Raw genomic sequence first — 57,169 nt, 5'->3', positions numbered from 1 at the left:
CGTGGTGGGGCGTCTCCTCCTGCACCTCCGAGCGCAGCGTGGCCAGGTCCTTCCTGGGCAGCCGCGGCAAGCGGACGCTGTTCGAGGTGACGCCCGCCCAGGCGGTCGGGATCCGGAACTTCTCCGCCTTCACCGGAGAGGAGGAGTACGTCCTCGCGCCGGGCACGCAGCTCAAGGTGACGGACGTGCGGAGCGAGCGCGGCGGACTGAGCACGGTCAGCCTGACCGAGGTGGACGCCACTCCCCTGGTCTCCTGAAACCGGTCTCCTGAAGCCACCGCTTCGCACCCATCCCGTGCCCGGCCGCCGGCGCCCGGCCGGTGGCCCCTGTCGCGGGTTTCGCCGGTCGGGAATCGGGAAGCGGCCACGGTGAAGACCCCGCTACGACGAGGAGGGCACGATGGACGAGCAGGGCGGCGCGGGCGGCGTACCCCCGCACGACGGGCACGGGGCCCGACACGGGCACGACCCCGGCCACGATCACGAGCAGCACGCTCGGCGCGGTGGACGAGAGGTTCCGCGCGCCGACGACGAGCGGACGGCCGCCGCCGACACGGACGAGGCGAGCCGCCTCGACCGGCCGGGTCCGGTCAAGGACCCGATGACGGGTGACCAGCGCTGGACGAGCCCGAAGGATGAGGGTCGACACGGTTGAGGTTCCGGGCGCCCCCGGGTGCCCGGAACCTCGGCCGCCCGCACCCGAGCGAGGCTCGTGATGACGCAGCGCGCCACCGTACGCGAACTGCTCGCCGAGCACGGGCGCACCCACGCCGAGGAGGCGGGCATCCACCTCCGGAACACGCCCATGCCGTTGTACCAACTGCTCACGCTCTGCGTGCTGTTCTCGGTACGCATCAAGGCCGACCTCGCGGTCGCGGCCGCCCACGAGGTGTTCGCCGCGGGATGGCGTACGCCGCGGGCGATGGCCGCGTCCTCCTGGCAGGACCGGGTGGACGCCTTGGGCCGCGCCCACTACCGCCGCTACGACGAAAGTACGGCGACGGCGCTCGCCGAGGGCGCGCGGTTCGTGCTCGACCGCTACCACGGAGACCTTCGCCGCCTGCGCGACGCCGGCCGCGAGGACGCCGGCCGCCTCCGCGAGCTGCTGCGGGAGGTTCCGCGGATCGGTCCCGTGGGCGCCGACATCTTCTGCCGTGAGGCACAGGGAGTGTGGCCCGAGTTGCGCCCCGCCTTCGACCGGCGGGCCCGCCGGGCCGCCGCCGACCTGGGTCTGCCGCGGACGCCCGAGGGTTTGGCCGGGCTGGTGAGCGGCGAGGACCTGCCCAGGCTGGCGGCTGCCCTGGTCCGCGCCGACCTGTCCGCGCCGCCGTCCTGACCGGCGGACGCGCCGGCGCACAGCCCGACCGAGCGCATCCACCCACCGCCCCCGGCACCACCGACGACGGCACCGGATGTCCACGGGTGCGGACGTGGGAGGGCCCCCGCACCATGGGGTGGGGGGGGTGCCCCACGACGAAGGAGAGGACCATGCCCGTCGAACCTTCGGCCCGCGTCGACGGACGGGGGCGACGCCTGGTGCTGGTGCGACACGCCAAGGCCGTGCCCAAGGGACGGATCGAGGACTTCGAGCGCCCCCTGAGCGAGCGGGGGCGCGAGAACGCGCCCCGGGCCGGACGGTGGCTGGCCGGGTCCGGGTACACGGCCGACCTCGCCCTGTGTTCGCCGTCGCGCAGGACGCGGCAGACCTGGGAGCTGATGGTGCCCGCGCTGGGGGATCCGCCCCCGACCGTGTACGACGAGCAGCTCTACGACGCGCCGCCGCACCGTCTGGTGGACGTCCTCTCGATACGGGCCGGAGCGCTCGGCAGCGCCCTCCTCGTCGGCCACAACTCGGGCATCCACGAACTGGCCACTTCCCTCTGCGGGAGTGGCCCCCCGGAGCTGTTGCAACGGCTCCGGGAGGGCTTTCCCACATCAGGCGTCGTGGTGGTGGACCTGGCGGACGGATGGGACGCTCTGGCCCCGGGCCGGGGGACCCTCTCGGCCTTCTGGGCTCCGCCCCGCTGAGCCGACCGAGCCGGGCGCCGATCCGGGCGCGCCGATCCGGATCGGGCTCAGACTTCGCCGCGCCAGGAGCCGGTTTCGACGGTGCGGGCCTCAATGAACTTCTTGAAGCGCTTCAGGTCGCCGGCAACCTGGCGCTTGACGAAGCCGAGCTTGTCACCGACGTTCTCCGTGAAGCCCTCGGGGTCGTAGTCCAGCTGGAGCATGACCTTGGACCGGTTGTCGGCCAAGTGGTGGAAGGTCACGACTCCGGCCTGACTGGCCTCGCCGCCCACGGTGGTCCAGGCGACGCGCTCGTCGGGGATCTGTTCCGTGATCTCGGCGTCGAACTCCCTCTCCACGCCGGCGACCTTGGTCTCCCAATGCGTCAGGGTGTCGTTGATCTGGGTGATCTTCTCGACACCGTCCATGAAGCGGGGGAACGTCTCGAACTGGGTCCACTGGTTGTAGGCGGTGCGGACGGCGACGTCCACCTCGATCGATTCTTCGACCTGCGACATGAATGCAGCCTCCTTCTTCAGCGGCCGCGCCGACGGCCGTCGGCACGGAGGACACGGGCAAGGACACGGGCAAGGTCGTCGATGCCCGTCCCCCACGCTGCTGCCCACAGGTCACCGCGGCATGACCCCGCATTCGACTCCCGCACCCGGACGGGTGAAACCGGCCGGTGCTCACCGGGGGTCGGCCTCGTTCAGCTCCGCAGGCAGGCCCGGGTTTCGCGGGCGATCTGCCGGACCTCACCGGTGGGGACGACGAGGACGGGCACCGCCGCTCCCGGAGCGCTGACCGGGGCGGGCTCGGTGGGGTTCGTCGGCAGGAGGCCGCCTTCAACGCCGAGTACGGTCAGGCCCGCGGCCACGTCCTCGCGTACTTCGGGCTGGTCCTCGCCGATCTCGCCGGTGAAGACGAGGGCGTCGACCCGGTCCAGGGAGGCCGCCACGCCCGCAAGCCCCCGACGGACCCCGAGCGTGAACACGTCGAGCGCCAGAGCCGCGTCGGCGTCGCCGGCCGTGCGGGCCCGGACGAGTTCGCGGGTGTCACCGGAGGTCCCCGAGAGCCCCAGCAGGCCCGATTCGCGCATGAGGACCTCCTCCAGGCGCCGTGGACCGACGCCCGTCTCCTGCTGCAACCACAGGAGCATCCCGGGGTCGACGGTGCCGCTGCGGCTGCTCATCGCCATCCCTTCCAGCGGAGTGAATCCCATGGTCGTGTCCACGCTGACGCCCCCGCGCACCGCGCAGGCCGAGCAGCCTCCGCCCAGGTGCGTGACGAGCAGGTGGAGATCGGACAGCGGGCGCCCGAGGAGTTCGGCGGCGCGACGCGACGCGTACGCGTAGGACAGGCCGTGGAAGCCGTAGCGGCGCAGGCCGTGACGGCGGTTCCATTCCCTCGGGAGCGCGTAGGTGCGGGCGGGTTCGGGGAGATCGCGGTGGAAGGCGGTGTCGGGGCAGGCGACGTGGGGGACGTCGGGGAGGAGGCGGCGGGCTTCGTCGAGCACCGCCAGCGCGGGCGGCACGTGCAGCGGGGCGAGGTCCGCCACCGCATCCAGCAGTGTGCGCAGGGTTTCGTCCACGACGGCCGGTCGGCGCAGGTGGGGGCCGCCGTGGACGAGGCGGTGCCCGCAGGCAGAGACCGGCGGGCACGTTCCGAGGAATTCCTCCAGCGCGGGGCCCGCCCCGCCGTCCGGGAGCGCGTCGAGGTCCCGGCGGGCCAGTGCCCGGTCCTTCTCGTCCAGTACGACCAGGTGGAGGCTGGAGGAGCCCGCGTCGAGGACGAGGACGGGGCCGAGGACGGGGCCGGTCATGACGTCCACTTCCATGCGGTGATCTCCGCCGGGTCCGTGCCGGTGCGGCGCAGTTCCGCCCGGAGCAGGTCGCGCCGGCGCGCGATGTCCTCGGCGAGCTTGGGGGCCTCGGCGTGCCGGTCCCGCAGGTACGTCAGGGCCGTGACGGCCAGGTCGTGCCGGGAGGTCCCGTTGAGGGCGAGCAGGTCGTACGGGGTCGTCGTGGTGCCCTCCTCGACGTACCCGCGGACGTGGAACCGGTCGGGGTGCGGGCGGCCGTGGAGGAGCTGGTGCACCGCCGAGGGGTAGCCGTGGAAGTCGAAGACGACGTGCGTGTCGTCGCCGAACAGGGCGCGGAACCGGTCGTCCGCCATCCCGCGCGGGTGGCGGTCCGGCGGGGCGAGGGCGCAGAGGTCGACCACGTTGACGAAGCGCACCCTGGCTCCGGGCAGGTCGCGGCGCAGCATGTCCGCGGCGGCCAGCGACTCGACGGTGGGGATGCCCCCGGCGCAGGCGAGGACGATCTCGGGGTCCTCGCCCCCGTGCGTACTGGCCCACGGCCAGACGGAGGCACCGGCCCGGCAGTGGGCGCGGGCGGCGTCGAGGTCGAGCCACTGGGCGGCGTCGTGTTTGCCCGCGACGACGACGTTGACCTTTCCGGTCTCGTCGAGCAGTTCCTCCATGGTGACCAGGAGGGTGTTGGCGTCGGGCGGCAGGTAGACGCCGGTGACGGTGTTCTTCCTGTTCAGCAGGTTGTTGATGAAACCGGGGCCCTGGTGGCTGTAGCCGTTGTGCTCCTGGCGCCACCCCTCGCTGCTGAGGAGGTAGGTGAGGCTGCTCACGGGGGCGCGCCAGGGGACTTCGCCGGCCATCTTCAGCCACTTCGCGTACTGGTTGACCATGCTGTCCACGATCGTGGCGAACGCCTCGTAGGTGGGGAAGAGGCCGTGCCGACCGGTCAGCAGGTAGCCCTGCAGCCAGCCCTGGCAGTTGTGCTCGGACAGCATCTCCATCACCCGGCCGTCACGGGACAGGTCCTCCGCGTACTCCTCCACGGGCCAGACGTACGCGCGCCCGCCGGCCTTCAGGACGGCGTCGAGCTTGTTCGAGGCGAGTTCGTCCGGCGAGACGATGCGGAAGTCGCGGTTCTGGGCGCTGCTCCGCATCAGCTCGGTCAGCCAGTCGGCGAGGACGCGGGTGGGGCTCGCGGTGGCCGTGCCCGGTCCGGCGGAGACGTCGACGGCGTGGGGCGCCGGCGGTGGGAGGTCGAGCGGACGGCGCAGGCGCCCGCCGTTCGCGGCGGGCTGGGCGCCGATCCGCGCGGCGCCCCGCGGCACGCCCGCGAGGACGTCCGATACGGGCCGCCCGTCGCCGTCGAAGAGGTCCTGGGGGCGGTAGGAGCGGAGCCAGCCTTCGAGGGCCCGCAACTGTTCCGGGTCGTCGTGGACCTCGGGCAGCGGCACCTGGTGGGCGTGGAAGGTGCCTTCGATGGCCTTGCCCTCGACCTCGGCGGGCGCGCCCAGGCCCTTGAGGCTGCGCAGCACGATCACGGGCCAGGCCGGGCGGACCGGCTCGTCCCCGGATCGGGCGCGGTCCTGGAGGTCGCGGATCGCGGTGTGCGCGTCGAGGACGGCGGCTCCGAGGGGGTCCCCGGGCGGGTCCTCGGTGAGGTCCACGATGCGGGGGTCCCAGCCGTAGCCGCGGAAGAGCGCGGTCAGCTCGTCGTCCGACATCGTCGCGAAGACGGTCGGGGAGGAGATCTTGAACCCGTTCAGGTGCAGGAAGGGCAGGACCGCGCCGCCGGTCACCGGGTCGAGGTACTTCGGCGAGTGCCAGGCACCGGCGGTGGGGCCGGTCTCGGCCTCCCCGTCACCGATCACACAGGCGACGATCCGGTCGGGGGCGTCCAGGGCGGCGCCGAAGGCGGTCGCCAGGGCGTAGCCGAGTTCGCCACCCTCGTGCAGGGTGCCCGGGACGGCCGGCGAGAGGTGGCTGGGGAACCCGTCCGGCGCGCAGTAGCGCCGCGCGAGTTCACGCAGCCCGGCGCCGGTTCGGGCCAGGGCCGGGTCGTACTCCTCGTGGGTGCCTTCGAGCCAGAGGTTGGCGTGCAGGGCCGGCGCCCCGTGTCCCGGGCCGGTGACCATGAGGACATCGGCGTCGCGCTCCCGGACCAGGGTGTTCAGGGCGGCGTAGACCATGGTGAGGCCGGGGCAGGTGCCCCAGTGGCCCAGCAGTCGTGGTTTGAGGTGTTCGGGTCGCAGGGGCTCGGTGAGCAGGACGTTGTCCTGGAGGAAGATGAGGGCCGCGGCCACGTAGTCCGCGGCCCGCCGGTAGGTGTGCTGGTCCGGCTGCCGCCCGGGGGTGGACTCGGTCACGGGGGTCCTCCGCGTCGTCTGGGTTACTGGGGCGCCGGGTAACCGGGGCGCCGGGTACGGTTGCGCGCCTGCCCCTCGATGCCTGCCCGAACCCGATGTCCGTCGCGCCGGTACCGGCTTCCCGACAGCGGCCGGCTGCCACCGCCGGCGGGGGAATCCCCTCCACCACAAGTGTCGTATTGTCTGTTCATGGGCTGTTTGCGGGGCATCAGCGGGAGCGAGTGACGGCCGTGGACGCCGCCGGCCGTGGGAGCGAACCCGGCCCGGGCGCGGGCCTGCCCGATGCCCTCCTCTCCGACGTGGTGCGGGACACCGGCGCATCGGTGGGCCTGGTCTACCTGCGCTCTCCGGAGGAACAGGTGCTGCGGCTGACCATGGTGTCGGGCGTGTCCCGGCGGATCGCCGCTCCGTGGGCCCGGATCCCGATGGACGCCGAGATTCCGGTGGCGGACGCCATGCGCCGACGGCGCCTCGTATGGCTCGGCAGTCAGGAAGAGGTCGCCCGACGCTATCCTCGGCTCGGGATCGTCCTGCCGTACGACTTCATGCTCGCCGCCGCCCCGATCGCCGACGCCGCCACCGCGTGGGGCGGCATCGTCCTGCTATGGCCCGTCTGGCACCCGCCGCAGCTCAGCGCGGCCGAACGGGACACCGTCACCGCCTGTTGCCGACGCGCGGCCGACCTCCTGCGACGGACCACCGCCGGCGGTCACGCGCTCCGGCTCCCCGCGGAGCCCACCCTGCTCCCCGCGGCGCACCCCCGTGAGGCCGACCCGACTCAGGCCACGGCCGCCCTGCGCTTCACCGAACGCCTGCCCGTGGGCTGCTGCGCGCTCGACCTGGACGGCCGGCTCACCTTCATCAACCCCGCCGGAGTCGAACTGGTGGGCGCGAGTGCCGCCGCGCTGTTGGGCCACCGGCCGTGGGAGGTGCTCCTGTGGCTGCACGACCCCCTCTTCGAAGACCGCTACCGGGCGGCGGTGGTGAGCCGGCAGCCCACCTCGTTCACCGCCCGGCGTCCTCCCGACCGGTTGTTGTCGTTCCGGCTCTACCCGGACAACACCGGGATCAGCGTGCACATCACCCCCAGCGCGCAGGCGCACGGCGCCCGGGCGCGCACCCCGGATCCGCCCGGGGCCGAGCCCGTGGGGGCGGCGGCGCTCTACCAGCTGACGCACCTCGCCACCGTCCTCGCCGAAGCGGTCGGGGTGCGGGACGTGATCGAACTGGCCGCCGACCAGATCGTCCCCGGCTTCGGACCGCAGGGGCTGGTGGTCATGACCGCCAGGGAGGGTCGGCTGCGGATCCTCGGCCACCGGGGCTACCGCCAGGAGTTCATCGACCGGTTCGACGGCGAGCCGGTGGGCTCCGGCCGAACGCCCGCCCAGGTCATGGCCACGGGCCGGCCCGTCTTCTTCGCGAACCACGAGGAGTTCCGGCGGGCGCACCCCTCCGCTCCGCGGTACGAGAACCGCGACGCCTGGGCCTTCCTGCCCCTGACCGCCTCCGGCCGCCACGTGGGTTCCCTGACCCTCTCCTACGACCGGCCCCGCCCCTTTTCCCCCGCCGAGCGCGCCCTGCTCACCTCGATGGCCGGCCTGATCGCCCAAGCCCTCGACCGCGCCCGCCTCTACGACGCCACGCACGCCCTCGCCCACACCCTGCAGAACAGCCTGCTGCCCCGCACCCTGCCGCGCGTTGCCGGCCTCCAGGTCTGCGCCCGCTACCGTCCCGCCGGCCACGGCATGGACATCGGCGGCGACTTCTACGACCTGATCGCCCGGACCCCCACGACGGCCACCGCGGCGATCGGCGACGTACAGGGCCACAACACCACCGCCGCCGCCCTGATGGGACAGCTCCGCACGGCGGTGCACGCCCACGCCACGGCGGGCGCCTCCCCCGGCGACATCCTGTCCCGCACGAACCGCCTCCTGATCGACCTCGACCCCGGCCTGTTCGCCAGCTGCCTCATCGCGCACCTGGACCTCTCGAACCACCGTGCGCTCCTGGCCACCGCCGGGCATCCCCCGGCCCTGCTGCGCCACCCCGACGGCCGCACCGGCCCCCTGAGCCTGCCCCCGGGGCTGCTGCTGGGCGTCGATCCGGCAGCCGAGTACCTCACGGTCGAGGTCCCCCTGCCGTTCGGCGCCGTCCTCGCCCTCTACACCGACGGGCTCGTGGAGACTCCCGGTATCGACATCGACGACTCCACGGCGGCACTCGCCCGGCACCTGGCCGCGAGGGGGGCCGGAGACCTCGACGCCGTCGCCGATGCCCTCATCGACCGGGCCGAACGGTCCGCGCCGCGCTACGACGACATCGCCCTGCTCCTGCTCCGCCCCCACGACGGCCCCTGACCGGTTCCTGACCACACGGCGGCGCGCCGGCACGGGGCCACCCCACGGTCCCGCCCTCTTCAGCCCGCCGTGCCGTCGACGCGCAGACGCACCTGGTCCTCCAGGCGTTCCAGGCTGCGGTCGAGGAGGGCGTTGACCGCCTGCTCTCCCGGGTCGTGGTCCTCGGCGAAGAAGGACAGGTGCACGGTCACCGCGCTGGGCCCGCCGTCCAGACCCGCCACCTGGAGCCATCCGGCGTAGGCGCCGTCCTGCCTGGTTCCCCACTCCAGACGCATCTGCTCCGGCCGCGCCCGCAGCAGCGCCGCCGTTTCGGCCTCGTCGCCGCCTTCGCGCACGGTCACGGCGGGCAGCCCGTCGTCGTGGACGCGGATCTCTTCGGGGAGCCACTGGTCCATCTGCTCCACCTGGGCGGCCTGGTCGAAGACGTGCTCGGGAAGGGCGGGCATCGTGCGGGAGCGTTCGTACTCGGTCATCGGACCTCGCCTCTCTCGTCAAGGGAAACGTTCGCCCCGGCGCCTGCCCGGTCCGACCCGTGTCACACGGCCGAAGGTCGAACCGCGCGACACGGGGGTCGGTCGAACCCGATGTCGGACCGGCGGCCGGCGCGCCCAGCACGTGGCCCCGTCACGACGGCGCGCGGTACTTCCGCGTGGCCAGTGCGGTGGCGGCGGCGAGCCAGGTCGCGGCGAAGAGCCAGCCGCCCAGGACGTCGGTGGGCCAGTGGACCCCGAGGTAGATCCGGCTCAGCCCGACGGCGAGGGCCCAACAGGCCAGGAGGACCCAGCAGAGTCGGGCGGTGGCCGGGCCGGCCGTTCGCCACGCGGCCCCGGCCAGGAGCCCCGCCGCGAGGGCCGATGTGGTGGTGTGGCCGGAGGGGAAGGCGTACCCGGAGGCGTGCGCGGTCCAGTCCGCGAGCGGCGGTCGGGGCCGGGCCACGGCGTACATGACAGCGGTGCGCACACCCTGCGCCACGAGCAGGAAGCCCAGCGCTCCCGCGGCCGACAGCCACCGGCCTCGGGTGCCCCGACCGGCGAGGAGACCGGCGCCGAGGGCGCAGAGGTAGGGGACGGGGCCGCTGCCCGTCACCGTGACGGCGCGGGCGAAGGCCACCGCGACCGGGGGACGGTGCGCCACCGACCACAGGTGCGGGGCCCGGTCCAGGGGGAACGGCGCCCCTCCGGCGGAGACGAGGGCGGCCAGTACCGCGAAGAGCGCCGCGCACCCGGCCGCGGCCAGAGCCCAGCGCCTCGGCGTCGCTGCCCTACCCGCCTTCACCGGGAGGCGACCAGGGGCCGCAGCGCGGTCCCGTCCAATCGCCGGACCACGGGGGCGGCGTGACGGGCCGTACGGGTGAGCGGCCAGGCGACGGCCGTCCCGACGATCAGGCCGAGCAGGACGTCGTGGGGGTAGTGGGCGCCCACCCAGACCCGGGAGAAGGCCATGAGCAGCGCGGCCGGTAGGGCGATCGTTCCGAGCCGGCGGTCGACGATCCACAGGGCCGTCGCCGCGGCGGCGGCGATGGCGGCGTGGTTGCTGGGGAAGGACCAGTCGCCCAGGGGCGGGCAGACTTCCAACGTCACCGTGTGCAGGGCCTGGCAGGGGCGCTGCTCCCGGAACAGGGACTTGATGCCGGTGTCGAGGAGGAAGGCGGCGCTCACCACGAGGGGCGCGGCGAGCGCCATCGCGGTCCTGGCGGGGTCCGCGGCCGGGCGGGCACGCCACCACGCGGCCAACATCAGCACTCCGAAGAGGGCGAGGCCGTAGGTGGACCAGCCGGAGAGGAGGCCGTCCAGCCAACCGGGCGCCCGGTCGGCGATCCCGGTGAGCCAGGTGTAGAGGTTTCCGTCGACGGAGGGGCCGTCCAGGGCGAGGGGGCTCAATGCGAGCCTCCGTTCGAGGTGCGGGCGGAGCGCCGGCGGATCAACTCCAGCGCCAGGGGGGTGAGCGAGACGAGGACGACGAGGGCGACGATCGGCAGGAGGTAGCGGTCGACGTTGGGCACGGAGGAGCCGAGGGCGTAGCCCGCGAGAACGAGGCCGACGGTCCACGCGAGGCCGCCGACGACCTGCCAGAGGGTGAAGACCCGGGCGGGAACGCCCAGGGCCCCGGCCATCGGGTTGAGGACGGTGCGGACGATCGGCACGAAGCGCGCGAGGACGATCGCCTTGCCGTGCCCGTAGCGGTCGAGGAGTTCCTCGGCGCGTTCGGCGCCCTCGTGGAGCTTGCGGCTGCGGCTGCGGGCGAGTAGGGCGCTCCCGCCGCGACGGCCGATGACGTAACCGACCTGGGCCCCGAGCAGGGCGCCGGCCACGGCCGCGCACAGGACCTGCGGGAGGGAGAGGTGGACCGGTCCGTGGTTGCCCGATACGCAGAGCAGTCCGGCGGTGAAGAGCAGGGAGTCGCCGGGGAGGAAGAAGCCGACGAGGAGGCCGGTCTCGGCGAAGAGGACGGCCGCGACGCCGAGCGCCCCGAAGGACGACAGGAGGGAGCCGGCGTCCAGCAGGTTGACGGCCTGCGGACTGAGCGCCTGCGACGCGGCGGCGAGAAGGGGCAGGGCCATGTCGAACAGCTCCCGAGGGGGTGAGAGGGTCAGGGCATGGGCGCGAGGGCATGGGACGGCGTCCCGCCGACCAACGACTACAAGCCTGTAGACGGTCTACGCTACTGTAGACGATCGAAGCCGGAAGGAGCGCGCCCATGGGGGACACACACGGGGATCGACGCCCCGCAGGAGAGCTGGAGGCGCGCGTGTTGGCCGCTCTCTGGGCGGCCGACGGACCGCTGACGCCCGGGCAGGTGCAGGGGGTCCTCGGCGACGCCCTCGCCCGCACGACGGTGACGACCATCCTGTCGCGCCTGCACGAGAAGGGGTCCGTGGCGCGCACGCGCTCCGGCCGCGGCTTCGCGTACCACCCCACCGAGGACGCGTCCGGGCTCACCGCCCGCCGGATGCACGCCGAAATGGCCAAGGACGAGGACCGGGGCGCGGTGCTGAGCCGTTTCGTGTCCCAGCTCAACGACGAGGACGAGCGCCTGCTGCGCCTCCTCCTCGACGACGACAGGAGCACCCCGTGATCCACACGGTGTGGCTGCCGCTGGTCCTGCCGTTCCTCGCCGGCCCGGCGGGCCGGCGGCTCGCCGTGAGCCTGCCCCCACGGCAGGCGCTCCGGCTGCTGACCCTGACGGCCGCCGGACTGGCCATTGGAAGCGCCTGCGCCCTGGCCCTGCTCATCGTCCCCGGCGCCACCCACCTGCACGCCGTGGCCGCCTCGGGGCACTTGCTGGCCCCGCTGGCCTCGGGCTCCCCCGACGCCGTCATCGCCGTCGCCGTCACCGCGGCAACCCTTCTGAGCTGGTGCGCCACCCTCCTGGTGCGGGCCGCCGACCGCCGCCGGCGGCGGCTGAGGCAGGCCCGGGGCCTGGCCGCCCGATCGGACGGCGAGCTGGTCGTCCTGGCCGACGACCACCCCGACGCCTACGCGCTGCCCGGCCGCCCCGGCCGCATCGTCGTCACCACCGGCATGCTCCGCGCACTCTCCGCCCCCGAACGCGAGGTCCTGCTCGCCCACGAACGCGCCCACCTCAAGGACCGCCACCACCTGTTCACGGCCGTCGTCGACCTCGCCGGGCTGTGCCACCCGGGCCTGCGTGCGCTGCGCGAACCGCTCGCCTACGCGGTGGAGCGCAGCGCCGACGAATCCGCCGCCACCTCGGTCGGCGACCGCCGACTGACCGCCCGGGCCATCGGCCGGGCCGCACTCGCCGCGCGCACCTCCTCCACCGCGGGCCGCCCACGCCCCGGGGCGGCCCTCGCGGCGACCGCGGGCCCCGTCCCGAAACGCGTCGCCGCCCTGCTCGGCGACCACCACTTGGAGAAGGCCGCACGGCCCCTCGTCCGCCGGGCGGCGGCAGCCACACTCCTGACCTGCCTGGCCCTGTCGGCCGGCGCCTCCCTCCAAGCGGCCGACGATCTCCACGCCGGCATCGAGATCGCCCAGGGCGAATCCCCCTGAGGCGCCGCGCCCGATCGGCGCGGCGCCCTCGCGACACGGAGCCCGGATACCGCCGCCCCCGCCCCCCTACCCGACGACGCCCTCGCCGCACGCTGATGTCGGCGAGCCGTCCGGGGATCGGCCCCTCACGTAAAGTTCGCCGGGCACGGCGGAAATCGGTGCCCGGGCGATCCGCCGGGCAGGAGCGGGGCGGTAGGACATGGTCGAGGACGACCGGGACGCGAGACGTCCGCACGGTGAGCTGGTCGCGGACGTGCTGGCGGTCCTCTGGGCGGCCGAGGAACCGTTGACGCCACAGCAGATCAACACCGCGCTGGGCCGGGAGCTGGCCCGGACGACGGTGACCACGATCCTGACCCGCCTGTACGACAAGGGCACGCTCGTGCGGATCCGCTCGGGGCGCGGCTTCGCCTACGCGGCGGCGGACGACGCCGCCGGGCTGGCCGCCGGGCGCATGCGCCGCGAACTGGAGCGGGAACCACAGCGCGACCTGGTGCTGCAGCGCTTCGTGTCCTCGCTCTCCGGGGACGACGAGGACGCGCTGCGGCGCCTGCTCCGCGAGGCCGAGGAAGGTCGGTGAACCGGTGACACCGGTTCTGGCCTTGGTCATGCTGGCGCTGGTGCTTCCGTGGGCCGCGGCCCCGGCCGCGCGCCGACTGGCCGCGCTCCTGCCCCCGCGTGAAGCCTGTCTGGTGCTGACGGGAGCCGCCGCGCTGCCGGCCGGCGGCACGCTGGCGGCGCTGATCGGCCTGTTCCACGTGCCGTTCCTCGCCTCCCTCGAACAGGTTCCGCTGTCGCGGACGGTCGCCGAGTGGCCGGCCGCGGTACCGGTCTCCGCTGCCGCCGGGGCAGTGCTCGTGTTCCAGGCGGTGCTGGTGGGGCGCCGCTGGTACGAGCGCCGCTCGCTGCTCACGCGTGCGTGGTCGGCCGCGGGAGACGCCGTCTGCGACGGGGACCTGTTGCTCGTGACGGATCCCGACCCGCAGGCGTTCGCGCTGCCGGGGCGGCGGGGGTGCGGCGGGCGGATCGTGGTGACGACGGGCATGCTCCGGACCCTCGGTCCGGCGGAGCGGGAGGTGCTGTTCGGCCACGAGCGCGCCCATCTCGCGGACCGCCACCACCTGCTGTCCGCCACCACCCACCTGGCCGCCGCGGTGCACCCGGCCCTACGCTCACTGCGCCCGGCCCTGGACTTCCACCTGGAACGGTGGGCGGACGAGGCGGCGGCCTCCGCGGTGGGCAACCGGCGGTTGGCCGCGACCGCGATCGCGCGCGCGGCGCTGGCCGCCGCCTCCTCCTCCGGTCCGGCGGGTCGAGGTCGCGGCCCCTTGCTGTCGGTGGGTTCCGGGCCGGTTCCCCAGCGGGTCGAAGCCCTGCTGCGGCCGGCGCCGGTCCGGCCGCGTGCCCGTAGGACACGGGCGGCCGCGGTCGGGCTCCTGTCGACCGTGGCGGTGTCGGCCCTCCTGGCCGTGGCCCTGGCGTACGGCCTCCACGAGTACGTGGAACTCGCGGCCGAAGGCGTACGGGGTCGCTGAGGCGCCCGACTGACGACTTCGATGTAGACCAATCGCCCGCGTGCACGTAGGGTCGGCCCAGGTTCACCTCGTGCGCCCCTGAGGCGCGGAGTTCCGTGCGGGTCCGGGGCGAAGCGCGAGCCCGTTCCGCGCGAACGGCAGGCGGCGTGACGGCGTTGCGCCGTGGGCGGGTCGAGGTGACGCCCCCCTCCCCGGCGATTGGACGCGACGTGTACGACAGGGGGCACCAGTCCCGCGACCCCTCCCAGCTGACCGTGGATCTTCTGTCGGCGGCGGGCCGGGCCGTCGAGGCGAGGGCGGCGCAACGCCTGGGCGCGCGCGGGCTGAGCCCCCTTCACCAGGCGGTCCTCACCACGTTGGCGGAGCTGGGTCCGCACGCCCGGCGCGATCTCGCCACGCACATGGAGAAGCCGGAGGCCGAGGCTTCGCGAGTGATCGATGACCTCCTGGCTCGGGGGCTGGTGCAGACGATGATCGTCAACGTCGGCGGCCGACAGGAGGTCGTGGCGCCGACACCGGCCGGCGCCTCGGTGCTGCGAGCCGTCGAGGAGGACCTGCGGGCCGTGCAGGACGTACTGCTGTCGTCGCTCACCAAGGGTGAGCGAACCCAGCTGCACTACCTCCTGCACCGGGTGTGCGCGACGGCCGCCCGGACCGGCGGTACGCCACACTGACCTCCCCTGCGGCGACAATGAGGGGCCGGATGTCCGAGCGGTCACCGACGCGGCGATGAGTTTCTCCGTCCCGGGGAGTCTCACCACCGCGGAGGCCCATCACCGCTGTCGCCATCACAGGAGGAACACGTGACCCAGCTGCTGAGAGTGCAGAACTTCAACGTCTCAAGTGACGGCATCGGAGCCGGGGACGACCAGACCCTTGAGAGGCCGTTCGGTCACGTCGACCCCAGCCGGCTGTTCGCCTGGGCCGGCGCCACGGCGAGCTGGCCCATGCGCACCGACCCCGGGGGCAGCCGGGGCCTGGACGACTACCTGACGCGGGACTACGCCCGCAACATCGGCGCCGAGATCATGGGCCGCAACAAGTTCGGCCCGCAGCGCGGACCCTGGCGCGACCACGACTGGCAGGGCTGGTGGGGTGACGAGCCCCCGTTCCGCACTCCGGTGTTCGTCATGACCCACCACGAGCGTCCTTCGTTCACGCTCTCCGACACCACGTTCCACTTCGTCGACGGCGACCCGGCCACGGTCCTCGCACGGGCGCGGGAGGCGGCGCGGGGCCAAGACGTCCGGCTCGGCGGCGGAGCGACCACCATCCGGCAGTTCCTCGACGCCGACCTCGTCGACACCCTGCACGTGGCCGTCTCGCCGGTGAAGTTCGGCTCCGGGGTACGCCTGTGGGAATCCCCCGACGAGCTGCTCGACCGGTTCCACCTGGAGGTCGTACCCAGCCCGAGCGGCGTGGCGCACCACCTCTTCTGGCGGAAGTGACCCGGCCCGGGAGCGGACGCTCGCCGTTGGCGCGGTGGGCAGCCCCTCACCCGACGGCGGGACGGCGCGGGGCGGCGGGGCGGATCGGCTGCGAATCGGCGGCGGATGGGCGGCGGATGGGCGGCGGATCGGCCATTCGAGGGAACGTGCCGACGGAGACCAAGCCGCCCCGGGGTGTCCTCACGAAGAGAGGGCGCCGTCCCGGTCTCGGGAAGGTGACGCGCGGGCGTCATGGGAGAAGCGGGGGAAAGGCCCCGGCGCACGTTTTGAGGAGTGCCGGAACTTCCGGGATCAACAAAGGACAAAAGCGCCCCGCCTGGCGGGCCATTACCTGGTGCGCGGATGCCGTGGAAATGAGGATCGCGACACGACAGCCGAATCCCGACTTCGTTCGCGTTTCACCTTTCCGCCGATAGCGGCGCCGCCGTCCTTTTCGAATCGCCGGGCGGGGCATTGCTTTTCTGGTCCGCGAAGAGAATCGTTACTTCAGCATATTCCCGCCGAGCCGGGCGAAGCGGCCTGCCGAAACCAGCCTGCCCGTACCGCTGCTCGCCGGGCGGGAACACGCGACGTTCACGCCCCTGCCCACGCCCGTACGGCGCGGGCAGGGGCGGCCGTCACTTGGCGAGGAAGTCGACCAGGTGCCGGTTGAACTCCTGCGCGTGGGTGAGGTTCAGCCCGTGCGGGGCCCCCTCGATCAGGGCCAGGGTGCTGCCCGGCAGCGCTTCGTGGGACCGCTTGCCGCTGACCTCGAAGGGCACGATGGCGTCATGGGTGCCGTGGATGATCAGGACCGGGACGTCGATCCGGTCGAGGTCGTCGCGGAAGTCGGTACGGGCGAAGGCGTTGATGCAGTCCAGCGTCCCCTTGGGCGAGGCGCCCTCGGCGAGGTGAACGTGGTAGCGGTGCTGCGCCGGGCTGACGAGGTCCGTGTCCTCGCCGGCCTGGAAGAAGCCGGTGACGAAGCCCTCCAGGAACGTGAGCCGGTCGGCGCGTACGCCGCCTTCGAACTGGGCGATCGTGGCGTCGTCGAGGCCGCCGTCGGGGTTGTCGGCGCTCTTGTAGAGGTACGGGGGCACCGCCGCGGCGAGGACCACCTGGCGCACGCGTCCGCTGCCGTGGCGGTGGAGGTAGCGGACCACCTCACCGCCGCCCATCGAGAACCCGACCAGGGTGGCGTCCTGTACGTCGAGATGCGTCAGGAGCGCGTCCAGGTCGGCGGCAAGGGTGTCGTAGTCGTAGCCCTCCCAGGGCTGCGCGGAGGAACCGAATCCACGCCGGTCGTAGGTGATCACCCGGTAGCCCGCCTCGACCAGCGGGGCGACCTGCGGCTCCCAGGAGCGGCCGCTCAGCGGCCAGCCGTGGACCAGAACGACCGGGCGGCCCCGGCCGAAGTCCTCGAAGTGGAGTTCAACGCTACGGTCCTTGTCGGTACTTACATCGATGCGCGGCATGTGGGTGGGACGCCCTTCGTGTGGTGGTGCGACACGTCGTGTACCCGGAGTATGTCCCGACGGGGCGAGATGTCACTCACCACGGAAGAGTCGGCCGAAATTCCCCCTCACCACTCCCCGCCACTGCCCGCGACGTGTCGTCCTGCATCCACAAACAAATACCCCGACCAATTATTGCGCATGGGTTGCAATAACACGAGAATGCCCGAATGGCCCAACCCTCCGACTGCGTGTCGTGGCGAATGTGGAACCCTCCCGACTTTCCGCGGGGAGGCCGTGGCCAGCGGATTTACGAGAACGCGACGGAATCCCCTCCGGGCACGGATGGAAATGTGGTCACAAGGCGTGGGTGGTGCGTGCTTTCCTTCCGTCTGCGTGACACCCGAGTGGTCACCCCCACCTCAAAGCCCCTGTCCGGCCGTGCCGGTGTGCGCGGCGCGACGGGGTTCGCAGTCGAGAGGAACACCCTTGAAGTCCACCCCCGCACGGCCCCGTTCGCGGCGTGTGCTCGACCAGTCCCTCCTCGTCCTGGGCGCCGGCGCGCTCGCGACCGGCCTCGCCGCCATCACCCTGGCGCCGGGCATCAGTGCCGCCTCCAGCCACCGCGAGGCGCCGCTGATCGCGGGTGACCCGCGTGCGGACAACACCGACGTGTACGCGTACACCAGCCTGGACCGGCCCGACTCGGTCACGCTCCTGGCGAACTGGATCCCGTTCGAGGAGCCCAACGGCGGCCCGAACTTCTACGCGTTCGGCGAGGACCTCCGCTACAACATCAAGATCGACAACAACGGTGACGGTGTCTCCGACATCACCTACACCTGGCGCTTCCACAACAGCTACCGTGACGCCGCCAACCAGTTCCTCTACAACACCGGCCCGGTGACCTCGCTGGACGACCCGGACCTCAACTTCCGCCAGGTCTACGACCTGGTGGTCTCCCACGGCGACGAGAGCAGGGTCCTGCTCTCCAACGTGCCGGCCGCCCCCTCCCGCGTGGGCCCGGCGTCCATGCCGAACTACGCCGCCCTGCGCAACCAGGCGATCCGCAACGTGCCCGGCGGCGGCAAGACCTTCGCGGGCCAGGCCGAGGACCCGTTCTTCGCCGACCTGCGCGTCTTCGACCTCCTCTACGGCGGCAACCTCTCCGAGCGCGGCCAGGACACCCTCGCCGGCTACAACGTCAACTCCGTCGCCCTCCAGATCCCCAAGGCCCAGCTCGCGCTGAAGGGGAACGCCGGTCGCAACCCGGTCATCGGCGTGTGGTCGACGACCGACCGCCAGGGCGTGCAGCTCTCCGACTCCCGTGACAAGCACGGCGACAAGTGGAAGCAGGTCTCCCGCCTGGGCAACCCCCTCGTGAACGAGGTGGTCGTCCCGCTGAAGTACAAGGACGCCTTCAACACGCTCAACCCGGACCAGGACCGCACCGTCCAGCCCGTCGTCGACAAGGTCCTCGACCCGATCCTGCCCAAGCTGATCCAGCAGGTCTACAACGTCCCCGCGCCCGCCGCCCCGCGCAGGGACCTGTTCGAGATCTACCTGACCGGCATCTGCAAGGCGTGCGGACCCATCCAGGCCGACCTCAACGCCCACAGCCTCAACAAGGACGCCAAGCGCAGGGACATCGTCCCCGCGGAGGAGCTGCGGCTGAACATGGCCGTGCGGCCCACCGCCAACCCCAACCGCTACGGCGTCCTCGCCGGTGACTTCGCGGGCTTCCCCAACGGCCGCCGTCTGACCGACGACGTCATCGACATCTCCCTCCAGGCCGTCGAGGGCGCCGCCCAGACCGGCCAACTGGTCCCGGCGCTCGCCGACGGCGACAAGGTCAACGCCAACGAGGTGCCCTTCGGGAACGCCTTCCCGTACCTGGCGCTCCCGCACACCAAGTCCGTGAACAGCGGCCCGAACGCGCCCGAGAGGTCCGGCACGAAGAACGCCGCGGCCCTCGGCGGACTCGGCGCTCTGCTCCTCGGCGTCGGTGGCTTCCGTCTGCGCCGCAGCCGCAAGGCCAACTGACCCGTTCTCCGGGCGGGGACCGCGGCCGGTCCTGCGGTTCCCGCCCGGAACACCTGCCACCGACCCCACCGGGGAGGATCCCGTGCACCGGCCCGAAGAGAAGCCCGCCCCCGCGATCCGGCACCGCAGACAGCTGCGCAACACCGGGATCACCATCGCCCTGGGCGTGGTCCTGTTCACCGTCGGCGCCGTCGGCCTCTCCCCGTCGAGCGCCGGCACACCGGACGCCCCCGCGTCCGCTTCCTCCTCCACGGGTACGGCGCGCGGCATCGAGGCGTCGCGCGAGCGCGTCAAGCGCCTGCCGAAGGATCCGGTCAGTTGGGCGGACCTCGGCATGGCCCTGGTCCAGCAGGCCCGCACGACCGCCGACCAGGCCACGTACGCGCAGGCGGAGACGGCCCTGCGCCGCTCGCTCGCGCTCCGCTCGGCGGAGAACCTGCACGCCGAGATCGGCATGGGCGCCCTCGCCGCGGCCCGCCACCGGTTCCGCGACGCCCTCACCTGGGCCCACGAGGCGGTCGCGACCAGCCCCACCACCCCCGCCTCCTACGGGATCCTGGCCGACGCCCACACCCAGCTCGGCCAGTACCGGGAAGCGGAGGAGGCCGTCCAGAAGATGGTCGACCTGCGCCCGGACAGCTCTTCCCTGGCCCGCGCCTCCTACGCCGTCGAACTGCGCGGCGACACCGACCGGGCCGAGGCGCTCATGGAGCGCTCGCTGCGCGCGGCCGGCACTCCGGGCGAACGGGCCTTCGCCCACACCCACCTGTCCTCCCTCGCCCTGGAGGGCGGCGACGCGGCCACCGCCCTGCGTCAGGCGGATACGGGGCTGGCCCTCGCACCGCTCGACGCCGGCCTGCTGGAGGCCCGGGCCAAGGCACGCGCCGCCACGGACGACCGCGAGGCGGCCGTCGCCGACTACACCGCGGCCGTCGCGGCGGCCCCGCTCCCGCAGTACCTGTTGGCGCTCGGTGAACTCCAGCAGTCCCTCGGCCACCAGGACCAGGCCGAAGCCCAGTACGCGGTCCTGCGCGCCCAGGAAACGCTCCGCCGGGCCGGCAACGCGCCCGCCGACGTCGACGCGATCCACTTCGAGGCGGACCACGGCGACCCCCGGCACGCCGTGACCATGGCCGAAGCGGCCGTACGCGAGCGGCCGTTCCTCGCCGTGCACGACGCCTACGCCTGGGCCCTGCACCGCGCCGGACGCGACCGGGAGGCCCTCGCCCAAGCCGACGAAGCCCTCGCGCTCGGTACGCGCAGCGCCCTGTTCCTCTACCACCGCGGCGCCATCCACCAGGCCCTCGGCGACACCACGGCCGCCCGGAGCGACCTCGAACGGGCACTGGCCACTGACCCCTCCTTCCACCCGCTCCACGCCCCCGAGGCGCGCGCGGCACTCCGGCGAATCGACGACACCCCATGAACCCCCACACCCGCCGGCGCCTCGCCGCCGCCCCCCTCGCAGCCGCACTGCTGGCCCTCATCGCCGCCGCGCACCCGGCCTCGGCCCACCCGCTGGGCAACTTCACCGTCAACTACTCCACCCACCTCACCCTGCGCCCCCACACCGTCGAGGCCGAGATCGTGGTCGACCGCGCCGAGATCGCGGCGGCGCAAGAGCGCCCGCTCGTCGACCGGGACCACGACGGGAACGTCACCGCCGACGAGCAGGGGAGGTACACGGACGGCGCGTGCGCCACGCTGGCCGGGCAACTGACCGCCGAGGTCGGCGGGGTGGGAGTCCAATGGAGTCGGGAACCCGGCGGGTTGACCTTCCATCCGGGTGAGGCCGGGCTCACGACCAGCCGGCTCACCTGCCGGCTCCGCGCGGAGGCGCACCTCACCTCCCCGGCCCGGGTCCACGCCGTCACGCACTACGACACCCGGCGCATCGGCTGGCGCGAGATCACCGCCGACGGCGTGGGACTCACCCTGGCCGACTCCACCGTCCCCGCGGCCTCCCCCACCGACCGACTGCGCCAGTACCCCGAGGACCCCCTCACGGCGTCGCTCGACCAGCGCGGTGCCGACATCAGGACGGCTCCGGGGCAGGGACCCGCGGCCCGGATCGTGCCGCCCGGCCTGCCCGGTGCGGGCCCGATCACGACCGTGCTCGACAAGGTCTCCGCACTCTTCGACAGCCTCCTCGGAAGCCGCGAACTCACCGTGCCCGTCGGCCTGCTCGCCCTGCTGCTCGCCGTGGTCCTCGGCGCCTCCCACGCCGCGATGCCCGGACACGGAAAGACGATCATGGCCGCCTACCTGGCCGGCCGGCGCGGCACGCCACGTGACGCGGTCACCGTCGGAGCCACCGTCACCCTCACCCACACCGCGGGCGTCCTCGCCCTCGGCCTCCTCCTCCCGCTCGCCACCCACCTCGCGGGGGAAACCGTCCTCACCTGGCTCGGCCTGGCCGGCGGCCTCCTCGTCACCGCCATCGGCCTCCGGCTGCTGTACTCGGCCCTACGGGGCCGAGCCCCCCATCACGGGCACGGCCACGGACATCACCACCACGGCGACCACGGACACGACCACGGGCACGACCACGCCGACGACCACGGCCACGGGCACGGGCACGACGGCGCTCACGGGCACCACCACGAACCGCCCTCCGGCCTGCCCTCCTCACGCCGCGCCCCCGACGCCGACACCGCGCCCGCCGTCGGGACCACCGTCGTCCTGACCAAGACCGCCGCCCCGTCCGCGCACGACCCCCACCACCACGGCGAAGCCGACCACCACCACGCCCCCGCTCCCGCCCCCCGCCGGCGCTGGAGCCTCATCGGAGTCGGCATCGCCGGCGGCCTCGTCCCCAGCCCGTCCGCACTGGTCGTGCTCCTCGGCGCCGTCGCGCTCGGCCGGACCGTCTTCGGCATCCTCCTCGTGATCGGCTACGGGCTCGGCATGGCCGCCACCCTCACCCTCGCCGGGCTCCTCCTCGTACGCCTGCGCGACCGCATCGCCGCCCGCACCGCCGGGAGGGCCTCGGCGCGCCTGAAGGCGCTCGGACGCGTCGGACCCGCCGCCACCTCGGCCCTCGTCCTGCTGGTCGGAATCGGACTCACCGCCCGCGCCGTCACCGGCATGTGAACGACCTGGCAGGCGGCGGACGGACGGGCAGGGCAGGGCAGGCGGACGGGCGAACCGCTCAGGACGCCGGCGCACCGCCCTCCGCCGCGTGGATGGCACGGGCGGCGTTGATGAGGCCGATGTGGCTGAAGGCCTGGGGGAAGTTGCCGAGGGCTTCGCCGGTTCGGGTTTCGACTTCCTCGGGGAGCAGGCCGACGTCGTTGGCGTGGGTGAGGGCGTTCTCGAAGACCTGGCGGGCGCGCGCACTCCGGCCGGTGAGGGCGAGGGCCTGGGCGAGCCAGAAGGTGCACAGCAGGAACGTGCCCTCGTCGGTGCCGATGTCGTCCGTCATGTAGCGGCGCACCAGGCCCCGGGGGTCGGTCAGCTCGCGGGCGATCGCCTCGACGGTGGAGCGCACGCGCGGGTCGTCGCCGGGCAGGAAGCCGGTGAGGGGCAGCATCAGCGCGGAGGCGTCGAGCCGGCGGCTGCCGAAGGCCTGGGTGAACGCGCCCCGCCGCTCGTTGTAGCCCTGCTCCTCGATGGCGTCGCGGATCTGTTGGCGAACGCGCTCCCAGTCGGCGACCCGGTCCTGGGCGCCGAGGGCGGGAGCGAGGTCGATGGCACGGTCCAGAGCGACCCAGCACATGAGTTTGGAGTGCAGGAAGTGACGGGCGGGGCCGCGGCCCTCCCAGATGCCCTGATCGGGGTCCGCCCAGCGCCGGGCGGCGGCCTCGGCGCACTGTCGCAGGAAGGTCCGGACCGGCGGGTCGAGCGGCACGTCGTGGGGCAGCGTCTGGTGCGCCGCGTCGAGCAACTCCCCGTAGACGTCGAGCTGGCGCTGGCGCCAGGCGTCGTTGCCGACGCGCACCGGGCTGCTGCCCCGCCAGCCCGACAGGTGCGTCAGGGTGCGCTCGCTCAGGTCGCGCTCCCCGCCGATGCCGTACATGACCTGGAGGTCGACGCCGCGGTCCAACTGGGTGGCGGCGGCCTGGGCGAGGAAGCCGAAGAAGTCGGCCTTCTCCTGCTTGCAGGCCGAGGTGGCCAGGGCCTGGAGGGTGAGGCTGGCGTCACGGACCCACGTGTAGCGGTAGTCCCAGTTGCGGCTTCCGCCGACGGTCTCCGGCAGCGAGGTCGTCGCCGCCGCGACGATCGCCCCGGTCGGTGCGTAGGTCAGGGCACGCAGCACCCGTCCGCTGTGGCGGACCTGCTCCTCCCAGGGGCCCGTGTAGGCGGAGTGGAGCGTGGACCAGGAGCGCCAGCCCGCTTCGGTGTCGGCCAGCCGGCGGCGGACGCGGCGGCCGGACCAAGGTGTGGGGTCGGGGCCCCAGGCCGACTCGGCGCTCAGTGCGAAGTCGAGGCGGTCGCCGGCCCGGAGGGCGATCTCGCTCCGGGCCGTGGACCCCGTGACCCACAGGGGGGCGTCCGTCGACAGCATCAGGGCGTGGGCGCCCCCGCGCGCCACGAGACCGCGGCGGACCCGTGTCAGGACGGGCTGGATGAGCCCGAACTCGGGGCGCGGGGCGTACTCGACCTCGATGGCCAGGCGTCCGCTCGTGCAGGTGACCTGCCGGAGCAGGGTGCCGGGCGAGGACTGCCCCATGGCGTGGCCGCGTTCGCGTTTCCCGAGGGCCAGCGCGTCGAGCAGCACCGCCGTCCCGGTGGGCGTGCGGAAGGTCGTTTCCAGGGCGAGGGTCTGCGGCAGGTAGCGGCGCCTCACCTCGGCGGTCCCGACGGGGCGGATCGACCAGTGCCCGGCGTCCTGGTCCAGCAGCCGGGAGAAGACGGCCGGGCCGTCGAACCGCGGGAGGCACAGCCAGTCCACCGACCCGTCGGAACCGACCAGCGCCGCCGACCGGCAGTCCGAGAGCATCGCGTAGTCGCCGATGGGCCGCTCGCTCACCTGGACGCTCCCTCGTGCGAGTCCGGTCGTCCGGCGCTCCGGGCAACTGCCGTCACTTCGTGGCCCCGCGTGCCTGCGCCTGCTGCGCCCGGGCCCTTGCGCGCTCCGGTCGCAGGCGCAGCCAGGTCCGTACGAGCAGGACGATCGCCGAGGCGATGAACAGGGCGGCCGTGATGAGGAGCCAGCGGGCGAGGAAGCCGTCGGCGGACAGGGTGGTGTAGGCGGTGTAGTGGCCGCCCCGCTGCAGGATCAGCGGCCACCAGACGAGGAACAGGACACCGGAGACGAAGGCCGGGACGCGGAGGTGGTTCACGCTCGGCCGGGGCATGCCCTCGCCCTGCGGGGTCCGGCCCCGGACGAGGAGTTGGGCGGCGCGGTCGGTGAGCGAGTAGGCGGGAAGCAGGACCAGGTCGTGGAGGAGGGCGGCGCCGACGAACCAGATCGCCACCCCGACCGTGTCGCCCTTGAGGAGGCGGATGCCCGCGTAGAGGGCGAGGGCGAAGCAGGCCAGGGTGAGCAGGAGGTGGAGCGGGGAGGCGCCGTAGCGCCGACGGAAGGCGGTCGCGGCTCTGGTGCGGGCGCTCATGCCGGTTCTCCGAAGGTGAGGCGGGTGACCCACTTGGTGTTGTGGACGCCCGGGGCCGCCGGGATGATCACGCGGGCCGGGTAGCCGTGGTCCGGGGACAGGTCGGCCCCGTTCACCCGGACCGCGAGGAGCGAGCGGTCGTCACGTGCCTGGTTGGCGGCCAGCACCACCGAGGAGAAGGAGCCGCCGCGCTGGACCGACTCCACCAACACCTGCGGGGTGTCGGTGCCGAGTCCGACGAGGGCGGCGAGGTCGGTCAGGCGGACCCCGGCCCACTGCTGGTCGGGGGTGGACCAGCCCTCCACGCACGCGATCGGCAGCGCCGCCTCCCGCTGCGGCATCGCCAGCAGCATCTGGCGCGTCAGCACCGCCTGACGTCCTGCCCCGCGCACCGTCAGGCGCCAGTCGGGACCGATGTCACTGGCCCGGATCCCGCTGGAGGCGGCGGTCTTGTTGATCTGGAACCCGTTCGGGCCCGTGCCCGGTTCACGGCCGTGGGGGGCCAGCAGGGCGGTCTTGCGCCACCAGCCGCCGATGCTCTGGCCGGCCGTCACCGCCAGCAGGGCCAGCGAACCGGCGCCCACCATGGCGACCGCGCCCCGGCGCGAGATCGTCGCGGGCGCCGGCCGGGGCGATACCAGTCCGGCGGCCTCCTCCGACTCGGGTGCGGGCCGGAAGTTCCGGCCCGCCCGGACCGCCCGCACCGCCCGGGGCAGGCGGAAGGCGACGTGCACGACGAAGGCGGCGATGAACACCCAGGCCCCGTAGAAGTGCAGGACGTAGAAGGATCCGGGGAAGATGTAGTTCAGCTGGATGTTCAGGAGGCCGGTCACGAAGGTGAAGCCGGCGCCCCCGACCAGCAGGAGCAGCGAGAGCCGTTCGAGGGCGTGGCCGACGGAGCGGATCGGCGGCCACTCGAACAGCTTCGGGATCACCGACCACAGCTTGGCCAGGAGCACGGGCACGAGGACCACGCCGAGGACGGTGTGCACGCCCTGGGTCAGCCGGTACAGCCAGTACGGCGAGGTGGGCCAGGTGAACAGGTAGAAGCCCAGCCACCCCTTGTCGGGCGTCTGGTCGTTGCGCGCGGCGAGGTCCGGGTTGTAGGCCGCGTAGGACAGCAGTCCCGTCACGAACAGCACGATGACCCCGACCAGCAGGACCAGACCGAACACCCCGGTGAGCCACGGTCCCCGCAACGGGCTGCGCCAGAACCCGGGACGCGCCGGGCCGGGTGGTGGACCCGCCGCCCGCGCCCGGTCCACCGCACCCCGTACGCGCTCGGCGACCGGCACCCGTGGGGTCGGGGCGGGCTCCGGCGCGGCCGACGACCCCTCCGTGGCGCTGTCCGGCCGTTCGGGCTCGCCACCGCTTGCATCCATTCAGGACACCTCCGAGCATTTCCGGCTTGTCGGGTACGCGTGCTGCGTTGAACATCGCGCATCCACGGCTCGGACCCTTCTCGTGACACGCAGCACGATCCTTACGTCTCCCCGGCGGCGCGGCTCCCGCGCGGGGCGCCCCCGCCGGACCCCGCCCGGCCCGACAAACGGACTATGCCGCCGTCGGGGTGGTCTTGGCGGGCTCGGCCCGTCCGGGTGCCCGTGCGCTGCGAACCCCGTACGGATCCCGCTCCCATCCCGAGCGGGACGACACACCAGTTGGGGAGCACCATGCGTACGCGCAAGACCACCATCGCCCTCTCGGTCGCCGTGGCCGCCGCCCTGTCCGCGCCCGTCCTCGCCTCGGCCGACGGCAGGGACCCGCAGGGCATGGGCGGCACGGGCGGTATGGAGCGCACGTCGCTCACCGCCATCGGGCTCACCTCCGACCAGCGACTGGTGGAGTTCACCGTCGACCGGTCCGGGAAGACGACGTCGATCGGCAAGCTGTCCGGCCTGCGCGGAGACACCAAGATCGTGGGCATCGACTTCCGCGTGCAGAACGAGAAGCTCTACGGCGTCGGCGACAAGGGCGGCGTCTACACCCTCAACACGAACAACGCCAAGGCCGTCAAGGTCTCCCAGCTCACCGTCGCCCTGTCCGGAGCCCGGTACGGCGTGGACTTCAACCCCGCCGCCAACCGGCTGCGCGTGATCAGCAACACGGGGCAGAACCTGCGCCACAACATCGACGACAAGGCGGCCCCGCTCGGCACCACCGTCGACGGCATGCTCACCAACCCCACCACGCCCCCGTCAACGGCCATGGGCGTCACCGGCGCCGCGTACACGAACAACGACCTCGACGCGGCCACCGCGACCTCGCTGTTCGACATCGACACGACGGCCGACCGGGTCTCCCTGCAGTCCCCGGCCAACGCCGGCATGCTCGCGCCCACCGGGAACCTCGGCGTCAACGCGGGCCCCGAGGCGGGCTTCGACATCTACTTCTCGCCCAAGCAGGGCACCAACCAGGGCTTCGCCGCGCTGAACACCGGCGGCGCCTTCCGCCTGTACGGGATCAACCTCCTCACCGGAGCCGCCCGCGACATGGGCGCCTTCCCCAAGGACCGCCAGGTCACCGACCTCGCCCTGCCCCTGAACCAGAGCTGACACCACCCGGTACCCGGTGGGCCGTCCGGCGGACCGGCCCACCGCTGCCCGTTCCCGCACCCCCAGGCCGCCACGGCCGCACGCCCGGAGGGCACATGCTCGGTCTGTTCCGGCGGTCCGCTCTGCTCGGGCCGCTGCTCGTGGTGGCCGCCTGGCTCCTCGCCGGCTGCGTGTCCGCTCCTCTCGTCTCCGGCCTCGGCACGGTGGCCGGGCTGGAACAGTCCGCCCTCCTGCCGCGCGGGGCGGAGTCCACCGAGGTCGCGCAGGCGCTGGAGGCCCTGGAGCCCTCCTCCCCGCGAGGTTCCTCACTGCCGCTGGTGGTGGTGTGGACCGCGACCCGGCCGGGGCCCGGCGGCCGGGACGGTTCGGACCTCCAGGCTCGTGCGGCAGCGGCCCTGTCCTCCCTCGACGGGCGCGGGTACACCACCGGAGTGCCGGGCCGGATCTCCGTCTCGCAGGACGGGACCGCCGTGGCCGGCGTGGTCCAGATCCGCTCCGGTCCGGGAATCCCCCTCGGACGCGCGCTGCGCGCCGTTCGCGGCGCGGCAGCCGCGGTGCCCCGGACGGAGGTCGAACTCGCGGGTCCGGCAGCCGTACGGTCCGACCTCGACGGTGTCTTCGAAGGGGTCGACGGCCGGCTGCTCCTCGTCGCCCTGGTCGCGGTCCTGCTGATCCTGGTGTGGGTCTACCGCAGCCCGTTGCTCCCCCTGCTGGTGATCACCACCGCCCTGCTCGCGCTCGCCGTGGCCTGCGCCTGCCTCTACGGACTCGCTTGCTCGCGGATCCTGCTGATCGACGGTCAGGTGCAGGGGATCCTGTTCGTCCTGGTCATCGGGGCCACGACCGACTACGGACTCCTGCTCACGGCCCGCTACCGCGAGGAACTCGACCGGGACCCGACCGTGTCCGAGGCCGTGCGCGTCGCCTGGCGCCGGTCGGTGGGCCCCCTCGCCGCGAGCGCGGCCACGGTCGCGCTGGGGCTGCTCACCCTGCTGCTCAGCGATCTTCCCGCCCATCGCGCCCTCGGCCCGGCGGGCGCGATCGCCATGGCCGCCGCCCTCCTGTGCGCGCTCACGTTCCTGCCCGCCGTACTGGTGCTCCTGGGGCCCGCTGCCTTCTGGCCCCGGCGCGGCACTTCGGGACCCGGTCGCGGGCCGCTGCTGTGGCACCGGATCGCGTACGCCGTCGCCCGCAGGCCCCGCCGGATCTGGGCGGGCGCGCTGACCGTGATCATCGCCGGTGTGGCCCTGTCACCGCTGCTGACCACCCGGGGCGTGCCCCTGGACCGGGCGCTCCCGGCCACCGCGCCGTCCGTCGCGGGCCAGGCCGCGCTGGAGCGGCGCTTTCCCGCCGGGCTGGGCAACCCCGCCGTCGTCCTGACCGCCGCGGCGCGCCTGGACGAGGTCCGTGCGGCTGCCGCCGGGACGCCCGGCGTGGCCGGCACCGAGGTGTTGTCACAGCCGGACGGCCGTCCGGTGACACGTGCCGGACGGGCGTGGATCGCCGTCACCCTGACCCACGTGGCGGACGGCGAGGCCGCTCAGAGGACCGTCGGCGATCTGCGCGCCGCCGTGCGCACGATCCCCGGGGCGCACGCTCGGGTCGGGGGTCAGGCCGCCCAGGCATACGACATGCAGGCCTCCTCCGCGCACGACCGCAGCGTCATCATGCCGGCGGTCCTCGTCACCGTCCTCCTCGTCCTGGTGGTCCTGCTGCGCTGCCTGCTGCTGCCCGTATTGCTCGTCGTCATCGTCGTGCTGACCTTCCTGGCGGCGCTCGGCACGTGCGCGGCCCTGCTGCGCTTCACACAGGGGGCCGCCGACACCGAGCCGACGATCGTGCTCTACGCCTTCGTCTTCCTGGTGGCCCTCGGCGTGGACTACAACATCTTCCTGATGCACCGGGTCCGTGAGGAGGCCCTGCTGCACGGAACGCACATCGGTGTGCGACGGGGGCTCACCTCGACCGGCGGCGTGATCAGCTCGGCGGGGATCGTGCTCGCCGCGACGTTCGCCGCCCTGACCGTCATGCCCCTCGTCTACCTCTTCCACATCGGCGTGATCGTCGCCGTCGGAGTCCTCCTGGACGCACTCCTCGTCCGCCTCTTCCTCGTCCCCGCGCTCGTCACCGACCTCGGGCCCGCCACCTGGTGGCCCCGCATGCTGCCCGCCGATGCCGCGGTCGCCCTCCACCGTCTGATCGGTCCCCGGACGCGTTCCGGTCCCCTTCCACGAAGCCACACGCCCGGGGCGCGCGACCTCGTGGAAGGGGACCGGAACGGCGGGATCACATCGGGTTGAGGACGGTGTCGATGATGTTGACGGTGGCGTTGGCGGTCTGGACGTCGCCGCAGACGATCTTCGCCTCGCCGTTGACGGTGAAGGTGCCTCCGGATCCGGCCGTGGTCAGGGAGCCGCCTTCGAGGGTCTTGAACGTACCCGCGGTGAGCTGCTTGGGCGTGATCTTCTCGCCCACCACGTGGTAGGTGAGGATCTTGGTCAGCTCGGCCTTGTCGGCCAGGATCTTGTCCAGGTCGGCCTTCGGGATCTTCGCGAACGCGGCGTTGGTCGGCGCGAACACGGTGATGCCCTTCGCGTTGTTCAGGGTGTCGACCAGACCGGCCTTCTTGACGGCCGTGACCAGCGTCGACAGTGCCGGGTTGTTGGACGCGGCAGTCGCCACGGGGTCCTTCGCCATGCCCGCGAGGCTGCCGGAACCCTCCTTGGGCACCGACGCGCAGGCCGGGCCGAAGGGATCGGAGTGCTGGGACTCGGCGAACGCCGGGGCTGCCACGCCCAGGGCTATGGGGAGTGCGAACGCGGCTGCCGCGAGTACGGCGCAGCGGCGGACGTGATGGGTGGCCATGTGTTCCTCCTCGTGGAGGCGGGCCCTGCCCCGTCACAGGGCCCGCTCGTCCCCCTCGACCCTTCATTCGTTGCCGCCCGACCGGTTGATGGGTGGAGAAACAAACGAAAAGCGCGGGATCAGAGCTTTGCGGAAATCATCCGGACTTTAGACAGAAAAGGGCTTATCCGCAGTTTGCCCATCCTTTCCCGTCCCGGCACCGAATGAGGGTCATGGCGTCCGAACGGACCCTCCAGGGAGCCCGCCGTGATGAGAAGAGCCGCAGAAGCCGACCCGCGGACATCCGTGCCGCGCCGTGATGCCGACGGTGTGGAAGGTGCCCTCGCCCGCATCCTCGGGGACGTCACCCACCTCGACCGGGTGTCCGTCGACCGTCATTTCTTCGACGAACTGGGCGCCGACTCCCTGGTGATGGCCCGGTTCTGCGCACGGGTCCGGAAGGCCGAAGGCCTGCCGCCGGTATCGATGAAGGACGTCTACCGGCATCCGACGATCGCGAGCCTGGCCGAGGCCCTCGCCGTCCCCGAACCCGCGCGCCCGACCTCCCCCGCACGGCCGATGCCGGAGCCCGACCGGGGGGCCCCGCACTACCTGCTCTGCGGTGCGCTCCAACTGCTGGCCTTCCTCGGCTACTCCTACCTCGTCGCGCTCGCGGGTGTCGGCGGCTACGAGTGGATATCCGCCGGGTCGGGTCCCACGGACGTCTACCTGCGGTCGGTGCTCTTCGGCGGAGCCGCCCTCCTGGGCCTGTGCGCCGTTCCGGTTCTCGCGAAGTGGGTGCTCATCGGCAGGTGGCGGCCCTGCCAGATCCGGATCTGGAGCCTGGGATACTTCCGCTTCTGGATCGTCAAGACGCTCGTCCGGTCCGCCCCGCCCGTGCTGTTCGTCGGATCGCCGCTCTACGTCCTCTACTTGAGGGTGCTGGGAGCCAGGATCGGCCGCGGCGCCGCCGTCTTCTCTCGGAACGTACCGGTCTGCACCGACCTGCTCGTCGTCGGTGACCGCGCGGTGATCCGGAAGGACGCCTACCTCACCTGCTACCGGGCCCACGCCGGCCTGATCCAGACCGGACCGGTCTCCGTGGGCCGGGACGCGGTCGTCGGCGAGGCCGCCGTCCTCGACATCGGGACCGCGCTGGGCGACGGTGCCCGGCTCGCCCACGCTTCCGCCCTCCACAGGGGGCAGGCGGTGCCGGCCGGTGAACACTGGCACGGATCGCCCGCGCTGCGCGCCGACACGGCCTACCCGGTGGTCGACCCGGCCCGCTGCGGCGGTACGCGTCGGGCCGCGCACGGCATCCTGCAGGTACTGGCCGTCCTCCTCGTCACCCTGCCGCTGTCACTCGGCGGTGTGGGTCTCCTCCTGGCCGAGGCGCCCCAGTTGGCCGCGGTACTGGAACCGGGCCCGACCGCGCTGACGGCCTGGACCTTCTACGTCGAGGCCCTGACGGCTTCGCTGGTCCTCTTCTTCGGCGCGATTCCCCTGGGGCTCCTGGTGGTCACCACGGTCCCCCGACTGCTGTCCCGCGCCATCGTCCCCGGCACCGTCTACCCGCTCTACGGCTTCCGGTACGGTGTGCACCGCGTGATCACGCTCATGACCAACCGGCGTTTTCTGACCCGCCTGTTCGGTGACAGCTCCGGCATCGTCCCCTACCTGCGCTGCCTCGGGTACGACCTCTCCCGCGTCGAGCAGACCGGCTCGAACTTCGGCACCGAGGTCAAGCAGGACTCCCCGTACCTGAGTTCCGTCGGAAGCGGAACGATGGTCGCCGACGGACTGTCGAGAGCCACACCGGCGCCCACCCCCCTGCGCACCACCGCGCCGTCGCGCCGTCTCCCCGTTGCCCCGTCCCCCCGTCCCCCCGTCGACCGGACACCCCGAAGGCACCGGTCGTCACCGGATCGGGTGAGACCCCCATCCGCGGGCCGGACCGCTCCGAATGGCGTGATGTGGGCACCTCGCCACCCCGCGCAGCCATCGGGACGAGGAGCCCGCGACCCCGTCCTGTAGTCCCGACCGCCCTCATGGAGCCTTCGATGCACGCCCTCCGCTTCCGCCGCACCGCCGTCGCCGTCGTCGCCGCCGCCGTCCTCCCCTTCGCCCTCGCCGCCTGCTCCGACAGCGGCAAGGGCGCCGACGCGGGGGCGAGTGCGGACAACGGGAAGGCCGAGGAGTCCGCGGCGGCCTCCGCCGAGCCCTCGATGGCGATGGCGATGGACAAGCCGTTCGGTCCGGCCTGTGCGGGCGTTCCGGCCGAGGGTGCGGGGTCCTTCGACGGCATGGCCAAGGACCCGGTGGCCACGGCCGCCTCGAACAACCCGGCACTGTCCACCCTGGTCACCGCCGTCAAGCAGGCCGGTCTCGTGGACACCCTGAACAACGCCAAGGACATCACCGTCTTCGCGCCCACCAACGAGGCGTTCGCGAAGATCCCGAAGGCCGACCTCGACAAGGTCCTCGCCGACAAGGCCATGCTCACCAAGATCCTCACCTACCACGTCGTCGGTGAGAAGCTCACCCCGAAGCAGCTGGAGAGCGGCTCCTTCGACACCCTGAAGAAGGGCAAGATCACCACGGCCGGATCGGGCGAGGCCTACAAGGTCAACGGCACGTCCAACGTGGTCTGCGGCAACGTCCCGACCGCGAACGCCACCGTCTACATCGTCGACACCGTCCTGATGCCCAAGTAGGCGTCCAGGCCGTCTCTTTGGCCGTCACAGAGCCGTCATAGAGCTGCCGCAGGGGCCGGTCGTCATCGGGGACGACGACCGGCCCCTGCGGCGCGTTCCCTCGACGAGCGGTGTCGCCGACGCGGACGTCCCGCTGCGCTCACGCGCGCCCGGACAGGCCCTGGCGTGCGGCCAGTCGGTCCATCAGGGCCGCGCTCCGCGCCAGCAACTCCCGTTCTTCCTTGGTGAGTTCGGCCTCGATGGCCATGGCCAGCCATCCCGCCCTACGGCCGCGCTCCGCTTCCAGCGCGGCCCGACCGGCTTCCGAGAGGTCGAGCAGGGACTTGCGGCCGTCCGTGGGATGGGCGCTGCGGGTGAGCAGACCCTGATCGAGGAGGAGGCCGACCGCGCGGGCCATCGACTGGGGGCGCACGCGCTGGTCGGTCGCGAGATCGCTGGTGGTCATGGCGCCGTCGCGGTCCAGGACGCCGAGCACCGCGACCTGCCCGTGCGGGATCCGGTCCTCCAGCTTCACGCGCCGGGAGAGCTTGCCCATCGCGGTACGCAGATCGGCGGCGACGGTGGCGGCTTCGGGGGTGGGCATAGGGCACTTTACCCCGGAAACGCCGTTGTGCAGCAGCACTGAACAGCCACACTGAACAGCAGTACTGCACAGCCTTGCTGTAGAGTTTCGTCTCGTCGGGCCGAGCGTCAGCGTCGTCGCAGTCGAGGCCCGGCTTGCGACAACGGGAAGGAACTCCCATGCCCGCACACACAGTCGAGCCGTCCGCCATCCGCGGTGTCACCGCCCGCGCCGTTCTCGACAGCCGCGGCAACCCCACCGTCGAGGTCGACGTCGTCCTCGCCGACGGATCCCAGGGCCGCGCCGCCGTTCCCTCCGGCGCCTCCACCGGCGCCCGCGAAGCGGTGGAGCTGCGCGACGGCGACCCCCGGCGTTGGCACGGCAAGGGTGTCGACCGCGCCGTGGCCCATGTGAAGGGCGAGATCGCGAACGCCGTCATCGGGCGTGACGCCGATGACCAGGCCGGCCTCGACGCCGCGCTCGTCACGCTCGACGGCACGCCCACCAAGGCACGGCTCGGTGCCAACGCCCTGCTCGGGGTCTCCCTCGCCACCGCGAAGGCCGCCGCCCTCTCGCACCGCCGGCCGCTGTACCGCTACCTCGGCGGAGCCGACGCCCACGTCCTTCCGGTGCCGATGATGAACATCGTCAACGGCGGTGCCCACGCCGACAATCCGCTGGACTTCCAGGAGTTCATGATCGCGCCGGTCGGCGCGGCGTCCTTCGCGGAGGCCGTCCGGATGGGCTCCGAGGTCTTCCACACGCTCCGCCGCGACCTGCTCGCCGCCGGTCACTCCACGGGCGTCGGCGACGAGGGCGGCTTCGCGCCCGCGCTGCGTACGGCCGAGGAGGCGCTCGACTTCGTCATGGCCGCCGTCGAACGGGCCGGATACCGACCCGGCGCGGACATCGGCCTCGTCATGGACCCGGCGGCGTCGGAGTTCTACCGGGACGGTGTGTACACGTACGCGGGAGAGGGCGTCCGGCGCACCTCCGCCGAACAGGTCGACTACTTCGCCAAGTTGATCGACGCGTACCCGATCGTCTCGGTCGAGGACCCGATGGCCGAGGACGACCTCGACGGGTGGCGCGAGCTGACGGCACGGGTCGGGGACAGGTGCCAGTTGACCGGGGACGACGTGTTCTGCACCAACGAAGCACTGGTACGGGAAGGCATTCGCACGGGGGTGGGCAACGCGGTCCTGATCAAGGTCAACCAGATCGGGACGCTGACCGAGGCCCTCAGGACGGTGGACGTCGCGCGGCGGGCCGGATGGGCGTCGGTCATCTCCCACCGCTCCGGCGAGACGGAGGACACGACCATCGCGGATCTGGCCGTCGCCACCGGCTGTGGGCAGATCAAGACCGGATCCCTGTCCCGTTCGGACCGCACGGCCAAGTACAACCAACTCATCCGCATCGAGGAGGAGTTGGGCGCCTCGGCGGTCTACGGATACCCCACCGCGTAAGACGCGGATCCGCACGCGGACTCACCTCGGCCCACCCGGCCGGTTCCCCGGACCTCCGGGTCCGAGCCGTCGGTGTCGCGCGTGCGCGGCGGCCGTCCCCGCGCTATCCGGCGTCGCGGGGCGGCAGCCGGCGGGTGATGCGGTCGAACAGCTCCGTCAGCGGTTCGCCGATGTCCCGGCCGAACTCGGTCAGTCCGTAGGTGACTTGGGGCGGGGTAGTCGGTTCGACCTCGCGCCAGACCAGGCCGTCCTGTACGAGCGCGCGCAGGGTCTGGGAGAGCATCTTCTCGCTGATGCCCCGGATGCTTTCGCGCAGTTCGAAGAACCTGAGGTTGTTGTTCCGCAGGGCGATCAACACCCAGACGCCCCACCTGCTGGTCACATGGTCGACCACGTCGCGCGCGGCGCAGTCGGTGTGAAACACCTCATACCCCTGTCCCGCCCCGGCCTGTGTGAGCTGCACGCCTTCCGTCATGGGAGGAGCTTACCTCGGGGTATGGCCTTACCAAAAGTAAGCCCTGCTCCTAGCGTCGAGGCCACAGAGCACATCGAGCGAGGACGAGGAGCTGATCATGATCGTGGTGACAGGGGCCACCGGGAACGTGGGCCGGCCGTTGACGCGGGCACTGGCCGGGGCGGGCCGGGAGGTGACGGCGGTGTCGCGGCACGCGGCGCCCGTGCCGGACGGTGTCCGGCACGTGGCCGCCGACCTGACCGGGCCCGGCGGTCTTCGGCCCGTACTGGCCGGGGCGAAGGCGCTGTTCCTGCTGCTGTCAGGCGACATGCACGCCGCCGGAGCCGCCCCGGCCGACCTGATCGCCCAAGCGGCGGACAGCGAGGTTCGTCAGGTCGTCCTGCTCACCTCGCTGGGCGTGGCGACCAGGCCCTACGGCCCGACGCGGATCGCGATGCGCGCGGTGGAGGACGTACTGCGCGGATCCGGCATGGAGTGGACCATCCTGCGGCCGGGCGGCTTCGCCTCCAACGCCTTGTGGTGGGCCGAGTCCGTCCGCGCGCGGCGGGTCGTCGCCGCGCCCTTCGGCGACGTCGGGGTGCCGATCATCGACCCGGCGGACATCGCCGAGGTCGCGGCGGCCTGTCTGTTGGATCGGCAACACACCGGCGGCGTGTACGAATTGACCGGCCCGGAGACGATCACGCCGCGCCGGCAGGCGGAAGCCATCGCCGCCACACTGGGCGCGCCCGTGCGGTTCCACGACCTCACCCGCGCCGAAGCCAAGGCGGCCATGGCCCGGAGCATGCCGGCGGAACTCGCTGAGGACACCCTGGACATCCTCGGCTCCCCGACCCCGGCCGAAGTGCGCGTCAGCCCGGACGTACAGCGGATCCTGGGCCGGCCCCCGCGCCCGTTCGCCGACTGGGCCGCCCGCAACGTGGCCGCGTTCCGCTAAGGGCTGTCCCGTAATCCCTGATGGGCGCGCGGCGTCGGCTACGGCGCGGCGGGACGTGTCGGCTTCGCGCTGCCGGGTGCGGCAGCGCGAAGCCGGACCCGGGCGGTCCACATGTCAGGGGCGGGGGTCGCCGAGGGCGGGGACGGGTTCGCGGGTGGGGAGGGGGGTTCGTTCGGCGAGGGCGCTCACCGCGGTGATGACCAGGGCGATGACGACCCCGCCGAGGATGGCAGTCGTCGGGTCGGCGACTTCCAGGGCGACCGCGGAGAGGGACGCCGTGAGGCTGTAGCCGGCGCCCTGGACGGCGTACATCATCGAGTACCCGGCGGCGTGGGCGTGTTCGGGTAGGCGCTCGCGCAGGCTCAGGCTGCGCGAGACCATGACTCCCGACTGGAAGACGCCCGCCGCCGCGAGGGCGATCGCCACGCCGGGCAGTCCCGGCAGGACCGTGACGAGGGCCACGCAGCCCGCCGTGGCGGCGAGCAGGACGAGGCTCTGGACGCGGACCGATCCGGGCCAGGTGCGCAGTCCGTAGCAGAAGGCGCCCGCGGCGCTCGCCAGGGCGAACCCGGCGAGCAGTGGCCCCGACCAGCCCACGGACAGGGAACGGTCCTCCAGCAGTGCGGGCAGGACCAGTTCGGCGGTGGCGAGCATGGCCATGGCGGCGGCGCTGGTCAGGTAGACGGGCCAGCCGGACAGCAGGACCCGTGTCATGGCGGGTTCCCGGCCGGTCCGTTTCGCCGCGGCGGCGGCGGTGAGCGGCTCCGGCTCGGGCAGCAGGACGAGCAGGGCCGCGGAGGCGGCGGCGAGGACGGCGCCGAGGACCAACGGGGCTCCGGCGAAGGCCTGGAGCGCCAGGACGACGACGAGCGCGGGGGCGGCGGCCCAGGTGATCTGGGTGAGGGTGGCCTCCGCGCTCAGGGCCCGCGGTACGGCGGCTTCGTCGACCAAGCGGGTCAGGAGCGTGCGTACGCCGCCCGGGCAGGCGGCCGGGGCCGCGCCCGCGAGGAACGCGAGGGCGATGGGCACGGGTACGGGGGCGCCCCGGGTGAGGGGGATCGCGGCGAAGGCGGCCGCGGCGACCAACAGGCCCGCGGCCAGTTGGGGGCGCATGCGGTGGCGGGCCAGACGGGTGCCGAGGAGGGGGGCGCCCACCACCTCTCCCAGTACGTAGGCGGAGGCGAGGGTCGCGCCGAGGGTGTAGCCGCCGGGGCCCTCGCGGCTCATGAACACCAGGGCGAGCGGGGCCATCGCCACCGGTGCTTTTCCGGTCAGCGCGACGAGTGCCCAGATCAGCAGGTCGCGGGTCATCAGGGCCCGGTAGCCGCTCCTGACTGCGGTCACCGCCCTCAGCCCTTCGGGCCGATTCCGGCGAGCAGCCGGGTGACGTGTCCTTCGAGTGCTTCGGCGTGCTCCAGGCTCTCGCCGACCACGCAGTACTCGCCGAAGCCTCCGTCCGGGCTGCCGTCGTCCACCGTGATGAGCACTCCGGTGCGGGTGGCGGGGTCGTATCCCAGACCGGCGGCGTCCAGTGCGCGCACGGTGGCGTTGAATCCGGGGAAGGTGCATCGGCGCAGTTCCACCAGGACCCGGTCGGTGAAGTAGTCGCCCGTGACGACGCGTTCGCCGATGCGGTGGATGTGCGTCGAGCCCCCGGTGCGGCAGTTGAACTCGTTGATGAGGATGTCCTGGCCGGGGGTGACGATCGCGTCGATGCTGACGATGCCGCGGTAGCCCATGGCGTGCAGCGGTTCGCACAGCCGGCGGGCGGTCGCGAGGAAGCCGGGGAAGGCGTCGAGTCCGGCCGAGGGGGCCGGCACGATCAGGCCGTTGAGCACGGGCTTCATGCGCATCTCGCCGTGTCCGGTGAACTCGACGCCGCCGTCTTCGACGCGCAGTTCCGCGTAGATCGGTACGGACCGCGGGATGTAGTCCTCGATGACGACGGTATGGCGACCGCCGTCCGTCAGCCAGGGCCAGCGGTCCGTCAGGTACTTGTCGAGTTCGGCGCGGTCGGCGGCGACCACGGTGCGCTGGGCGCCGATCGGGTCGACGCCGGGGACCGGGCTGACGATCTCGTTGCCGAATCCGGCCACGTGGAAGTCCTGTTTGAGGATGGCGGGCCGGCCGCGGCCGAGGAGCTGCTCCCACAGGAAGTCGGCGGCGTCCTCCTGCCCGGCGAAGACTCCGCCGCGCGGTACGGGCGAACCGGTGCCGCCGGCCAGGGCCCGGAAGGTGGCCTTGCTGTTGAGGAGGCGGCCGCCGCTCTGGTCGAGGAAGCCGAAGCCGGGTGTGGCGGCGTCGAGGCCGAGGGCGCGGGTCAGGCCCGCGACGGTGCTGTCGAAGTGGAACGGGAGTACCCGGTCCACCCGGTGGGACTCGACGGCCGAGCGCAGTTCGGTGACGAAGCCGTCGTCGCCGAGCCGGTCGCGGGAGAGGACACCTTCGCCGAAGCGGCCCTGCGGGGGGACGAGGACCTGTACCGAGGAGCGGTCGATGCCGAGCCGGTCGGTGACGTAGCGCAGGAAGTCCTCGTCGGCGGCGACCGGGAGGACCAGGACGTCGCCCTCGCCGAGGAGCCAGGCCATGCGCTGGGCCTGGTTGCCCACGTAGCGGCGGTATTCGGGGGCGAGGAGTTCGAGGTCGCCCACCATCTCCTCGGTGCGCTGGTTGCTGATGATCAGGGTCGCCATGGCGGTCTCTCGTCCTTCGGGGTCGCTGACTGGGGTTCACTGACGCGGGGTCGCTGATTCGGGGTCGCTGATTCGGGGTCGCGGACTTACGGGCGCCGAATTCCCGGGTCGCCGCATTCCCGCTTCTCCATTCTGTGTTCGCCCTTGCCCCCGTGACCACTGCGTGAACGGGTAGTTCGAGGCTCCGGACCAGGACTACTCAAGTGGGTAGTCCGCATTCTCGGATTCCGTGGATAGCCTTCTCGCCATGATCACCACCAGGGCCGGAAAGCCGGTTACGGACGCCGAGATATTCGCCGCACACGAAGGCGGAAAACTCGGCATAGAGATCACCACCGCATTCGACGACCCGCGTTCCCTCGCCGCCGCCTACACCCCCGGGGTGGCCCGGGTGAGCCGGGCCATCGCCGCCGATCCCGCACTCGCGGCGCACTACACCTGGGCGGGCCGACTGGTCGCCGTGGTCACCGACGGAACCGCCGTGCTGGGCCTGGGCGACCTCGGTCCGCGGGCGGCGCTGCCGGTGATGGAGGGCAAGGCCGCCGCGCTCAAGAAGTTCGCCGGGCTGGACGCGGTACCGCTGGTGCTGTCCACGACCGATGTCGACGAGATCGTGGAAACCGTCGTCAGGCTGCGCCATTCCTTCGGCGCGGTGAGTCTGGAGGACATCTCCGCACCCCGGTGCTTCGAGGTCGAGGCCCGGCTGGTGGAGGCGTTGGACTGTCCGGTCATGCACGACGACCAGCACGGCACCGCCATCGTGGTCCTGGCGGCGCTGCGCGGTGCTTGCGCCGTGCTCGGGCAGTCGCCGCAGAGCCGCCGCGTGGTGGTGCACGGAGCGGGAGCGGCGGGTGTGGCCTGCGCTTCCATCCTGCTCGCGGCGGGCGTGCGGGACGTGACCGTGGTCGACTCGCGCGGCATCCTGGTGCCCGGACGGCCGGGCATGAACCCGGTCAAGGCCGCCCTCGCGGAGCGGACCAACCCCCGGCGCCTGCACGGCACGGCCGCGACGGCGCTGCGCGGAGCCGACGTGTTCATCGGTGTCTCCGGCTCCCGGGTGGCGCCGCGGCTGATCGAGACCATGGCTCCCGACCCCGTCGTGTTCGCGCTGTCCAGCCCGGATCCCGAGGTCGATCCGGATCTGGTGGCGGGCTACGCCGCGGTGACCGGTACGGGCGCCGCCGACCGCCCGAACCAGGTCATCAACACGCTGGCCTCGCCGGGCGTCTACCTGGGCGCGCTGGACGCGGGGGCCCGTCGGATCACGGAGTCCATGAAGATCGCGGCCGCCGACGCGCTCGCCGAGCTCGCCGCCCCCGACCTCGCCGCGGACCGGGTGGTGCCGTACTCCCTGGATCCGCGCGTGACCCCTGCCGTCGCCCGCGCCGTGCGGGCCGCGGCGCTCAAGGAATCCCCTGAATCGAAATGGAATTCCAGGTGAACGAGATACGCGAAGCCATAGCCGCGCTGCCCGCCCTCCAGCAGCCGGAATGGAGTGACCACCCGGAGCTTCCGCATGTCCTGCGGGAACTGGAGAATTCCGCCCCGCTGGTCACGGCGGCCGACATCGGTGAACTCGCGGGTCATCTCGCCGAAGCCGCCGCCGGCCGGATCCAGGTGGTGCAGGCGGGCGACTGCGCCGAGGACCTCGCCGAGAGCAATCCGTACGACGTGGCCCGCAAGGCGGCCCTGCTGGAGGTCCTCGCGGGAACCATGACGATGGCCTCGGGCCTTCCCGTGCTGCGGGTGGGGCGGCTGGCCGGCCAGTACGGCAAGCCCCGCTCGCGGCCCACCGAGACGTTGAACGGGCGGGAGCTTCCGGTGTACCGCGGGCCCGCCGTCAACTCGGCCGAGCCCGACCCGCTGCTGCGGCGCCCGGACCCCGCCCGGCTGCTGCACGCCCACCAGGCCGCCCGGCGGGTCGTGGGCGCGCTGGGCTGGGACAGGCCGCCCGCGGTCCGCCGCCGGATCTCGGCCCCCGTGTGGACGAGCCACGAAGCCCTGCTGCTCGACTACGAACTGCCGCTGCTGCGGCGCCGGTCCGACGGCTCGCTGCTCCTCGGCTCCGCCCACTGGCCGTGGATCGGCGAGCGCACCCGGCAGATCGAGGGGCCGCACGTGGCACTGTTGTCCCTGGTGTCCAACCCGGTCGCGTGCAAGGTGGGTCCGGGGATGACTCCGGCCGAACTGCTGGCCCTGTGCGCACGGTTGGATCCCCGGCGCAGCCCCGGGCGGCTCACCCTGATCGCCCGGATGGGCGCCGGTACGGCCGCCGCCCGGCTGCCCGCCCTGGTGCGCGCGGTACGGGCCGCCGGGCATCCGGTGCTGTGGCTGTGCGACCCGATGCACGGCAACACCGTCAGCGGGCCCGACGGGCTCAAGACCCGGCTGGTGGGCACGGTGGTGCGCGAGGTGGAGGAGTTCCAGGAGGCGGTCTCGGCGGCCGGAGGCACGGCCGCGGGCCTGCACCTGGAGACCACCCCGGACGAGGTGACCGAGTGCGTGTGGGGCTCGCAGGACATCTCCGTGGCCAAGACGAAGTACACGAGCCTGTGCGACCCGCGCCTGAACCCGGCGCAGGCCGCGGCGGTCGCCGCCGCCTGGCGCTCCTGACGCCGCGCCGCCCCCGCCGCCTCGACACACCAGAGAAGGAAACCGAGGACGACCATGCCGGGAATTCCCGCCATCGCTCCCTACCCCATGCCCACCGCGGCCGATCTGCCCGCCAACACCGCCGACTGGCAGCCGGATCCGGCCCGGTCCGTGCTGCTGGTCCACGACATGCAGCGCTACTTCCTGGAACCCTTCCGGTCCGGCGGCTCGCCGGGCACCGAACTGATCCGCAACGCCGCCCTGCTGCGCCGCCGGTGCGCGGACCTCGGCATCCCCGTGGCCTACACCGCCCAGCCGGGCGGCATGACCGAGAGCGAGCGGGGCCTGCTCGCCGACTTCTGGGGGCCGGGGATGCGCGTGGCGCCCGAGGACCGCGAGGTCGTACCGGAGCTCGCCCCCGCCCCGCAGGACTGGTTGCTCACCAAGTGGCGCTACAGCGCGTTCTTCGCGTCCGACCTGCTGGCGCGGATGCGGGAAGCGGGCCGTGACCAGCTGATCCTGTGCGGGGTCTACGCCCACGTCGGGGTGCTGATGACCGCCGTGGACGCCTTCACCCACGACATCCGCCCCTTCCTCGTCGCCGACGCCGTCGCGGATTTCGACGCCGCCTCCCACCGCCTGGCCCTCGACTACGCAGCGGCCCGCTGCGCGGTGGTCACCACCACCGACGAACTCGTGTCCTCCCTCAGTACCGAAAGGGCCGCCCGGTGACCTCCGACCTGCTGGAACACGTACTGCGGGGCCGCCGTCAGGCCTACGCGCTGATCCACCGGCCGGACTGGTCGGGCGAGCGGTTGGAGGTCCTCTCCGGTCCGTTCGCGCACGTCGGCGCCCTCGCTGACCTGCCGCTGCCGCCCTCCGGGACGGCCGACGGAACCGCGCGCCACGACGTCCTCGCCCTCGTCCCCTACCGGCAGATCACCGAGCGGGGCTACGCCTGCACCGACGACGGCGAACCTCTCATCGCGCTGTCCGTGACCGAACAGGAGGCGCTGCCGCTCCACGAGGCGCTGCGCCGACTGCCCGACGAACCGGTGGCGCTGACCGGTGGCGGATTCGACGTGCCCGATGCGGAGTACGCGGAGCTGGTGCGGCAGGTGGTAACCGACGAGATCGGGCGCGGCGAGGGCGCCAACTTCGTCATCCAGCGTTCCTTCACCGCGGACGTCACCGACTACGACTTCCGCAGCGCCCTGTCCTTCTTCCGGCGCCTCCTGCAGCGCGAGTCCGGCGCGTACTGGACGTACCTCGTCCGGGCCGGGGATCGCACCTTCGTCGGCGCGAGCCCGGAACGCCACATCAGCGTCGCCGACGGCGACGCCGTCATGAACCCGATCAGCGGCACCTACCGTTATCCCGCTTCCGGCCCCACCCTCTCCGGCGTCCTCGACTTCCTCGCGGACCGCAAGGAGACCGACGAGCTGTACATGGTCGTCGACGAGGAACTGAAGATGATGGCCCGCATCTGCCCGGCCGGCGGCCGGGTCACCGGCCCGCACCTGCGGGAGATGGCGCGGCTCGCCCACACCGAGTACTACATCGAGGGGCGCACGGACCGCGACCCGCGGGAGATCCTGCGGGAGACGATGTTCGCGCCCACCGTCACGGGCAGCCCGCTGGAGAGCGCCGCCAAGGTCCTCCAGCGGTACGAGCGGACCGGGCGCGGTTACTACAGCGGGGTCGTCGCCCTGATCGGCCGGGACGGGGCGGGCCGGAGTCGTCTGGATTCGGCCATCATGATCCGTACGGCGGACATCACCGGTGGCGGGCGGGTGAGGATCGGCGTGGGCGCCACCCTCGTACGCCATTCCGACCCGGATTCGGAGGTCGCCGAGACCCGCGCGAAGGCGGCCGGGATCCTCTCCGCGTTGGAGAGCGGGCCGTCCCGGTTCTCCGCCCATCCGCGCGTGCGCGAGGAGCTGCGCCGTCGCAACGACGGTCTCGCGGACTTCTGGCTGCGGCCGGCCGCCGACCGGCTGCGACCGCTCCCCGACCTGGCCGGACGCACGGCGCTGGTCATCGACGCCGAGGACACCTTCACCTCGATGATCGGACATCAACTGACGTCATTGGGACTGGTAGTGACGGTACGTCGGTATGACGAGCCGTACGGGTTGGCGGGCCACGACCTGGTGGTCATGGGGCCCGGGCCGGGCGATCCCCGGGCGGCCGGCGACGCGAAGATCGGCCACCTGCGGGAGGTGGCCGTCCGGTTGCTCCGCGAGGAGCGGCCGTTCCTCGCGGTGTGCCTCAGCCACCAGGTCCTCGCCGACCGCCTGGGGCTGCCGCTGGTCCGGCGGAAGGTGCCCAACCAGGGCGTGCGGCAGGACGTCGACCTCTTCGGCACCGTGGTCCGCGCGGGCTTCTACAACACCTACGCCGCCCGCAGCGAGGTGGAGGAGTTCGACCATCCGGAGTTCGGGCCCGTCCGCGTCAGCGTCGACCCGGACTCCGGCGAGGTGCACGCACTGCGCGGCCCCGCCTTCGCCTCGGTCCAGTTCCACCCCGAGTCCGTGCTGACCGAGGACGGGGAGCGGGTCATGGGCGGGCTCGTGGCCGGGATGTTTCGTACATGTAGCGGCCGTACGGCCTGATCGGCCGTGTCCCGCCCGGCATGGTTATGGTGGTGCGGGACACGGAAACCGCCGGTCGGGCGAGGGGCGGTTGCCAGGGACGGGAGACGGGCGATGGTTTCGGTGACGGCCTTGTACGGGCGCGAGAAGGAGCGGCGCCGCCTCGTGAGGTTCCTGGACGGGCCCGCCCACGGGCGCCCCGAACTCCTGGTCGTCGGGGGCCAGACGGGCATCGGCAAGAGCCGTCTCCTCCTCGACACCGCGGGCCGGGCCCGGAGCCGGGGCTTCGCCGTCCATCAGCTGGGCGACGCGGACCTGTACGCCCCCGCGCCGCCCCGGGCGCTGCGGGCCGCCCTCGACACCGAGCGGCCCCTGTTCGTGATCGACGACGCGAGGGCCGGGGCGGCCGAAGCCCTGCTGTCGCTGGTACGGGAACAACGGCCCGCGTCCGCACCGCCGGTGTCCGTTCTGCTGGCCCTCAGCGCGGGCGCGGCGGTCGCGGACCGGACCGGTTTCCCCTCCTGGGGTGACGCCCGCACCGAGCAGGGTGTGACGCGCACGTGCCTGGAGCTGGAGCCGCTCGGCGAGGCCGCCGTGCGCGAACTCGTCGGCGGGCGGCTCGGGGTGGCGCCCCAACCCGCCCTGCTGGACGTGATGGCCTGCGCGAACGGCAACCCGCGGCTGATCGTCGAATTCCTCGAAGGGCTCCGCGAGGAGGGCCGCATCGGTCCCGACGGAGACCTGGTGCGGCTCACTCCCGGCCGGCTCCCCGACCGGGTGCGGGCCGCGGTCGCGGGCCTGATGCGGGACATGTCGCCCGAGTCCGTACAGCTCTTGCGGGTGGGCACGCTGCTGGGTCGCACGTTCCAGCTCTCGCAGGCCGTGGCGATGCTGAACACCACGACCGCCGCGCTGCTGCCCGCGCTGGAGGAGACGCTGGCCACGGGGGTGCTGCGGCTCGCGGAGGACGGCGTCACCTTCGAACACCCGCTGCTGTGGCGGGCCGTGTACGAGGCGATCCCCACCGGAGTGCGCTCCGCCCTGCTGGAGGAGGCCCGGAGGGCGGCCGCCCGGCCGGTACTGCCGCCGTACGACCTCGTCGCGCTGGGGCGCGGGGCCGGTGCCCGGCGGGAGCGGCCGGCCCCGGCAGGCGGCGGCGCGGGCCTCCCGGGCGCCCTGGACACGCTGCTGACCTCCGGCTACGCCGGTTCCGCCCTCGTGCTGGCCCGCAACGCACTCGGACGGCCGATGCCCGAGCACGAGGCGGCGGCGCTGCGGCGGGTGCTGCTGGACCTGCTGATGGTCGGGGTCGGGGGCAGCGAGGTGCTGCGCGGCGACACCGACCCGGCCGCCGGGCCGGCGCCCGACCTGGTCGAGGACGGCAGCCAGGAGGCGCTGCGCGCCGCCTCGACGGCCCTGGCCCGGATCCGGTGGACCGAGGGGGACGCCGCCGGCGCCCTGCGCAGTGGTGCGGAGGCCGCCGAACAGCCCCTCACCCCGGACACCACCGCGGCCCGGGCCTACCCGCGGATCGCCCACGCCCGGCGCCTGATCGCGGTCGGCGAGGTCCCGGCGGCCCGCGCCCTCATCGGCCGTCTGCTGCGGGAGACCTCCCCCGGGGACCTGGCGACCTTCCGTCCGGCCGCCGACCTCGCGCTGGCCGAAGCGCACCTGCGGAGCGGGGAGTTGGACGACGCGGACGGTGCGGCGCGCGCCGCGCTGGCCGCGGCGGACCCCCAGGGCCTGCACACCCTGGCCGCGTGGGCGTCGGCCACCCTGGCCCGGGTGGCCCTGCGGCGCGCGGACGCCGACGCGGCCGAGGAACACCTGGAGCGGCTGCGGGGGTTCGCGCCGCACCTGACCCCGCTGGCCGCCGTCCCGGTGGCGTGGCTGGGCCTGCTCCGGCTGGCGGCCGGGGGTGAATCCCCGGCCGCCGCGCAACTGCTGCGCGGCACCCACCAGGCCCTTCCCTCGCTGGGCACCCTGCACTTCGCCGAGCCGGGGGCCGCGGCGTGGTTTGTACGGTTGTCCCGGGCGGCCGGGGATCCGGCGCCGGGGCAGGAGGCGCTGCGGACGGTGGAACGGCTGGCGGCGGCCAATCCCGGCGTCGCCGGGCTACAGGCGGCCGCGTTGCACGCCCGGGCGCTCTTCGAGTGCGATCCGGAGGGCCTGCGCAGGGCCGCCGCGGAACACACCGACGCCTGGGGCGCGGCGACGGCGGCCGAGGACCTGCGGGCCCTGCTCGACGCGCGGGGCCAGGCCGACCAGCGCGTGGAGGCCTCCTCCGGCTCCCGTTCCTGGCTGATCCGGGAGCACCCGGGCCGGTGCGTCCTGGTGACCTCCCCCGAGACGCCCGCACCCGCTCCGGACGCCGCCGCCGGCTGGGAGGGACTGGGCGAGACCGAGCGCACGATCGCCTCGCGCGTCGCGGACGGCCTGACGAACCGGCAGGTGTCGCGCGAGGTGCAGCTGTCTCCGCACACCGTCAACTACTACCTCCGGCGCATCTACGGAAAGCTGGGCATCCGCTCCCGCGTGGAGCTGACCCGCCTGGTACTGGCCGAGTCCGAGCGACAACCCCTCCCCTGACCCCGGTTCGCCGCGGCGGCGGGGCCCGTGCGGAGCGGCCCACCAGGGATTACGGGACAGCCCTTAGTTCGGCGACGGCTTGACCGGCTCGATGATCGGCGCGCCGTCCACGTCGGTCATGAAGTCGCGGTGGACCGGCTTCTTGTCCGTCGGCTTGGGGAGGTTCGGGCACGCGATGCCGTCGCCGTCCCGGTCGAGTCCGTTGGGGTCGAGTGCGTCCGCTCGCAACACCGCTTGCGCGTCGGCCTGGGCCTTGAACGCGCCGCATTCGACCACGTGCCCCTGGTGGACGTACGGAGCGACGTCGAACGCACGCTCCGGTGGCCCGTTGTCTCCGCCGCACGCGGTCAGGGTGATCGACGCGATCACACAGATCGCCGCGAGGGAGGTACGACGACCCGGTCGTGGGCGGCGATCCGGACCCTTGTGGAGGTTGCGTGGCTGCTCTGACATGGTCCTAGACCGATCCCGTCCGAAACACAGCGACCGTTCCGTTCTCCGTGTCGACCGCGTACAGCTTCCCCGTGGTGTTGTTCACGGCCAACGCGCCGAACTGTCGGGGCGTGCCGAGCGAGGCTCGCGTCAGCAGCGTGGTGCCATCGGCCACCCCCACGCCGCCCGGCCCGTTGTCCCCACTTTGTTGTGCGACGAAGAGCCTGTTGAAGTTTCTCAGCATGGTGAGCTTGTGCGCTGGGTTCCCGCCGGCAGTTGACGCCGCGCAGACTGATGCTTGCCCCGTGACCGTCGTCCCGACGATTCGGTCGATGCGGCCCCCGGCCCCACCGCAGCTCTTTCCACCCTCCGAATAGACGTAGACCGAGCCGGCCGCCGCGTTGTAGACCGCGGCGGCGGGACTGAAGGTCGTCCCAGCCGGGTCGTCGATCGCCGTTGAAGTGCGGTCGCTGGGGTTGACGGCGATCGTTGTCGCGACCTGTTGCCCCGCGCCCGAGGGATTCGCCGGGTTCGGAACGCACCTCCTGGCAAGGAGGTAGACGAGGTTGCGGCCCGGATCCACGGCAATGCCACGCGTGCTGTTCGGAAGGAGGTTCCCGGGGGTGCTGCAGCCTGACTTCGTCGGGAAGTCCGCTACGACCGTGGCCTGATGGGTCTGCGACGAGATGGCGTAGAGACCGGTATTGGCAGCAGGGCTCGCGCCGCCGATGCCCACCTTCGCGAAGTACACCGCGTGGTGTACGGCGTCAAACGAAAAGTCAAGCGCGCTCCCGAGTCCCCGAGTGGGCAGGGGGATCGGCGTCGCCGACGAGCTGCCGGCCGCGATGTAGGCCACTTCCGAGGCGCTTCCGACACCGCCGCCGATGTAGACGTCGCCGTTCTCGGGAGAGACGGCCAGGCCGGTGACGGTGGTCGTGTAGCCGCCGACGTAGGTCACTTGATTGGCCTTGGTCGTGTCGATGACCGCGACGCCGCGCGTACCGCCGACGTAGACCTGCCCCGTGTCGGGGTTCACCGCGATGCGGGTCGGGCTCGACACAGCGCTGGAAACGTCGATCGGACCACCGATCGGCGCGTCGGTCTTTCCGTCGATCACGGTCACATTGTTGCTGTCTCTGGCCACGACATAGACGCGATCGGCCTTCTCATCCACCGCGAGGTCGATCGGAGTCGTGCCCGCGGAGACGGGGTCCGCCGCGCGCTCCGTCGGTGTGGAGGTGTCGTACAACGTGAACGACGACTTCGCGCCTCGACCGCACTTGTTCTCCTCGCCGACCGCCACCAGGTTGTAGACCGGTTCGCCGGTCAGCAGACCGTCGGCCTTCAGATCTTCGGCCGTCCCGTAGTGCCCGTACTTCGCGCAGAAGGACTCTTCCGCTGTTCGCAACGTAGCCGCGTCCGCGGCGGTCGCGCTCTTTTGGCCCTTGTCGCCGATGCCCCTGACCGAGAACACCACGATGGCGGATAGGACGCCGAGGATCACGATGACCACGAGCAACTCGATGAGCGTGAAGCCGTCCTGGCGTCTGACACGCAAGGAGAACGGGCAATGGTCCGATGTCATGGCAGTCGGGGCTTCCTTCGATCGATGGGTCACGTTCAGCCCGAGCACGCGCGCGAGCCCTTGCCGCGTCACGGTGTTCCCCGTCGCACGGGCTTGACGTCCTTGGGGCCCCGCAGGTCCGGGCACGCGATGCCCTTCCCATCGTCGTCAAGGTGATTCGGGTCGGCAGGCGCGAAACGCAGGACGGCCTGCGCATCCGCCTGGCTCGCGAAGTCCGGGCAGTCGTAGGCGTCATTGCCGTAACGCAGGAAGTGGCGAGCGTCGAAGGGCCGCTCCGGCTGCGGGCAGAGCGCGCTGCGCGTGTCGCCAGGACCACATCCGACCTGCTGTGCGGCGACTGCCACCGGTTTGGTGTCGCGCGGTTGCGGCAGTCCACGACACGCGACACCGCCTCCGTCATCAAGGTGATTCGGATCGTCGGGGTTGGTCCGCAGCACCGCCTGGGCATCTGCCTGACTGGCGAAATTGCCGCACTCGAAGGAGTCGCCGTGGGTGGCGTATTCCTTTGCGTCGAACACCTTGGAGCGTGGGCAGAGCGCGGTGCGCTGGGTGCCCGGCGTGCACCACTCGGGGTCGGACTTCTGGGCTGGGGCGGCCGCGTCTGACCCACCGCGCGCGAGCGTCACGACGACCAACGCCACCGCAACGAGCGCGAGAACCAACACACTCCACCTGATCGCGCGCGAGCGCGACAGCCTGCTCAACCGTGCCATACCACGCCTCTGCCCATCGTGCCGCCGGCCCCTCCCATGCGTGCCGCAGCGGCCGACGGCACTCGGCCGCCGGCCCGCTGCAGGCTGGATACGTTGCATTACATCCACAGCCGGCACAGTTGTCAATCATTGACTACCGAGCGCCCAGGTGAGCACCATCTAGGCATGTGCGGCACCGTCACGTCGGAAAACCTCGCAGATGCCCAGGAGTTTCGAACATTCACCTGACCGCACCAGCAGGGTGCCCGCGCGGGGGCACGCCGCCAACCAGATCAACTAGGAGTAACAGATGCGAATCAGGTCCAGACACACTCGGAGCGCTCCGCACTCCGGCAGCACCGCGATGCGCCGGGTACGGAACGCCTTCACGGTGGGTGCCCTCGCGACGGCGCTCATCGCCACCGTGGCACCAGCGGCATTCGCCACGACGGATTCGCAGGTCGGTATCGCGAACAACATGTATCCCGCGGTGAAGGACATGAAGGGCACGATCGCATCGCTCGAGTCCTTCACGGCGTTCACGGCGAACGGGGCGTCGCAGATCGGCGGGTTCTGGAACAAGCCCGCGATCGATACGTCGACGATGCGGGGGATCACGTCGGGCAGCCTGCGGCAGCAGCTGAAGAGCGCCGGGCCCTACACCACCTGCAATCCGTCTTCGTCGAACAACTGCCTCGACGGGCCCGTGCACATTGACGCGTTCCTGTCTGCGGACCAAGCCAACGTGGACGCGGTCATCCCGACCACGGATGGTGGAACGTGCACGGCGAGCGGGAGCGTCGAGTGCAACGGCCTGGTCTCGAGCAAGACCGTTGTGGCAGTCGGGCGCCTGGCGATCTACAGCTGTAGCGGCAGTTGGGCCGGCTCGACCAAGGGTGATGACCCGTCCAACGCCGGGAGTCCGCCGCTCGCGTTGGGCGCGGACGCCAATGGCAGCGGCAACGGCAAGGCGCAGTCGCCTCGATGCGACGCGTCGCCCGTCTCCGGTACCGTGCCCACGACGATCCCCGGGGTGGTGAGCTGGCTCGCGACGAGTGGGCACCGGATCGCGGTCGCCGACCCGGCTTCCGCGCCGTTCGGTGCGGCGTCCAAGCAGGCGCTGATCCAGAACGGGTTCACCTGGACCACCAGTGGGGCGGGCCAGAACGTGTTCACCGGAAGCGCTTGCGACACCGCGGGTACGGCGTGCAAGGTGCGCCTGGAATCGGGCATCAGCCAGGTGCGCGGCGCGGTGACGGCGAACGCCGGCGGGAACACCCAGCTGGGTCTCGTCGCGAAGTCGAACATCATGCACGTGAGCTGGACGTCGAGTTCACTGAACGGCACCACGGGCAATGACCCCAACACGTGGACCGACGTCGATCCGAGCGCGTACTCCGGCTACGGAGACATCGAGCAGTACGGCGTCGCCCTGAGCGGCGGCAACGCCGGTGCGGCCGCCGCCTGGGAAGACCTGTTCACCGCCAAGTGGGACGTCAACTCCACCATCCAGGCGACTCTCGCCGCCTACGGCTACTAAGGCTCCGGAGCACTGGACGTCGGACCGTCGGCCGGTAGGAGCGTCACCGGCCGACGGTCCCGGCTCGCTTCGCGCGGCGACGCCGACTCCCCTTCGTCTTCTGTCCGGGAGGCTCGGCACGGCACTTTGCCGACCGGCCGACGTCCTGCCGAATCGCGTCACCAACTCTCATTCATCCGGCCCCGAGGAGGGGCCAAACCCATGAACAGATCTCCACGTCGGCACCTCGTGCCGGACGGCCGCTCAGTTGCGGTCACGCGTGGTCGGCCACGCCGAGTTCAGACGCTCATCCTCGCGGTGGCGTCCGTCGTGATGGCCGCCAGCCCGGCCTCGGCAGTCGTCGTCGACCCGACCGGCTTCGGTACCGCGGTGAACCTCGACAACAACGGCCGCGGCAGCTCCGCCGTCGCGATCGGCGATCTCGACAACGACGGCGTACCGGACCTCGTGACGGCGATCCGCGCCGAGGGCCTGGGCGTGTTCCTCGGCTCGGGTGGCGGCAGCTTCGGCGCCGTGACGAAGTACGCGGCGCCGCACACCGTGTCGAGCGTCTTCCTCGGCTCGGCAGTCATCCGCGACGTCAACGGCGACGGCCACAAGGACGTCATCAGCCATGACTCGCGCGGCAACGTCGCTCTGGTCTGGCTCGGCGACGGCTCCGGAGCTCTCGGCTCCGGAGCGGCCGTCCAACTCAACCCGACGCCCGGGTGCGACACCACGGGCGACAACCCGTGTGTCGCGCGCTTCCCGACCGACGTCGCCGTGGGCGACTTCGACGAGGACGGCAAGCCGGATCTCGCCACGTCCAACGCGAACACGAACAGCGTCTCGGCGGTGCTCGGCAACGGCGACGGCACCTTCGGCGCGGCGTCCCAGTTCGCACTGGGCGCCGGTACCAGCCCGCAGGGCATCGCGGTCGCCGACCTGGGCGGTGACGGCCATCTGGATCTCATCACGTCGAACTCGGTGACCGGCACGCTCTCCGTGCTGTCGGGCGACGGACACGGTGGCTTCGCCCCGGCGTCAAACGCGGCGACCGGTGTGACACTGCCGTCCAAGCTCAAGCTCGCCGATGTCAACGAGGACGGCAAGCTGGACGCCGTCGTCGTGGTGACCGGCTCGCCGGGGGCCGTCGCCGTCCTGCTCGGCGACGGCACGGGCGGATTCGGCACCGCCGGCGTCCTGTCGGCGGGGGCGAACCTCAGCTCCGCGTCGGTGTCCGACCTGAACGGCGACGGCCACGCCGACCTGGTCGTTTCCAGCGCCGATTCGAACGAGGTCGTGGTGCTCGAGGGCAACGGCGCGGGTGCGTTCGGCAGCCCGCTCGTATTCGGACTGGGCGGCGGTAAGAACCCGCAGGCCACGGCGGTGGCCGACCTCAACGGTGACGGACGTGCCGATGTCGTCACGGCCAACAGCAACAGTTCGGCGACGTTCGTCAACGACGCCTCGGTGCTACTCAACACGACGAACCGGCCGCCAACGGCCGCGAACGACTCGTACGGCCAGGTCGGAGCGGACACCCCGCTCGCCGTCGGCGCTCCCGGTGTCCTCGGCAACGACACGGATCCCGACGGCAACACCCTGACGGCATCGCTCGTGACCGGGCCGACGCACGGCACCCTCACGCTCAACCCGGACGGCTCGTTCGGCTACCAGCCCGGCAGCGCCTACGTCGGAAGCGACAGCTTCACGTACAAGGCGACTGACGCCACGAACGACTCGAACGTCGCGACCGTGACGATCGGCGTCTCGGCCGGCTGCAACGGTCTCGCCGCCACGATCACCGGCAACGGGGTCGTGAACGGCACGAGCGGCGCCGACGTGATCGTCACCGGCAACGGGAACGACAGCGTCAGCGGAAACGGCGGCAACGACACGATCTGCACGTCCGGTGGCAACGACGCCGTGTCGGGCGGCAACGGCAACGACTACGTCGACGGCGGTGACGGCAACGACGCCATCAGCGGCGGCGACGGCACCGACACCGTCCGCGGCGGGGCCGGCAGTGACGCGCTCTCCGGTGGCGGCGGCAACGACACGGTGGTCGGTGGCGCCGACAGCGACACCCTCTCCGGCGGCAGCGGCACGGACGTCTGCGCCGGCGACGCCAACGGCGGTCCGACGCTCCCGGGCACGGATGCGATCGCGACCGGCGGCTCCTGCGAGACCGTCATCGAGGTGCCGTAGCCGACGAGGCTTCTCCGGCGGCTGCCTGCTGAGCAGACGCTGACGTGCGCGGCGGGCCCGGTGATCGCGATGATGCGATCGTCGGGCCCTCCCCGTGGTCACACACGCATCGTCGAGCACTGTCCACGGCCCTGCCGAGGGGTGGATCCCGCGAACGTGACGTCAGCCGGCCGTGACGGCCAGCCGCGTCGCGTCGACGTCGACGGCGTCGAGAAGGTGGCGCGCGGCACGGACGAGTTCCAGCCGCCAGGCGTAGATCGCGCGGGTGAGGTGGTCACTGGTGTGCTCCTTGGCACGCAGCGACTCCTCGATCTCGTCCATGACCACCCGTTGGCGCTCGATCAGGCGAGCCGGGCTGGTGTCGCGACGCTGGAGCAGCAGAAGCTTGCAGGTGAGGTCGGCGCGGATGTCGCGCAGGTGGTCCACGGGTTCGCTGAGCCACCGGTTGACGGCCGTCTTCGCCGCGCGAGTGGCGGCGTAGATCATGCGCTGCGGTCCGCGATCGCTTTCCTCTGCGCCGACCGGCGCGATCAGTCCGCGCTCGACCAGCCGTGTGATCGATCGGTAGACCATGGGTCGCGAGATGTACCAGAACTGACCTATTTCCGTGCCCTCCGCGGTGAGTGCCGAAATGGCGAAGCCGTGGCTGGGTCGTTCGGCCAGAAGTGCGAGTACGATCCACTCGGCCAGTGGCAGGTCAGGTCGCTCCATGCTGACCAGGGTAGGCGGCGCCGGTGGCGTTTGCGATGTCGTTGGAGCCTGGAGCCGAGCGACTTAAACAGGGACGAAATCCCGCAAGAACCGACAAATCACCCCGGTAGATGCTTGTACGATGCCACAGTCTTCGCTGCCCGGGTGGCCCGCGACCCTGTAGGCAGGACCAGAAGCGCCGTCTCCGGTCCGCCGGCGGTCGGCAACGGACGACCGGGCCGCAAGGGACGACCGGGCCGCGGCTGACGTCCGGCCCGGGTGGTCCTTGGTCAGCGGCGGACCGTCGTGAGTGGCGCACCCGTCGCGTACGGGTCACTCAGGCTCTCGTACCAATGGACGACAGGAGCGCCGACGAGGATGGCGGTGACGGCGCCGGCGGCGAGGAACACGCCGAACGGGAGCCGGGTACTGCGGGTCGCTCGCCCCGCCGCCATGAGCGCGATGCCCACCAGCAATCCGGCGACACTGCCGGCCAGCAGCGCGAAGACGAGGTGCCACGGACCGAGCCACCCCAGCCCGGTACCGAGCAGGCCGGCCAGGCGCACGTCACCGAAGCCGAGCCAGGCCGGCCGCACCCAGTGCAGGGTGAAGAAGACGGCGAAGGCACCCGCTCCGCAGGCCGCGGTCACGCCGAACCGGTGCCACTGGCCGGTGACCGCCGCGGCCGCGAGCAGGCAGACGGCGGTGAGCCCGAGGGTCGGGTAGATCAGCCGCCGAGGGAGCAGGAAGTGTTCGGCGTCGCAGGCGGCCAGGGCCAGCAGCCCTGCGGTGAAGACCAGTTCGGCCGGTAGCACTTCCGACCGGCCGAAGCGCAGCGCCTCGGCGACGAACAGGATCGCGGTGAGCGCTTCGATGAGCGGGTAGCGCGCGGGGATGGGAACCCGGCAGGCGCGGCAGCGCCGGCCCAGCAAGAGCCAGGACACGACGGGGATGTTGTCCCGGGCCGCGATCGGCGTGGCGCATCGCGGGCAGGAGGAGCGGGGCCGTACGACCGAGAGGCCGACCGGCACCCGGGAGACGGCGACGTTGAGGAACGACCCCACCGCGAGACCCAGCAGACCGATCATCACGACACATATGGATGGCATGAACGCCATGGTGCCGTACCGCGCATTCCGGCTGCTACCGGCACAATGCGGTTGATCTCGGCCGGTAGTTCGGGCCACTGGGATCCTCGCCGCGACCAGCCCGCCCTCCCCACGGCGGTTCAGGCCTACGGACGTTCCGGCGATGCCGCAGGCCGCCGAGCGCGGTTCACCAGATGGCGCTTCCGCTGCCATCCGGCGAACTCGACCGGTTGACGACCGCTGCCGGCGACGTCCGGCGAGGACTCGCCGGCATCAGATGCCGGCGCAGGGGATCGACCCGTCCGCCTTTGTCACCGGCGTGAGCTCAAACTGTCCGGTCGACGTCACCGCGGCGGTGTACCAGTTGGAAGCGCTGGACAGGAACCCACCCTCCGTCAGCGCCTTCATGTCGCCGTACTTGCCGGCGTTGGCGAAGAGCGCCTCTTCCGCGGTCGCGATCGTGGCCTTGTCGGTCTTGCACGCCGAGCCCTGACCCTTGTCGTTGATGCCGCGGACGGAGAAGACGACGATGGCGGACAGGATGCCGAGGATCACGATGACCACGAGAAGCTCGATGAGCGTGAAGCCCGCTTCCGCCGTCTCGTTCAGCGCACGCGTTTGCCGGCGCAACTTGCCTTGCAGGTGAGTGAACATCTTTCTCCATCTACAGCGAGCGGTTCAAGCAAAATCGAGTGATAGTAACCACTTGATTAATCAGCGGCAGACTACTCAGCGAGCAACGGCCTCACAAGGGGTGACTTCGGCGAATGCCGCCGAGACGACGCGGATGACCGCGCGGCGACGTGCAGTAGTATGCCGCTGACTAATCAGCAGCTGACAGTGACGTGGATCCGTCTGCGGCCAATGATTCGGCTGTTGTTCTGGATGCGCGAATGGGGTGGGTTCCTTGGCGAATCGCTGGCTTCTCCGGCGCGGTGCGGCGACGACAAGCCCTGCGGGCGAGGACGGCGCCCTGCCCGACGGAGCGCGGGGCCCGGAATCGTCTCCGGCCACGGCGGGCGAACCGGTCGGCGACACGACGTCCGGCGCGGCGCCGTCGTCGCCCGCGGGGCAGGAGCAGCCGCGCATCGGGGAACTGCTCGTGCAACGCGGGCTGCTCACCCCGGCGCAGGTGGACGAGGCGCTCCTGCAACAGTCGACGTCGGGCAAGCGGCTCGGCGCGCTGCTGGTCGAACTCGGCATGGTCGACGAGCGGTCGCTGATCGAGGCGCTGTCGGTTCAACTCGGCTTCCCAATGGCCGACTTGCGCCAGAGCGAGCCTGATCCCGAGGCGGCCGCCCGGGTCCCGGAGGCGCTGGCCCGTTCGCTGGGCGTCGTCGCGGTACGGCGGGCCGAGGGCACGCTGCTGATCGCGGCGGGCGACCCGGGTGACCCGCGCGTGCTCGACGAGCTCGGCCGGGCCGTCGCGCCGGATCGGGTGCGGTTGGCGATCGCGGCTCCCTCGGACATCCGACGCTCGATCGACAGCGCCTACCGGGCGCTGACCGGCGTCAGCAGCCTGGTCGAGGCCTTCGAGGCGACCGAGACCGGCCGCAACGCCAACTCCGGGGCCAGGGTGGTGAGCGAGGACGCGCCGGTCGTGCACCTGGTCAACCTCATGCTGACCCAGGGCCTGCGCGACCGGGCCTCGGACATCCACATCGAACCGCACGCCGACCGGGTCCGGGTCCGGTACCGCATCGACGGCGCGCTGCACGACGTGCTGAGCCTGCCGGAGAACATGGGCCCGTCCGTGGTCAGCCGGATCAAGATCATGGCCAACATGAACATCGTCGACCGGCGGCGCCCGCAAGACGGGCAGATCGCCACCGAGATCGACGGCAGGTCGGTCGACATCCGGGTCGCGACCACCCCCACCATCTGGGGCGAGAAGGCGGTACTGCGGCTGCTCGACAGCAACCGCACACTGCTGCGGCTGGCCGAGCTCGGCATGCCCGCCGCGACCTACGAACGGTTCTCGTCCCTGCTCCGCTCCCCGTACGGCATGGTCGCCTGCGGCGGACCGACCGGCAGCGGCAAGACGACCACCCTGTACGCCACGCTCGGTGAGCTGAACCAGAGCGAGCGCAACATCACCACCATCGAAGACCCGGTGGAGTACGTGGTCCCGTCGGTCAACCAGATCCAGATCAACGACCAGGCGGGCGTCTCGTTCGCGACCGGGCTGCGCTCGATCCTCCGGCAGGACCCCGACGTGATCCTGGTCGGCGAGATCCGGGACGCCGAGACGGCGCGGATCGCGGTCGAGTCCGCTCTCACCGGCCACTTCGTCCTGTCGTCCATCCACGCCGCCGACGCCTGCTCCGCGCTGCACCGGTTCACGGACATGGGCATC

50 protein-coding genes (2 of these 50 running past the window's edge) are annotated in these 57,169 nt (G+C 72.2%); 28 read left to right on the top strand and 22 right to left on the bottom strand.

Annotated elements, in window-relative coordinates; all coding sequences use genetic code 11:
• The 4 genes from ACIOD1_RS07345 to ACIOD1_RS07330 all read left to right on the top strand — a co-directional run.
• Positions 1–257 carry the 3' end of an ADP-ribosyltransferase domain-containing protein gene (locus ACIOD1_RS07345; protein ID WP_365617470.1) on the top strand. Its footprint begins 2,104 nt before the window's first position, so only the last 257 of its 2,361 coding nucleotides appear in the window; its start codon lies beyond the left edge, outside the window; it ends in the stop codon at positions 255–257.
• Between the two features lie 142 nt (positions 258–399).
• Positions 400–654: a hypothetical protein gene (locus ACIOD1_RS07340; protein ID WP_365617472.1), complete on the top strand. Its 255-nt coding sequence runs from the start codon at positions 400–402 to the stop codon at positions 652–654.
• A 60-nt stretch (positions 655–714) separates the two neighbouring features.
• Complete coding sequence (locus ACIOD1_RS07335) at positions 715–1,335, top strand: endonuclease (protein ID WP_365617473.1); 621 nt, start codon at positions 715–717, stop codon at positions 1,333–1,335.
• A gap of 152 nt (positions 1,336–1,487) precedes the next feature.
• Positions 1,488–2,027, top strand: coding sequence for a SixA phosphatase family protein (locus ACIOD1_RS07330; protein WP_401900817.1), 540 nt, complete (start codon positions 1,488–1,490; stop codon positions 2,025–2,027).
• A 47-nt stretch (positions 2,028–2,074) separates the two neighbouring features.
• Here the strand turns inward: ACIOD1_RS07330 and ACIOD1_RS07325 are convergent, their stop codons facing one another.
• The 3 genes from ACIOD1_RS07325 to ACIOD1_RS07315 all read right to left on the bottom strand — a co-directional run bounded on the left by ACIOD1_RS07325 (position 2,075) and on the right by ACIOD1_RS07315 (position 6,182).
• Positions 2,075–2,524 (bottom strand): SRPBCC family protein, encoded by a 450-nt coding sequence (locus ACIOD1_RS07325; RefSeq protein WP_365617477.1) that lies wholly within the window; start codon positions 2,522–2,524, stop codon positions 2,075–2,077.
• A 191-nt stretch (positions 2,525–2,715) separates the two neighbouring features.
• Positions 2,716–3,843, bottom strand: a complete 1,128-nt coding sequence (locus ACIOD1_RS07320) for an acetate/propionate family kinase (RefSeq protein WP_401900815.1) — start codon at positions 3,841–3,843, stop codon at positions 2,716–2,718.
• Positions 3,825–6,182: a phosphoketolase family protein gene (locus ACIOD1_RS07315; protein WP_401900814.1), complete on the bottom strand. Its 2,358-nt coding sequence runs from the start codon at positions 6,180–6,182 to the stop codon at positions 3,825–3,827. Before ACIOD1_RS07315 ends, ACIOD1_RS07320 begins: the two co-directional genes overlap by 19 nt.
• A gap of 230 nt (positions 6,183–6,412) precedes the next feature.
• Here ACIOD1_RS07315 and ACIOD1_RS07310 point away from each other — a divergent pair, with 230 nt between their 5' ends.
• The gene (locus tag ACIOD1_RS07310; RefSeq protein WP_401900812.1) at positions 6,413–8,542 is read left to right on the top strand and encodes a SpoIIE family protein phosphatase; all 2,130 of its coding nucleotides are present in this window, start codon (positions 6,413–6,415) and stop codon (positions 8,540–8,542) included.
• A 59-nt stretch (positions 8,543–8,601) separates the two neighbouring features.
• Here the strand turns inward: ACIOD1_RS07310 and ACIOD1_RS07305 are convergent, their stop codons facing one another.
• From ACIOD1_RS07305 to ACIOD1_RS07290, 4 genes are all read right to left on the bottom strand, one after another.
• Complete coding sequence (locus tag ACIOD1_RS07305; protein ID WP_365617483.1) at positions 8,602–9,015, bottom strand: SRPBCC family protein; 414 nt, start codon at positions 9,013–9,015, stop codon at positions 8,602–8,604.
• Between the two features lie 151 nt (positions 9,016–9,166).
• Positions 9,167–9,817: a phosphatase PAP2 family protein gene (locus tag ACIOD1_RS07300; protein WP_365617485.1), complete on the bottom strand. Its 651-nt coding sequence runs from the start codon at positions 9,815–9,817 to the stop codon at positions 9,167–9,169.
• The gene (locus ACIOD1_RS07295; protein WP_401900809.1) at positions 9,814–10,422 is read right to left on the bottom strand and encodes a phosphatase PAP2 family protein; all 609 of its coding nucleotides are present in this window, start codon (positions 10,420–10,422) and stop codon (positions 9,814–9,816) included. The genes ACIOD1_RS07300 and ACIOD1_RS07295 overlap by 4 nt, the downstream gene beginning before the upstream one ends.
• Complete coding sequence (locus ACIOD1_RS07290) at positions 10,419–11,102, bottom strand: DedA family protein (protein ID WP_365617489.1); 684 nt, start codon at positions 11,100–11,102, stop codon at positions 10,419–10,421. The genes ACIOD1_RS07295 and ACIOD1_RS07290 overlap by 4 nt, the downstream gene beginning before the upstream one ends.
• Positions 11,103–11,239: 137 nt before the next feature.
• Here ACIOD1_RS07290 and ACIOD1_RS07285 point away from each other — a divergent pair, with 137 nt between their 5' ends.
• The 6 genes from ACIOD1_RS07285 (at position 11,240) to ACIOD1_RS07260 (ending at position 15,538) form a co-directional block, all read left to right on the top strand.
• On the top strand, positions 11,240–11,617 hold the full coding sequence (locus ACIOD1_RS07285; protein ID WP_365617491.1) for a BlaI/MecI/CopY family transcriptional regulator: 378 nt from the start codon (positions 11,240–11,242) through the stop codon (positions 11,615–11,617).
• Positions 11,614–12,555, top strand: coding sequence for a M56 family metallopeptidase (locus ACIOD1_RS07280; RefSeq protein ID WP_401900805.1), 942 nt, complete (start codon positions 11,614–11,616; stop codon positions 12,553–12,555). The genes ACIOD1_RS07285 and ACIOD1_RS07280 overlap by 4 nt, the downstream gene beginning before the upstream one ends.
• Before the next feature lie 199 nt (positions 12,556–12,754).
• Positions 12,755–13,135 (top strand): BlaI/MecI/CopY family transcriptional regulator, encoded by a 381-nt coding sequence (locus tag ACIOD1_RS07275; RefSeq protein WP_365617494.1) that lies wholly within the window; start codon positions 12,755–12,757, stop codon positions 13,133–13,135.
• Between the two features lie 4 nt (positions 13,136–13,139).
• A complete protein-coding gene (locus ACIOD1_RS07270; protein WP_401900803.1) occupies positions 13,140–14,090 on the top strand; it encodes a M56 family metallopeptidase in 951 nt (316 codons plus the stop codon).
• A gap of 209 nt (positions 14,091–14,299) precedes the next feature.
• Positions 14,300–14,764, top strand: coding sequence for a MarR family winged helix-turn-helix transcriptional regulator (locus tag ACIOD1_RS07265; protein WP_365617497.1), 465 nt, complete (start codon positions 14,300–14,302; stop codon positions 14,762–14,764).
• Between the two features lie 129 nt (positions 14,765–14,893).
• Positions 14,894–15,538: a dihydrofolate reductase family protein gene (locus tag ACIOD1_RS07260; RefSeq protein WP_401900799.1), complete on the top strand. Its 645-nt coding sequence runs from the start codon at positions 14,894–14,896 to the stop codon at positions 15,536–15,538.
• Between the two features lie 617 nt (positions 15,539–16,155).
• Here ACIOD1_RS07260 and ACIOD1_RS07255 read toward each other — a convergent pair.
• The gene (locus ACIOD1_RS07255) at positions 16,156–16,992 is read right to left on the bottom strand and encodes an alpha/beta hydrolase (protein ID WP_365617500.1); all 837 of its coding nucleotides are present in this window, start codon (positions 16,990–16,992) and stop codon (positions 16,156–16,158) included.
• Positions 16,993–17,460: 468 nt separating this feature from the next.
• On the opposite strand from ACIOD1_RS07255, the gene ACIOD1_RS07250 reads away from it, so the two are divergent.
• The 3 genes from ACIOD1_RS07250 (at position 17,461) to ACIOD1_RS07240 (ending at position 22,107) form a co-directional block, all read left to right on the top strand.
• A complete protein-coding gene (locus tag ACIOD1_RS07250; protein ID WP_401900797.1) occupies positions 17,461–19,014 on the top strand; it encodes a DUF4331 domain-containing protein in 1,554 nt (517 codons plus the stop codon).
• 82 nt (positions 19,015–19,096) lie between these two features.
• A complete protein-coding gene (locus ACIOD1_RS07245; RefSeq protein ID WP_401900795.1) occupies positions 19,097–20,440 on the top strand; it encodes a tetratricopeptide repeat protein in 1,344 nt (447 codons plus the stop codon).
• Positions 20,437–22,107 carry a sulfite exporter TauE/SafE family protein gene (locus tag ACIOD1_RS07240; protein ID WP_401900793.1) on the top strand — a complete coding sequence of 557 codons (1,671 nt, stop codon included), beginning with the start codon at positions 20,437–20,439 and terminating at the stop codon, positions 22,105–22,107. Before ACIOD1_RS07245 ends, ACIOD1_RS07240 begins: the two co-directional genes overlap by 4 nt.
• Before the next feature lie 58 nt (positions 22,108–22,165).
• Here ACIOD1_RS07240 and ACIOD1_RS07235 read toward each other — a convergent pair whose 3' ends face one another.
• The 3 genes from ACIOD1_RS07235 to ACIOD1_RS07225 are packed head-to-tail and all read right to left on the bottom strand — an operon-like array spanning position 22,166 to position 25,867.
• Positions 22,166–23,986, bottom strand: a complete 1,821-nt coding sequence (locus tag ACIOD1_RS07235) for a glycoside hydrolase family 15 protein (protein ID WP_401900791.1) — start codon at positions 23,984–23,986, stop codon at positions 22,166–22,168.
• A gap of 52 nt (positions 23,987–24,038) precedes the next feature.
• On the bottom strand, positions 24,039–24,572 hold the full coding sequence (locus ACIOD1_RS07230) for a hypothetical protein (RefSeq protein ID WP_401900789.1): 534 nt from the start codon (positions 24,570–24,572) through the stop codon (positions 24,039–24,041).
• A complete protein-coding gene (locus ACIOD1_RS07225; RefSeq protein ID WP_401901384.1) occupies positions 24,569–25,867 on the bottom strand; it encodes a molybdopterin-dependent oxidoreductase in 1,299 nt (432 codons plus the stop codon). The genes ACIOD1_RS07230 and ACIOD1_RS07225 overlap by 4 nt, the downstream gene beginning before the upstream one ends.
• 378 nt (positions 25,868–26,245) lie before the next feature.
• Between ACIOD1_RS07225 and ACIOD1_RS07220 the strand changes: the two genes are divergently transcribed.
• Both ACIOD1_RS07220 and ACIOD1_RS07215 read left to right on the top strand, forming a co-directional pair.
• Positions 26,246–27,127 carry a DUF4394 domain-containing protein gene (locus ACIOD1_RS07220; RefSeq protein WP_401900788.1) on the top strand — a complete coding sequence of 294 codons (882 nt, stop codon included), beginning with the start codon at positions 26,246–26,248 and terminating at the stop codon, positions 27,125–27,127.
• A gap of 95 nt (positions 27,128–27,222) precedes the next feature.
• A complete protein-coding gene (locus tag ACIOD1_RS07215) occupies positions 27,223–29,427 on the top strand; it encodes an MMPL family transporter (protein ID WP_401900786.1) in 2,205 nt (734 codons plus the stop codon).
• On the opposite strand, the gene ACIOD1_RS07210 is transcribed toward ACIOD1_RS07215, so the two are convergent.
• Complete coding sequence (locus ACIOD1_RS07210) at positions 29,414–29,992, bottom strand: fasciclin domain-containing protein (protein ID WP_401900784.1); 579 nt, start codon at positions 29,990–29,992, stop codon at positions 29,414–29,416. The genes ACIOD1_RS07215 and ACIOD1_RS07210 overlap by 14 nt on opposite strands.
• 309 nt (positions 29,993–30,301) lie before the next feature.
• Here ACIOD1_RS07210 and ACIOD1_RS07205 point away from each other — a divergent pair, with 309 nt between their 5' ends.
• Positions 30,302–32,005 (top strand): phosphopantetheine-binding protein, encoded by a 1,704-nt coding sequence (locus tag ACIOD1_RS07205; protein WP_401900782.1) that lies wholly within the window; start codon positions 30,302–30,304, stop codon positions 32,003–32,005.
• A 26-nt stretch (positions 32,006–32,031) separates the two neighbouring features.
• Positions 32,032–32,685 carry a fasciclin domain-containing protein gene (locus ACIOD1_RS07200; protein ID WP_401900779.1) on the top strand — a complete coding sequence of 218 codons (654 nt, stop codon included), beginning with the start codon at positions 32,032–32,034 and terminating at the stop codon, positions 32,683–32,685.
• 139 nt (positions 32,686–32,824) lie between these two features.
• Here ACIOD1_RS07200 and ACIOD1_RS07195 read toward each other — a convergent pair whose 3' ends face one another.
• Positions 32,825–33,268 (bottom strand): MarR family transcriptional regulator, encoded by a 444-nt coding sequence (locus tag ACIOD1_RS07195; protein ID WP_365619414.1) that lies wholly within the window; start codon positions 33,266–33,268, stop codon positions 32,825–32,827.
• A gap of 158 nt (positions 33,269–33,426) precedes the next feature.
• On the opposite strand from ACIOD1_RS07195, the gene eno reads away from it, so the two are divergent.
• Positions 33,427–34,716 (top strand): phosphopyruvate hydratase, encoded by a 1,290-nt coding sequence (eno, locus tag ACIOD1_RS07190; RefSeq protein ID WP_401900777.1) that lies wholly within the window; start codon positions 33,427–33,429, stop codon positions 34,714–34,716.
• Between the two features lie 103 nt (positions 34,717–34,819).
• Here eno and ACIOD1_RS07185 read toward each other — a convergent pair whose 3' ends face one another.
• Positions 34,820–35,191, bottom strand: coding sequence for a helix-turn-helix domain-containing protein (locus ACIOD1_RS07185; protein WP_365619420.1), 372 nt, complete (start codon positions 35,189–35,191; stop codon positions 34,820–34,822).
• 97 nt (positions 35,192–35,288) lie between these two features.
• Here ACIOD1_RS07185 and ACIOD1_RS07180 point away from each other — a divergent pair, with 97 nt between their 5' ends.
• Positions 35,289–36,128 (top strand): SDR family oxidoreductase, encoded by an 840-nt coding sequence (locus ACIOD1_RS07180; protein WP_401900775.1) that lies wholly within the window; start codon positions 35,289–35,291, stop codon positions 36,126–36,128.
• Positions 36,129–36,242: 114 nt separating this feature from the next.
• Here the strand turns inward: ACIOD1_RS07180 and ACIOD1_RS07175 are convergent, their stop codons facing one another.
• Positions 36,243–37,472: an MFS transporter gene (locus ACIOD1_RS07175; protein WP_401900773.1), complete on the bottom strand. Its 1,230-nt coding sequence runs from the start codon at positions 37,470–37,472 to the stop codon at positions 36,243–36,245.
• A gap of 5 nt (positions 37,473–37,477) precedes the next feature.
• Positions 37,478–38,821 carry a peptide ligase PGM1-related protein gene (locus ACIOD1_RS07170; protein ID WP_365619428.1) on the bottom strand — a complete coding sequence of 448 codons (1,344 nt, stop codon included), beginning with the start codon at positions 38,819–38,821 and terminating at the stop codon, positions 37,478–37,480.
• A gap of 247 nt (positions 38,822–39,068) precedes the next feature.
• On the opposite strand from ACIOD1_RS07170, the gene ACIOD1_RS07165 reads away from it, so the two are divergent.
• From ACIOD1_RS07165 to ACIOD1_RS07145, 5 genes are all read left to right on the top strand, one after another.
• Positions 39,069–40,262: a malic enzyme-like NAD(P)-binding protein gene (locus ACIOD1_RS07165; RefSeq protein WP_365619431.1), complete on the top strand. Its 1,194-nt coding sequence runs from the start codon at positions 39,069–39,071 to the stop codon at positions 40,260–40,262.
• Complete coding sequence (locus tag ACIOD1_RS07160) at positions 40,259–41,434, top strand: 3-deoxy-7-phosphoheptulonate synthase (RefSeq protein WP_401900769.1); 1,176 nt, start codon at positions 40,259–40,261, stop codon at positions 41,432–41,434. Before ACIOD1_RS07165 ends, ACIOD1_RS07160 begins: the two co-directional genes overlap by 4 nt.
• Positions 41,435–41,488: 54 nt before the next feature.
• Positions 41,489–42,145: an isochorismatase family protein gene (locus tag ACIOD1_RS07155; protein WP_365619437.1), complete on the top strand. Its 657-nt coding sequence runs from the start codon at positions 41,489–41,491 to the stop codon at positions 42,143–42,145.
• On the top strand, positions 42,142–44,028 hold the full coding sequence (locus ACIOD1_RS07150; protein WP_401900767.1) for an anthranilate synthase family protein: 1,887 nt from the start codon (positions 42,142–42,144) through the stop codon (positions 44,026–44,028). The genes ACIOD1_RS07155 and ACIOD1_RS07150 overlap by 4 nt, the downstream gene beginning before the upstream one ends.
• Before the next feature lie 93 nt (positions 44,029–44,121).
• Complete coding sequence (locus ACIOD1_RS07145) at positions 44,122–46,596, top strand: LuxR C-terminal-related transcriptional regulator (protein ID WP_401900765.1); 2,475 nt, start codon at positions 44,122–44,124, stop codon at positions 46,594–46,596.
• Positions 46,597–46,659: 63 nt separating this feature from the next.
• On the opposite strand, the gene ACIOD1_RS07140 is transcribed toward ACIOD1_RS07145, so the two are convergent.
• The 3 genes from ACIOD1_RS07140 to ACIOD1_RS07130 all read right to left on the bottom strand — a co-directional run bounded on the left by ACIOD1_RS07140 (position 46,660) and on the right by ACIOD1_RS07130 (position 49,275).
• Positions 46,660–46,965 (bottom strand): excalibur calcium-binding domain-containing protein, encoded by a 306-nt coding sequence (locus ACIOD1_RS07140; RefSeq protein ID WP_365619446.1) that lies wholly within the window; start codon positions 46,963–46,965, stop codon positions 46,660–46,662.
• Positions 46,966–47,053: 88 nt separating this feature from the next.
• Positions 47,054–48,661, bottom strand: a complete 1,608-nt coding sequence (locus tag ACIOD1_RS07135; protein WP_365619449.1) for a prepilin-type N-terminal cleavage/methylation domain-containing protein — start codon at positions 48,659–48,661, stop codon at positions 47,054–47,056.
• 20 nt (positions 48,662–48,681) lie between these two features.
• Positions 48,682–49,275 (bottom strand): hypothetical protein, encoded by a 594-nt coding sequence (locus ACIOD1_RS07130; RefSeq protein ID WP_365619451.1) that lies wholly within the window; start codon positions 49,273–49,275, stop codon positions 48,682–48,684.
• A gap of 421 nt (positions 49,276–49,696) precedes the next feature.
• On the opposite strand from ACIOD1_RS07130, the gene ACIOD1_RS07125 reads away from it, so the two are divergent.
• Positions 49,697–50,845, top strand: a complete 1,149-nt coding sequence (locus ACIOD1_RS07125; RefSeq protein WP_365619454.1) for a hypothetical protein — start codon at positions 49,697–49,699, stop codon at positions 50,843–50,845.
• A 126-nt stretch (positions 50,846–50,971) separates the two neighbouring features.
• Complete coding sequence (locus ACIOD1_RS07120) at positions 50,972–53,035, top strand: FG-GAP-like repeat-containing protein (RefSeq protein ID WP_401900762.1); 2,064 nt, start codon at positions 50,972–50,974, stop codon at positions 53,033–53,035.
• A 162-nt stretch (positions 53,036–53,197) separates the two neighbouring features.
• Here the strand turns inward: ACIOD1_RS07120 and ACIOD1_RS07115 are convergent, their stop codons facing one another.
• The 3 genes from ACIOD1_RS07115 to ACIOD1_RS07105 form a co-directional block, all read right to left on the bottom strand.
• Positions 53,198–53,746, bottom strand: a complete 549-nt coding sequence (locus ACIOD1_RS07115) for a PadR family transcriptional regulator (RefSeq protein ID WP_365619460.1) — start codon at positions 53,744–53,746, stop codon at positions 53,198–53,200.
• A 269-nt stretch (positions 53,747–54,015) separates the two neighbouring features.
• Positions 54,016–54,834 (bottom strand): prepilin peptidase, encoded by an 819-nt coding sequence (locus ACIOD1_RS07110; RefSeq protein WP_401900760.1) that lies wholly within the window; start codon positions 54,832–54,834, stop codon positions 54,016–54,018.
• A 252-nt stretch (positions 54,835–55,086) separates the two neighbouring features.
• The gene (locus tag ACIOD1_RS07105) at positions 55,087–55,467 is read right to left on the bottom strand and encodes a type IV pilin protein (RefSeq protein ID WP_401900757.1); all 381 of its coding nucleotides are present in this window, start codon (positions 55,465–55,467) and stop codon (positions 55,087–55,089) included.
• Between the two features lie 448 nt (positions 55,468–55,915).
• On the opposite strand from ACIOD1_RS07105, the gene ACIOD1_RS07100 reads away from it, so the two are divergent.
• A protein-coding gene (locus ACIOD1_RS07100; protein WP_401900756.1) for a GspE/PulE family protein crosses the window boundary here: on the top strand, positions 55,916–57,169 show its 5' portion. Its footprint extends 393 nt past the window's final position; 1,254 of the gene's 1,647 nt are visible here — the first part of the coding sequence; it begins with the start codon at positions 55,916–55,918; its stop codon lies off the right edge, out of view.

Source organism: Streptomyces sp. NPDC088097 (assembly GCF_044741845.1).
In the GTDB taxonomy this organism is placed as follows: Bacteria; Actinomycetota; Actinomycetes; order Streptomycetales; family Streptomycetaceae; genus Streptomyces.
This window is presented reverse-complemented; position numbering and strand designations above follow the sequence as displayed.

Coding starts and splice junctions, on each gene's coding strand:
- ACIOD1_RS07240 (WP_401900793.1), top strand. CDS start 20,437: ATGAACCCCCACACCCGCCGGCGCCTCGCCGCCGCCCCCCTCGCAGCC.
- ACIOD1_RS07145 (WP_401900765.1), top strand. CDS start 44,122: ATGGTTTCGGTGACGGCCTTGTACGGGCGCGAGAAGGAGCGGCGCCGC.
- ACIOD1_RS07155 (WP_365619437.1), top strand. CDS start 41,489: ATGCCGGGAATTCCCGCCATCGCTCCCTACCCCATGCCCACCGCGGCC.
- ACIOD1_RS07105 (WP_401900757.1), bottom strand. CDS start 55,467: ATGTTCACTCACCTGCAAGGCAAGTTGCGCCGGCAAACGCGTGCGCTG.
- ACIOD1_RS07200 (WP_401900779.1), top strand. CDS start 32,032: ATGCACGCCCTCCGCTTCCGCCGCACCGCCGTCGCCGTCGTCGCCGCC.
- ACIOD1_RS07180 (WP_401900775.1), top strand. CDS start 35,289: ATGATCGTGGTGACAGGGGCCACCGGGAACGTGGGCCGGCCGTTGACG.
- ACIOD1_RS07185 (WP_365619420.1), bottom strand. CDS start 35,191: ATGACGGAAGGCGTGCAGCTCACACAGGCCGGGGCGGGACAGGGGTAT.
- ACIOD1_RS07275 (WP_365617494.1), top strand. CDS start 12,755: ATGGTCGAGGACGACCGGGACGCGAGACGTCCGCACGGTGAGCTGGTC.
- ACIOD1_RS07305 (WP_365617483.1), bottom strand. CDS start 9,015: ATGACCGAGTACGAACGCTCCCGCACGATGCCCGCCCTTCCCGAGCAC.
- ACIOD1_RS07230 (WP_401900789.1), bottom strand. CDS start 24,572: ATGAGCGCCCGCACCAGAGCCGCGACCGCCTTCCGTCGGCGCTACGGC.
- ACIOD1_RS07255 (WP_365617500.1), bottom strand. CDS start 16,992: ATGCCGCGCATCGATGTAAGTACCGACAAGGACCGTAGCGTTGAACTC.
- ACIOD1_RS07115 (WP_365619460.1), bottom strand. CDS start 53,746: ATGGAGCGACCTGACCTGCCACTGGCCGAGTGGATCGTACTCGCACTT.
- ACIOD1_RS07215 (WP_401900786.1), top strand. CDS start 27,223: ATGCTCGGTCTGTTCCGGCGGTCCGCTCTGCTCGGGCCGCTGCTCGTG.
- ACIOD1_RS07340 (WP_365617472.1), top strand. CDS start 400: ATGGACGAGCAGGGCGGCGCGGGCGGCGTACCCCCGCACGACGGGCAC.
- eno (WP_401900777.1), top strand. CDS start 33,427: ATGCCCGCACACACAGTCGAGCCGTCCGCCATCCGCGGTGTCACCGCC.
- ACIOD1_RS07335 (WP_365617473.1), top strand. CDS start 715: ATGACGCAGCGCGCCACCGTACGCGAACTGCTCGCCGAGCACGGGCGC.
- ACIOD1_RS07170 (WP_365619428.1), bottom strand. CDS start 38,821: ATGGCGACCCTGATCATCAGCAACCAGCGCACCGAGGAGATGGTGGGC.
- ACIOD1_RS07210 (WP_401900784.1), bottom strand. CDS start 29,992: ATGGCCACCCATCACGTCCGCCGCTGCGCCGTACTCGCGGCAGCCGCG.
- ACIOD1_RS07320 (WP_401900815.1), bottom strand. CDS start 3,843: ATGGAAGTGGACGTCATGACCGGCCCCGTCCTCGGCCCCGTCCTCGTC.
- ACIOD1_RS07330 (WP_401900817.1), top strand. CDS start 1,488: ATGCCCGTCGAACCTTCGGCCCGCGTCGACGGACGGGGGCGACGCCTG.
- ACIOD1_RS07220 (WP_401900788.1), top strand. CDS start 26,246: ATGCGTACGCGCAAGACCACCATCGCCCTCTCGGTCGCCGTGGCCGCC.
- ACIOD1_RS07290 (WP_365617489.1), bottom strand. CDS start 11,102: ATGGCCCTGCCCCTTCTCGCCGCCGCGTCGCAGGCGCTCAGTCCGCAG.
- ACIOD1_RS07165 (WP_365619431.1), top strand. CDS start 39,069: ATGATCACCACCAGGGCCGGAAAGCCGGTTACGGACGCCGAGATATTC.
- ACIOD1_RS07325 (WP_365617477.1), bottom strand. CDS start 2,524: ATGTCGCAGGTCGAAGAATCGATCGAGGTGGACGTCGCCGTCCGCACC.
- ACIOD1_RS07285 (WP_365617491.1), top strand. CDS start 11,240: ATGGGGGACACACACGGGGATCGACGCCCCGCAGGAGAGCTGGAGGCG.
- ACIOD1_RS07195 (WP_365619414.1), bottom strand. CDS start 33,268: ATGCCCACCCCCGAAGCCGCCACCGTCGCCGCCGATCTGCGTACCGCG.
- ACIOD1_RS07110 (WP_401900760.1), bottom strand. CDS start 54,834: ATGCCATCCATATGTGTCGTGATGATCGGTCTGCTGGGTCTCGCGGTG.